Here is a 55,426-nt window from a genome sequence, read left to right as displayed (position 1 = left end):
TTATTTTCATACTATCATTCCTTTCCATCAAAAAAGACACTCCGAAGAGTGCCGAATCTACTTGTAAAATTTATTTTCTTGTGTTATAGTTAAATTAGAAACGGGAAAACCGCCCACAAAGTGGTTGACCTCAATATTGGGTTTAAAATAACTACCCTGTCCGGTCAAGACAAAGGGTAGTTATTTTTTATTTATGCTTGTTTCTACTTTCTATGTAGGCAAGCAGTGCTAGAACGAAAGTTCCAAATGTCAACATCAAATAGATTGCTTCAAATGTTGTCATATGCACCACCTCCCATCTTTTGTGTGATGAGAGGTCAAACTACCCTGTACACGGTTATCCCTTGTATTCTATTGTAGCATGGTTATTTCTTCCAGGCAATTATTTCTTAATATTTCTTACTGCTTCATATGTCCCAGTCGAAGCGAGTCCACTCGCTAATCCACCTAATAGTATTTCAGGTGTAAAATTCTTATTCAGCCATACGTTCAAAATAACTCCCATTACAGCCATGATAAGCGGTATGTATTTGTTTGGAATAAATTCCAGGCTAGTTTTGATAATATATCCAATTGCCATACAAATAGCCATAACAACCACCACTACATAATCATTTAGTAATTCCATTTTATTCACCCTCTCTCTAAATCTTCGATTCTGTGGTTAATAACCTTTATCTTTTCTTCTTGCAATGCAGTCGATTCTTCTAAACGAAAAGTTCGCTCTACAACACTGTTATGTTTGTCCACCTTCTTCTCTAGTTCCCCTATACGATAAGTGATAAGGCTTATCAATTCCTTACTCTGATAACGGTTGTTGATGACACAAACTAATAATGTAACTCCTGCTGAGATTCCTGCTGCTATAATTGTTTCCATCTTCCATTTCCTTTCTTTTTAAACTAAAAAAGAACCAAACAATTACTCTGCCGGCTCTTCTAAAAGACTGTATACGACTTCCTGTAGATTTTGCAACTTTGGTACCTGTTCTTTTTTGTAGGTACCTTTTTTGATTAGATCCACCCAAATTCGAACTACAATACTATTCTTATTGAACATCTGCTTCACCTTCTTCCTTTTCTTCATTTGCTGGTTGTGTCTGTGATAATGACATAGTTAGTTCTGCCACCGCCTGTTCCATTCCAGTTTGTAATTCTTTGATTTGATTTACTACTTTATCCGTCTGTTCTACCGCCTTGTTCGAATCCATACTTGCCTGTAAGGCTTGGGTTTCTGCTCTTGTCAATCTCTGTTCTGTTGGGTCTTTCTCCTGGATCAACTCAATTTTCTTAGATCCATCTCCTAATAGTGTTATTCCGGCATAGCATACAAATCCGTACTTACTACCTAAGGTTGTTCCCGATTCTGTTTGCAGTTCGATAATATTCAGATTACTCTTGTTACTGAATATTCTATGTAATTCCTCCGCTGTCTTCTCGGTTGTGGTTTCCAAAACTAATGTCCCGTTCTGGATTTCTACTGCTTTGCATGTTAAGGTTGTGTTGTCTAATAATTTAATTTTTGTCATGGTTTTTCTTCCTTTCTACATTCTATTTACACACATATATAATTACACTCGATGCAATAACAAGTACTCGTATCTTCGGAAGGTAGACCGCCTTCAAGCTTGATTATTCCATCCTTTAATGTCCTTATTTCAAATATTTTATCTCCAAAACTTAAACAATGAATTTCATTGCTTAGTGGAATATATGGTAATTCACATATTATTCCTCCGGGTGTTCCTGTTCCTCCTTTTAGCAAGAAATTAATGTGAACCAAATTTCCTGTTCTTCCGATTACTCCATAAGTTGAATCACCCCAAAATTCAAAGCCATTTTGTAACTGTAGAACTTCTTGAGGTTTCAGAACTTCTCTGTCATCACTTGTCATGATACGTGTCCATTTCGATACTAGGTCATCGTGCTGCGTTCGAATATAGAATCCTTTTTTATCATATCCGTTTGGATATATATCTTTGGATTCGCTGTAATAAGCTTGTATCGCAATTTGCGTACATCTTTTAGCTTCTCCATATGTAATTGCATTATAATGATAACATCTATGGTCTCCTGGAAGTGGGTCATACTCTCCTTGAACGCTTCCGAAAATTCGATGATAGGTTATTCTTCCTTTCCACATATCAGATGGGAATTTGGTAAAATGTTCTAAAGCTTGTGCACCGAGTGCTTCGTTAATCTTATCATTTAGTTTCTTTCCCTGTACCGCATCTAGTGCAGCAACCCCAGCAATTTCTGTTTCTAGGTTGTTTGCTAATTCATAACCGCCTGGATTGCGGTTAAAATGAATATTGACTGGCATTTTCTCACCCCTTTCTAATAGATTTCTGCATCTACTGTACCAGAAACATAATATCCTATATCATTTTTCAATACAGCACTGGAAATTATTTTTGAAATACAGCTACAATTTGCTACAACTTCTTCATATGATGTAGTTGCTGTACTCCCAGCATTTTTTATTTCTAATTTTACAGTTGGCCAAAGTCGTTTTTCTACTTTAAACGGGATTGATGACAACCCACCATCTGCATATGGCAGAACAACATAAGAATCTATTTTTTCATAGTATCTCTGGCATTTTAACAATTCAGTTGCAGGGTCCGGTGGTACAAACGGGGTTGCTAGTGAACCGACTTCTAATTTCGCCCATTCAATCCACATAAAGTCCCCTTCTGCTGCCCCTCTATCTGTAATAATCGATACATATTCGGGCCTACAATCTGTAGCAGTTACTGTTATAATCTGCCAATCGGTAGTCTCTTTACTTTCCTTGGAATAAGACTTCGAACTACCAAATATTTCAATTCGGCACTGTAAGTCTGCTCTATCTTTTTTTATTTTCATAGATAAGGTATACGTGTGTGCAAACTTTTGATATTCAAATGGTTGCTTTACCCACATACAAGCTTCTTGAGTACTTAGATTCAAGAGCTTTGTATATACTTTTTTTTGCAGAGAAATACCATCTGGAATCATCCATCGGTCAACCGTATAACCACTAGAAGAGTAAGTATTCTCTCCTCTCTGATTAATTTGAAAGTCAGGATTAATCAACAGGTTAGGATTGCTAAGGCAAGCAATCTTTCCGTCCAAAATCATCCCTTGATAAGCGTCTAATGCTCCTACTCCTGCGTTCTCTGTCAGTAAGTGATTAATGAGTGGTATCGTAGCACCTCCGCCGGCACTCGGTACACTGGTATCTCCGATTAACACAAGTATCGGTATGTCAATTGCCGGCTTATGTTGTGCTTGCAGGATAATCGTGCCGGCTGTCTGCTCTGCATCCTCTATCTGTGCTGACTGGAGAGCCGTGTATTGTTCCGCTGTAATATTCTCTGCAGGCACAAGGGTTATGGTATTGTCTGCTGTTACTTCTTCCAGCTCGATTGTGTAGGTATAGGGTGCTGACTCGCCTGTCCAATTCGCGGCTAGGAGAATTACTGGGTTCTGTGTGGTTCGGTCGGCTTTTTTCCCTTCCAAAGCTGAAAAATTATCATTCAAAACAGCTACATCAACGATTTCATCTTCTTTAATTTCTCTAATTCTTCGCATCTATCACTACCTCTTTCACTTCACACCATTTATATTTATTTATTTTTTTCCATGTTGTCGATTTCATATCTCCCCATGTGTTGTATTTTAATTTTACTTGAATCGTCATATTTAGCGGAATAATAGCATCTAACATGCTTTTTACTTCTTTTAATTTTACTTTTTGAAATAGTTGTACATAACACGTGATATTTTCCGTGTCATGATCTATTTCCAAAATGTATCCATCTTCTCCACATAGAGAATCTAACTTATGCCTTAATCCACGTATTGTATAAGGCAGTTTTTGAAAGATTCTGCTTTTTACTCGAAATCTTCTTTCATCTAATGTATCTGTATCACTTTTATTTATTTTCAGAATTGCTTCCCATTTTTCCATCAACTCTTCCGTTGCTGTATCAATGGTCATATTGTTTTCTATTTTCTTTAATGCTACATTTAATTTTTCATCTCGTTTATCATTTAATTCGTAAATGATTTTTATTTCTTTTATGTTTTCGATTATTTTTGGTGCATTAAATGACATCAATCTCTCCCCTTGTTGGAACTTCGTTCCATTCTAGCTCTATATTTTCGTTGCTTCCGTTAATTTCAACAGAATTTATATCCATGATTCCATCTAATTTTGCCAAACATGCAATTATCTGGAAAACTCGTACAGTTAGTTTTTCTGAATTTTCCCACCCTTTCCTCACTTCTCCTAAATACCCATCTATCGCACTTTCTATATAACTTTTCATTCCTTCTTTTTCTGTTTCTTCTTGAAACTGAATTTTTGCTCTTATATTAAGCTTTTTTTCCTTTGCACTATACACAATTACCGAATGTGCAATCGGTGCAAAACCTTCCCCTTCTCCGTGATTTTCTTCTGGGTCTATAGCTGTCTGGACTCTCTGAATCAATTCATGAGAAGGGACGTTATAATTCGCATCCAAAATAGTCGCTGTTATGTATCCTGTTTCTTTTTCTCTTCTTTTTATTTTTACTGCTCCTACACCCTCAAAATCATGAAAAAACTTAATGTATTGGGAACGATTCCCGCCAAAATCTTTTACATCATAAGAATTAAGGATTTTTTTCCTTATTTCTTCGATTGATTCTGCATTTTCAGCCGGAATCAATAACTTTGTTATTTTTCCGCCTTGCCAATTTTCAATATAGTCAATGGGGGACAATTCCCCAAACATTGTATTGCCTATTGTTCCTGCGGTATCACATTTTAATTTATACGAATATCCTTCTATATTCTCTATAACCATATAATCAAGATCATTTCGTGTGAATCTAGTTCCTATTTCAATTTCCTGTTCAAAATCTGCCTGTAAAACCGCATTTGTTTCTTGTTTTATTTTGATTCCTCGCTCTTTTGCATAAGACAAAAGATGCTCTTCATCCATCGTTTCCGGTGTTAGATTTTCATATATGTACTCTAGGGCAATATAGACTTCTTCTAATTTCAACGCTTGTTTTGCACAAGCATTGTAAATTAGGCTTCCTTCTTGTGTGTTGATTCCGTCCGGCATATCATCCATCATTTCCGACATAATATTTTCATATGTCATATTTTCAAACATCTATATCCCCCTCTCCATAATCTGTAATAATACGAAAACGGAGTCTGACATTATCATCTATAACATCACACTCCACATCTTCAATTCCTGTTATATATTCATTGGTCGACAGGCACTCCGTTATAAGCCGTTCTGCTTCTGCATTGATATATTCTTGATTACACGAATGTTCTTCTATTAATGTTTCTAACTCATTCCCATAATCCCAGCTATATTGAAGATACCTATATCGCTCTGTATGTAATGCAAGCCATGCCCATGTCTTGATTGCTTCCAAACCTGTTACAACTTTTCCAGTTAATTGTCCGGTTTTGAAATCTATTTCGTACTCTTTTGGTTCGCTATCTTCCTTTTCAATTTCTTCTGTTTCTTCCTCTGTATCATCTATATCATACGGAAACATATCATTCCCTCCCAACTATCAAAAATTCAGTATCTGTTATCGGGTATAAGAATACAACGTCTCCTTTTTTCAATGGTTCAATGTATGTACTTCTATCTTCTCCATCTACGATTAAAACTCTCGAACATATTTTCTTTTTATATTCTACTGGAATCACTAGGTCGTCTTGTAGGTATTCCTGCTCTCCAATCTTGCAGGACGAGGAAGAAGTCATTACACCTTGTAGTAATCCATTGTTTTGTTTTTTTGCCGAATCTCGTATCATTAATACTAATTTTTCATATCCTGTCATTTCGCAATTCTCCTTCCCATCAACCAGTGTTGAACATAATAACTACCTGCCAAATTGCTAATTGTTACTGTTCCTGCACCAGAGCTGCAATGAATGAACTGATTATTACCCAAATAAATTCCTACATGGCTTACCCCATAAGAATAACCGCTATTGTAAGTATTTTTAAACATGACCAAATCGCCCGCTTTTAAGTTTGCTTTTTCTACTTTTGAGCCTTTTTTAACCTGTTCATTCGTTGTACGTCCGATGTTGATTCCTGCCGCCGTTTTGTAGACATATTGTGTAAAACCACTGCAATCTGATACACCGCCAGCCGGGTTACTTGCCCCCATTTTATATTTCACTTTTCCCTGAAACGATTTTGCTGTTTCAATGATTTTGTTGATTTTTTCATTATCTGTCTTTGTGTTTGAGCTACTTTTCTGTTCTTCCGTTTCTGTGTTAACCGAAACACTTTCCATCACATTTTTAAATGCCAGTTCAAGTGACATTTTATGAATCCCGTTTTCCCATGTATGGGTATCGGATGTTATCCAGAACCTCCCGGTTAACCCCGTTCCCTTATCCCGTATTTTTATACTTTTTCCAGAAGTAGCTTTTATATTTCCAAGTGCTTCAATTGAGGCACTTTGTTCAATTCCTTTTAACAGTGCTTCTGCTGCTGTTTTTGAATTGACACCTTTTTCCTTCGTTATCGTTTCTTGATAGATTCCATATTTTTTCACCCAATCGTCTTTTTTGATTACTCCAGTGCGTTTCCCTTTTTCATCAAAAATAACAACTTGGTTCACCATGGAATCCAATGTCTTGCTATAGCTACTTGATAAGATGCTCTCATCTTGACTCAGCAACACTCCACTCTCTGTTCCTTTTTCGATGACGCATAACCTTGTCCCGTCCATCGTAGGCATATATTTCTTTTTGGTCTGTTTACTGGCTTTCCTATACGCTCCTAATATGATGTTGTAATAAGCCTCTTCTCGTGGATAAAATTTAGGAATATTGATTTTTGTTTTCTCAATATCCCCCACTTTGATTCCTATTTCCTTGCAAACAGATCTTGTTATGTTCTCTGCCGATGTATTACGGAAATTTCGACTTGTCTTACTTTTTAATAGGTGATTCATGAAATCCATTGCTTTTATGGATGCTGAACCTTTTTCGCCTGTCCGTTCTATTGTTGTTATTTCACCTAGAAACACTCTTTTATTCCCGACATACAGACGTACAATATCACCTAATTTTATTTTCAGATTTTTAAAGTTTTTGTCGTGATGGTTGCTCGCAATAGAAAATTCTAATGTCCTTGAGCATTGTGTATCTGTGCCAGACCATGTTGCTGACATGACATATTCTGTTATCCATGTTTCTCCCAGTTTTATTTTCAAATCTTAATCACCAGCTTTTGTCCGATTTTTAATTTGTTCGGATTGCTTCCAATCACTTGTTTGTTTTGATTGTAAATCGCTCGCCAATTATCACTCTTTCCGGTTTCTCTTTTTGCGATATTCCATAAGCAGTCCCCTTTTTTCACAACATATGTTTTTGTTTTCACTTCTTTTGATGGACGTTTTCCTTCATTTGTTGTTACTTTTTTTGTTGTTTTACTTTTCTTTTCTTTTTTCTTTGCTTTTTCTTTTATTTGTTTGTATTCTTTTAGCTCAATTGTAAAGTTTACGTCTTTTGAGCTGTCGTTTTCTCCGTAAACCAAGCTTTCGATTGTGCATGGAAAATGTATATTGGTGCCTGTAATCGTAATTGTTAGCACGCTCCCTTTCCATGATTCCAGTTTTTTAATGTATTCCCATGGCTTTTTTGTTACCTTATATTGGCAAAAGGAATAATTTTGGGCAGGAAAAAAGGATTGCAACGTTAAAGTTCGCAATCCTTTCTTTCCAATTAAATTTTTTTCCCCACCTGCTGTTGTCGTAATTGTTTCATTGTGTTGTGGACTTGTTACTTCGATTGATTGTGGTAGAACAGGAAACCGAAACCCTTTTCCGTTCTTTTTAAGCCATATCTGCAATCGTAACACCTCCTGTATTGTCTGATACTTCAAGAATTCTCTTTACAATTCTTTCAGCAATTCTGTCTATATCTGCATCTTCTCTCACCACGATTGTGTCTGCTAATTTTGCAATTGAAATAGAAGAGCCGCCTTGCTTTCTTCCTTCCTCTCTTGCCATTCTTAACGATTTGTCGTGTGGGTATACTCTTGAACCCTTTGGCAAGTCTACAATCTCTGCACCCCTATCGTGAATCATAGCGGTACCGCCCTGCCAGTTCGATGTTCCTTTGTATAACATTGGAATTGTAGGTACTTCAAAATGCAATTTTTTTCCACCAAGCCCCGGCACCCAATCTGGAATATCAATTCCCAGCTTATTAATACCTTTAATAGCTCCATTGACAAGTCCAATTACCGCATTAAGCGGTGTTTTGCACAATCCAACCAGTGCTTGAAATGTACCCTTGAAAATGTCTTTCACTCCGCCCCATGCTTTTTTCCAGTTTCCCGTAAAAACTCCTAAAACGAAGTCCGTAATACCTCCTAATGCTTTCATTACTCCAGAACCAATCTCTATAATTCCATTAATCAAACCACTTGCATAACCAATAATTGCAGAAAACGCAACCTTAAATCCGTTCACAAATGTATGCCCTATAAACGACAGTATTGGTTGTAATGTTTTTTTCATTTTTTTTGCGGATTTTCCAATATTGCCAAACATTTTTGATGCGGACTCTTTCATTCCCGCGATTCGTTCTTTTAGCTTATCCACATCAATCCCTGAATTTAAGAAAACATTTTTTATGGTTTGTCCTAAACTTTTTGCAGCCTTTTTTAATTTGTCCCAGTTCTTGTAAACCAATATTCCCCCTATTACAATTGCCGCTAAGACTGCAATCACAGAACCAGTAGGACCCAAAAACGTAAATAAAGCTTTTCCTACTGTTCCAAACATGCCCCCTAATTTTGCAAGTGGAGAAAATAATTTCATTGTCATTTTCCCAAATAATCCAAAACTTTTATTAAATGCTTTGAACGGCAAACTTAATAGCTTTGATTTTCCAACAAACGTTACTATTCCGGCTCCTGCTTTTTTAAGCGGAGATAGTAAAAAACTTACTCCTTTTCCTATCCCTTTCATCCCTTTGCTTAAAACACCAAACCCTTTCGGTGCCGGAATATGGATTGTTTTTAAAATCTGGGAAGCTTCTTTTGCTCTCCCTGATATTACAGGAAGTTTTCTTCCAAATTTTCCAAGTTTTTCTATACTCTTTCCGACACCATCTGTCAGTTTTCCAAAAGCGAAAATAGACGGACCTACCGCCGCTGCCATTAATCCTAACTTGATTATATGATCTTGCTGTTTCGGGCTTAACTTGTTGAACTTATCAGCCAAGTCCTGCAATTTTTCCACTGCTTTTTTCACATGAGGCGTCATCCTCTCCCCGAAAGACCTAGCAACGGCTTCTACGGTTGATTTTAGTATAGTTAATTGACCGATAAGATTATTATTGGCAATGTCATACATTTCCTTGGCTGCACCATTTGAGTTTCTTACTTCCTTTGTAAGTTTTTTAAAATCCTTATCCGAAGCATTGATAATAGCCAACCAACCAGACATTGCTTCTTTTCCCATAATTCTAGCGGCTGCTCCTGCCTGCTCCGCTTTGGACAGACCTTCTACTGCAATCTGTCCTTGTTTCATAGCAACTAGATTTCGTTTTTCCTCTTCGGTCATTTTTGCCAGTTCTTTTTTCTTATATTGGCTGCTTAACGCACTATTAAGTTGCCCCTCATCATAATCTTTGATGAGTTTCAAACCTTCACTCAATGCAGCCTTATTTCGTATTTCTTCTTCTGTCATTCCAGCAATTGCTTCTTTCGCAGAGTCTTTCGCTGCCTTCCCCAACAATGTTTCAATATTTTCTTGTTTTTCTGCATCTGACAGCGTTCCCATTTTATCTCTCAGCATTTTCATAACGCCCATTAATGACTTCATTTTTCCGCCCTTTTTTTCTATAGAGATGCCGAGCTTGTCCATCATAGCTTTTTGTTTGTCTGTTGGGTTTACTAGATTGACCATAGCCGCCCTTAGCTGTGTTCCTGCTTGGCTTCCCTTGATTCCGCTATTCGCCATTAATCCAATGGCTACAGCAGTATCCTCTATCGAATAACCTAATGAGCCGGCTACTGGAGCAACGTATTTGAATGTTTCTCCCATCATTCCAACGTCTGTATTAGCTCGTCTTGCAGTTTGAGCTAATACATCAACGAAGCGGTCTGTATTATTGACTTCTTTCTCTACCCCGTTTTTCATAACTTCGGATGTTTTATCTGCTTCTAATCCGAATGCTGTCATGGCATCTGTTACAATATCACTCGTTTTTGCCAAATCTTCCCCACTTGCACCGGCTAAGTACATAACACCCTCAATTCCGCCAAGCATTTGTTTTGTTTTCCACCCAGCCATTGCCATATAGGAAAAGGCATCTGCACTTTCTTTTGCTGAGAACTTTGTTTTCGCACCCATTTCTTGGGCTTTTGCAGAAAGTTTTTCTATTTGCTTTTCCGTGGCACCAGATATAGCTTGTACTTTCGACATTCCTTTTTCAAATTCTGCTGCCGTTTTGACCGCTCCAACACCCAGGGCAACAATTGGCATCGTAACACTTTTTGTAAGAGCAGAACCCACTTTTTGCATATTGCGTCCTATTTTCTGAACGTCTTTCCCTACCCTTTGTATCTGCCTACCACTGCGTTCTAGCTTGCCAATTGCGTTATTCATCGGGCGAGAGAATTGGTCTGTGAATCGAAGTGTAGCGTCTATGATTCTTGACACATCATTCCCCTCCCTCTAAGACATTGTTATATTCTTTCTCCTTATCCTCTAGCTCCTTTATCATGAATATTTTCATAATCATTTTTTCGTTTTGTCCCATGTTTGCATACTCAATGGGACGAATATTTTTGAAACGGAAAAGGAAGTACATAAGCTGTACTTCCCCGTCCGTTTCAATTAGTTTTTTATTGTTTCTTCCATTTCCTCATTGTCCTCTGATGATAAATTATAAATTTCATCAGAAATCATGTTCATTTCCTTCCCGAATAGTTTAATTGCTAATTCTTTTGGTGTTGCACAACCAAAATGTTTTAACATGTTTTCATCTTTTAAACTTGGATTTACCAGCCCTTCTACGATTGTTAACGCTTTTACATCAAATGCCTTATCGATATCAAAGTTTCCTTTTTTATCTATTTGTTCCCCAAGAAGATTGTTCATTCTTCTCGCCGGAATTTCTTGAATTGTAATTTCTACTGGATCGGACTCGCCCAAAATTTTTGCTAGTCTTTTTGATTTTATCGTTTTCTGCTCTAATTCCTCTGCCTTTTTTACATCTGCCTGTAATAACTTTTCAACTAAATTCATTCTTTTTCTCTCCTTCTCGATATGTAATTATTTTTATTAGATGCTTTCTATAATTTCCCAATCCTCAAATGAGAATGGAATGGATTCTTCTCCAATTTTTCTTGCTTCCCAGTTTGCAAGTGTTAGTTCGTCAAACGTGCAGCCTGTTAATTTAATTCGTTCCGTTCCCGCTGCGTCTGGGTCACTTAGCTTAGTAATAATGGTGGAAGTAGGTGTTTTCCCCTTTTTAAACGCATCTGATAATTTTTTAATGAAAAAAGAATCTACTTTATTCATTTTGATTGTCCCTTTTCCTTCCATTCCGATATTTTTATATCCTTTGGAACGCTTTCCTACCTGTACAACTTCCGCTTTTTCTACTGTTACTTTCGCTTCTAATCCTGTGATTTGTGCAATGTATTCGTTGTCAATCCATAATTCTCCATTGGAACCATTGATTGTTTGACTCGCTTCATAGTGTTTCATTTTTTTCCTCCTACACTTCTATTGGTAATGTTATTTCTTCCATTACGTCATAGATTTTAATTTTTGATTTTAAGAATACCTTTTCATCCGTCTCTGCTTTTTTTATTTCTTCTTCCGTCATTTCTGACGTATCAATTTTTATTGATTCTAGGTATTTTTTGGTTGCTTCGGTGTCAATCTCAATACTTGCTTGTGCAATGATTTCCTCTTTCATAAGCTCTGTATAGTAATCTTGTATTTCCGAAATCAGCAAACATTTATTGTCGAATGAGTTTGGCATTTTCCCGATGTATTTGTCTTGTATTGTCTTTTTTACTGATTCTGTAATCGCATCCATTGCTTCTACAATTTTTATTTTTTTAAATTGTCTTCCTTTTGTGTCTGTTTCTGTTGTCAAAGAATTTACACCCCTGACAACTTTTACTTTCTCTCCATCATGATATACGATTAATTTTCCTTCTCCGATTGCTTCGTTCATTTGTTCTTCCGATAAGCTCGTGCAGTCTGTTAATTCTTCTAACACTGCATAAGTGCAGGAGCTTTTTAGGTCAGTTCCTGCCAGCAATCCTGCAATTCTGGCACAATACTGTTCCGTTGTATAACTTACATCGTTTTTATACACTTTTTCTGTTGCGTAGTTGATAATGAACTCGCTATCTGCCACATAATTTGGAAGCACTGCCTTAAATATTTTTTTTCTTTTTCTTTGTTTTGCAATCCAATCTGCAATTACTTTTGCTTTCCCATCTGTTTCCACTGTTGGAACAGCTAGATACTGAAAACGTTGCACCTCCAACCAGTTTAATGCTTCCGTATAATCTTCTTCTGCTCCGATAAGGTAACAAATCGCTTTTTGTGGTCGTTTGTTGTTTCCCATTAATGCCAATTTGATTTGTTCTTTATTCGTTTCTGATAGGCTCAGCTTTTCTATCTCATCATCTGGTAATACCTCAAAATTCCTTTTCTGTTCCTCTTTCAATTCCTCTCTTAATATCAGTGCAACCGTTCCCTGCTCCTGTTTTTTTGTTTCTTTCACCGCTTTTTGTGCGAAAGTAATGTCAATGACCGGCATCCCGATTGTTCCCATTTTTTCACTCTCCTCCTGTAATTTCTACTGAACGCATTAACATGGCACGTTCTGTCTCTGGTTCAAATTCTAAAAAAGAGAAGTCGAACATTATTTGTAAAATATTGTTCGCTTCTCCTGTATACCCATAATGGTAATTTTCAATTTTTATATAACGTCCTTTTACTTTGATTGTCATGTCGCGTTTTCGTTTTTTATTATCTGTACAACGCAATAACTGACGGATTTCTTCTACTTTTTTTAGATTGTCTGTTTCATTTACCTTTTCTGCAAAGTAAGTAATATATACGGCATACTCTTTTTTTATTAAATTTGCCGTTGCATCCTGCTCTTTTTCCAGCCTCATATCAACAAAAAAAGAAGGTCTTTTACAGCCTTCCGAAACTTCAATCCCATAATATTTATAGCTTTCTGGCGGATACTTTGTTTTGAGCAGATCCAAAATAGCCTTTTTTAATTCAATTTCGCTTATCACAAATTGCACTCCTCTAATATTTCATCTACCATCTTTTTCATTTTTTCTGGAACAATTTCTTTATAATCTCCTCTTACTTTTTTTACGATAAGTCTTCCTGGAACAAATCCTTTATTTTTTCCTCCGTTTTTTCTACTCTTGCCTTTTCTCGTTTTCGGAAGAATAATTTCATGCCCATTTTCTATCAAATGAAAATGCGGAGCTTTTGCATAAAAATCCACTTCCATACCCATTCCATATCCATGAACTTTTTCAACTTTATATCCCTTTACAAGATTTCCACTTTTTTTATTTACTGCTTTATACGTTTCTTTTATTGTATCTTTTTTGAATTGTTTCCCTAGTACTTCTAAGGTTTCTTGTGCCTTATCGGGATATGCCTTTACCGCTTTTTGCAAATCATCTTTCAACTCTTCTAATCCGCTTAAGTCGATTTCAAAATCAGCCATGTTTCACCTTCTCTGTGCATTGCATTTCTAGTATCAAATCTGATTCTTCCACATTTATAACAGAATTAATTTCAAATATTTTCTCCTTATATTGAATTAACATATCTGATGTAATTCCTTTTATGTATCTCGTTGTGATTTTGTATACAACTTCCTCTTGCACTTTTTTAGCTTCCCAGTATTCTCTTCCTCTCAAAGGCTTAATTGTCGCCCATACCCTTTTATATGGTTTCAGTTCTTGTGTTGACTGCCCCATTTCATCTTCACTTTCTTGATATGATAATATCGTGATTCGTTTATTTAATTTTCCGATATTGATTCCCATAATTACTCCTTACAATAGGTTGACCGAATACATGTCCAAAATTAACATCACTGTTTTATTTAATTTTGTATTTTTGTAATCCAGGTACATGTTTCTATTGTCATACATGTCCCCTATTAATACTAATGCAGCTATTGTTATATCCTCATGTTCTTCTATCTCTGTTTCTGTTAATCCTGTATAGCTCTTCACAAGTTCGACTGCTGCCATTTTCATTACTTCTAATTCTTGTATTGTTTCCTCTTCCGGATCATCAAGTTTTAGATATGTACTTAGGTAATCCGTATTTATTTCACTAACTTTCATCTTTTTTTCCTTTTTTCGCTTTCTTTACAGGTTCTATATATCCAGCCTTTAGTAAGTCAGAAAAAAGGGCATCTTCTTTGATGTCCCTTTCTTCCCCTTCATACATGGAAATGCGACCTGAAAAGCTAATAAGTGCCTTTACCACCATGCCGCTTCATCTCCTATTCTGCTTTCATTTTTAAGGCTGAAATTTTTTGATTATTTTCAATTTTAGAATCCATTTCAAGCCATGCAACTACACCAATTGAATGTTGTGTTGCATATTTTTCTCGCAACACCTCTAAAGTTATGTCTTCTGTAACTTTAATTGCTAAACCTGTCATATCTCCGTAATATACAACTGTTTTTCCTGCCCCCATCTCTGGCATTGTATCAGTTGTATAAACATCCTTTCCGAGCAATGTGTAACCCCACTTAGAAGAAATATCTCGATTTAAGAGATAATTTCCGTCATTATCTTTTAATTTTCGGATTGCATTTCTTGTCTTTCGGTTCATGATCCAAATTGAACCATTTTGGAATGTATCTGGTACACTATCTTGTGTATCCATCAATTCATCAACTGTAATGGCAATCGCTGAATTGGCAGTTACAACTTGAGTTGCTTTCGAAAGTCCTTCTATTTTAGTTTCGGTACCTAACAATAATTCTTTTTCAATCCATTCTTTTGCCGATTCTGCCACTTTTTTGATGATAAAATTCATTAGGTCAAAATTGCTATTGTTGAGCAGTCTCTTTGAAATTTTTGTAAGTACTCCCGCCAAAAATCCTGTTAAAGAAATACTGGTTAATTTTCCACTTGTAGCTTCCAATTCTTGAAATTCATCCGCATATGACATTGTAATTTGTTGCGTTGATTCATCGTAGTAAGGAATTGTCAATGTTCCACCTACGTTATATCTTGTTGCCATCTCAAAAATCGGACAAATGTCTTTTACCCGTTCAATAATTTTATTTGCAATACTTGTAGGAATAACTGCCCCATTATCCCCAACTGTAAAATTACTGTCTGACCTTTCTTCTGTAACAATCCCCTTAATATAATCTGTAAATGCTCTTACTTCTTTTTCTTCTGGTTCAATGTTTTCTTTTTCTTTTGTTTTCTCTGGCTCTCCAATCTTTCTCGCCCGATTTTCTAATTCGATTGTTTTATCAATATTTTTGATTTTTTGTTCTAATTCATCGAATTGTGTAGCTTCTTCTTCTGAAATAGCTCGATTTTCTTGTTTTGCTTTTGCAATAATCTGCTCTAATTGTTCTTTTAATTCTGCTCGTTGTTCTGATAGAAGTTTTAATTCTGCTCTATATTCTGCTACTCTTCTTTGTCTGTTCATATTTTCCTCCATAAAAATAAGCACTCACTAAAGTGCCTTTAATCTCTTTTCATATTTTTCATAGTTTTTAGTTTCTAAATTTTCCGTGGTAGCTTGAAACTCTTCTCCTCTCTGTTCCTTTATGATTTCTTCTTCTGCTCGTTGTTCAATTGAGGTACCGACATAACAAGGATTCATTCTGGTATCAATAATTGATACTTCAAATAGTTCCAGTTCTGATACGCATCTTCTTGGTATTCCCTCGCTACGTTCTTCTATGGTATCTTCTTTTACATACATACCAAAAGACCAGCCTCTTAATTCGTTTTTTCTTGCTTTTTCAATTACTTCTGGGTCAGTTACTGTGCAAATCGCTCTCAAACCGATATTATCCTCTTTTAGCTTAAGATTTCCTTCTTTTGTAGAACCCAGTCTTTTGTTTTTATCATGATCCAACAGCAATTCTATATTTTCTGCTCGTTTCAACGCTCTTTCAAATGCTCTTGGTTCTATTTGCTCAACGCATTTCCCTCTTACCGTAATAATGGGGCGTGAATCACGTCCAACTGCATTTACGTAGCCATCAAGCAAAACACTGTCATTTCTAAGTTCAATCCTCATCGTTCTCACCACCTTTCAATGTTGTTTTTCCTAAATTTTCTTTTGCGTTTGTATTCGGTGTATATATTTCCTTAGTTTTTGGATTGTAAAGAACTGAGTCTAGTCCTAATTCAATCCAATCAATTCCTAATGGCTCTAAATCTTCTTTTTTACGAACCTCATCTGGTTGTAAAAAATGTGATTTAATTCCAATTTCATATGCTTTATATCTTTCTTCCACATCTCCTCTGCTAACTTCTTTTAGATCAAAGGCAAAATAATAACCCTCTGTCTTTTCTTTTTCAGTCAGAAGGTCACGATTTAACGAGTTGCTTATAATCTCAGTCAAAGGTTTTATACAATATTTTATAAAATTTTTATTATCTTCTTTTGTTGCATTACCCTTAATAATGGCATTTGGTATATTAAATAACATACTCATTTCTTTACTATTGCTTTCTTTGTTTTCGTTTAGCTGCATTTCTACCGATGTATTCGAAGATTCTTGGAACTTTAATCCATTATTTAGAATAACTACATTGTCTTCGTTATTTCGATACAAACGTTCCCACGCTTCTTTTAATTTATCCAATGCGTGTTGTGCTAAATTTTTTTCAGATAACAAAAAACCTTTTTTGTTTCCGCCTTTTTTTACGAGATTATTTTCATATCTCATTGATTCATAGGCGATACTAAAAGCGGTTGACTGCTCTTCTACCATACTAATTCCCTTTGCTCCATCTTTTGTATTACGAAGAATTTTGATAAAATCATAAGGTTCATACATAGAACCACGAACCAGTATTTTGTAATCTTTCCAGATTGGATTCATGATTTCTGTTGTACTTACCTCTTCTTCTCTTACATAATGCAGCGAAGCAACTTTGGTTCCGACTTTGTTGATATAGATATACGCTCCTTTGCCAAAAAAATAATCTTCTATCACCGCTTTCCAAAATTGCTTACCCGTCATAGTGTCTTTTGTGTCTTCATTTAACAGATATAACCTATTGTCTTGTTTGACCTCATTTACAACCTGTTTTCCCTCTTTTTCCTCTTTTTTATATAATCGTATTGGAATTGTTCCAATTATTTCACCAATTTTATTTACACTTGCATACACAGACGGAATCTGCAATGCTTTTTCTCGTGTCAAATTGTCATTTCCTAACAACGCATTTACAAACGCACTTTCTTCTTTTGATTCTTCTTTTGGCTCTGCTCTTTCCTCTTTTTTATGAAATAACAACATATATACCTTTCCTTTCTAACAGGTTTGGACAACAAAGTTGCTGCCATACAATAATTCTTGCTGTAATAGGCAAATTGCATTAATTAACGCTACAACCATGTCCACTTTCCCGGAACTTCTTTTTTTGTTTACGTATTTATTAAGATTTGTGTCTTCTGTGCATCTGGCGTTTTGAAAGTTAATTTCAAGCAATTTATTCGTGTCATAGCAAAAATCCTTTTTCAACACAAACTCTTTTAATAATTTCGTAGGCATGTGTAGTATAGAAGAGTGCTGTTTGATTTTTACGCACTCATATCCTGCTGCCTCTAATTTTTGAACAGTTGACATTGCATTGTAAGGATCGTATGCAATTTGAATAATTTCAACTCCATACTTGTTTTCTAGTTCCGTAATAAACTCTTCCACAAATGAATAATCTATTACTTCATCTCCACAGGCAAAACAATATCCCTCTTTTATCATTTGTTTATAGTTTACATTTTCTTTTTTTGATTTGATTGCAATTCTGTCTTCTGGGATAAATCCAAATACTTTCGCATAGATTTTTCCTTCCCATTCTGTTACCATCGCTAAGGCTGTATTATCTTCTGTCTGCGATAAGTCCAGCCCCAAAAACACTCTTTTCCCAATCCAAAACTGTAAATCCTCTTCTATTCTGCATTCCTTTACTTTCGCAATATCAATATATCCTTCTGTCCCCAATCCGATATATTTGATGTTGTTGTGCTTACATAGATAATTTTCTCGTTTATTTTCATATAAAATTGCAAGCTCCCTTTTTTCTACTACTTTTTCAAACATTCTTTGATTATTTACTGTAACAGGATTGCTTTGATAAATAACCAAATCCTCTGTTTGCCATAAATCATCTTTTAAAAATTCATCATCCGGTTCATAAAGTAGAGCAAAATAACGACTACTTAAATTCGAAACTCCATCTAATATTTTTTTTGCTCGGTCAATTTCATCAATCATCACATTGTTGTCATTTGGGTATTGGGTAGAAATAATAATACCTAATCCTGATAATAATGTAATCTGCGACGACCTCATGGCTTCCACTGGGTATTCATCTAACGCTCCTGCTTCATCTGCTAAAAAAGCATGTGCTAACTTTCCATCCATTCCATCATTGGAATAAGCAAGCGGTGTATATTCGCTATCTGTGATTTTGCATATGATTTGACTACGCAAAATCTTAAATTCATCCACCAAAATAGGGCTTGATTTTATAATTTTTCGAATTGCCATTTTAAGTTCAGACGATAATTTAAGGTCTGGAGCAACACTAAAAAATCTTGAAAAAATTGGCTCGGTAAGCATTAAAATAATAAAAATAACAGCGGAATTGAAGGTCTTATAATTCTTTCTGGCAATCTCCAATAATGCTGTTTCGTAATATCTTATATCTAAATTTTCATCATTTTTTAATTTTGTACACATGGTTGCTGTAATTAGAAACCACGCATAATCTTCTAAACCTTCATAAATAGAGCATTTTAAATCAGGATGGATCATTAGTTTTAATATTTTGCATATTTTTTTATATGCCTTTTCATCAATATAAGCCTCGGCATCTTTCCCATCTGCAATTTTTATCCATGCTTCTGCTTGTTTTTTTACATATTTTCCAACCTTTCTATTTTGTGGATTGATACACCACATAGCATATTGATACGCTTTGCTTTCTTTAATCATCTGCCAACGCCTTTAGTAATGGATTTTCTTCACTCTCTACTTTTTTTGGAATACAACGAAGAGCCGACGCAATTGTCATTACACACTCCTTTTCTATTTCTAGCAACATTTTTCTTTTGGATTGCAAATCTTTATCCAATTTTTCTATTTTCGCAACTAATTTCGTAAATTCTTTCGTGAATTGTAAAAGATAATCCGCTTTGCTTTCTGGGTCGTCTATTTCTGCACTGATATCAGACCAGGTCTGCTTTAGTTCCTTTACAAGTGCAACCAGGTACTCCCTTTCTGTTTCTAACCCGTCACATTCTGCCTGTAAAACGCAATATCTGTTAATGATAGGTTCATATAGTGCATCGTTTTTTTCAATATTGGAAAGGATTTTGTTAATCCTTAAAAATTCTTTATGGGCGACTATATTATTTTTCGTCTTCGCCCGTTCTTTAAATGCAGCACCGCTCGTTAATGACTTTTCTCCTTTTTCTCTTAGTTCCAGCTCTTTTTTTGTCCGGTGTGATTTTTTTTCTGCCTTGAGTACTGCATATGGTTTTGGCGGTGTTGGCATTACATTCACTTCCTTTCATTGTTTAAAAGCTGATGTGGGAATATTTTATGAATGAAGGGGGCCAGTCGGTGTTAAAAGCTCTACATTTTTTAGGTATAAAAAGTAGGGGGGTATATTTCAAATCTTCTTTTTATTTTAAATTCTATTTGTTTTTTTCTATTCCTTCCTTGACTAATGTTATGCTATCTATTCCTGTGCCTCTCTCTGCTTCTTGTTCTGCTGCCATGTCCAGCAATACCTTCTTCGATATTCTCCCATCTTCTGCCATTTCATGATGTGTACGACACAGAGTGATAAGGTTTTCATTCTCTAATCTCTTATCAAAGTCTTCATGCAAAGCGATGATATGATGAACTGATTGCTCATTGCTATTATATTTTCGTTCTGTTCCATCTAAGTTTCGTATACATGCTTGACACAAATACAAATCCCTTCCTTTAATTTCTTCTGCCTTCTTTCGCCATCTGTTTGTCCATCGAAATTTGTCGTACTTACTCTTGTTTTTTTTATTTCGTTTTTTTATAGCCTCGTTTTTTTCCGGGCAATTTTTTTTAGAATCATGCACTTTTTTACAATATGCACACATTTTCAGCATCTTTTTTCTCCTTTTTTGTAAACAAAAAGCACGAGTTGTCTACTCGTGCTATGTTAATCTCTTATATTACTGCTGCCAATTCCGATAATGCTTCCTTGTATTTTTTTCTTGCTGTTTTTTCGTCCATGAACAGTTCTGCTGCCAACTGTTTCCATGTCATACCATTTATACAGCGTAATCTTAGAATCTGTCTTTTTTCAGATTCCCTGGCATTAGAAACTATTTCCTCTGCTTCTCTTCTTTCTTTATATAACAAAGCTATCGTTCCTTTTATTTGGTCTTCTAGCTCTACTTTTTTAATAGCTCTATCCGATACGTTATCTTTTGTTTTTGTACCAGACGGCAATCCTGTTATTTTCCCGCCCTTAACATATGACTCCCCTTCTAATCTTTTCAATTCTTCTGTCATATATTTTATTTCGTTGTTTATTTGCTGTGTTGAACACAGCTTTTTTTCAATTTCTTTGCTTTCCATTTTCATCCCCCTGTTGTATTAATAAGGCAGAATAGGGATTTGAACCCTTTAGTCCTACTACTTCTGCCATAAGGTGCTTTGCACCTTTTTCTGAATATTACAGACTTAGTAATAGAATATTTTGTTCTATTAGTTATAGATATTCTATTACAAATATTATAATATCATATTACGAACGGGAAATGTTGGGTCACTTTTTTATTTTTTCCGCTCAATGGCACTTATTATTAACCATGAGCATAAAGCCGTCCACATAATATACAGATATGTAATGCTTTTTCTTTTCTCAATACTTGTATAATCGCTTTGTAATCCTTCTGGTACTTCTATTTTTGTCCTTGCCATTTTCTCTTGGAGTAAAGACGTCTTTTCTTCCCGGGAAAACCTCTTACTCCTTTCTACTAATTTCAGTTTATCGAATCAATTCTTCCATAATTCATCAAAATCATATCCACTCTCGATAAATCGTACAGTCTTTTTATGATTACAAGCATTGCCGAGGTATGTATAAATCTCCATCATTTCATCCTCTGTAAAACCGGTATCCATATAGTTGTTTATGCCATCAAGCATAAACTTTCTACACTTTATATTTCTCCATTCCTGGCTATATGGTTGCCCTTTACAAGCAGCTCTTGAAAACCACTCCAGCACCTTACAATCAATATCTTCCGGATATTCACAATCATCAAGCAAGAAATATTGATTACTCTTTACATGTGCAATGAATTCATTCCTCTCATTTATAAAGCTTCCCGGAAAAGATAGTAATAATGCTTCTTTTGCCTCTCGCATATCTTCATAATCTGGCTGACATTTTTTAGATTTGCACCGTATCTTGTCATTGTCAAATTCTGAATGATGGCATTTTTCACATTCAATTCTCTCCATTTGCTCTACCTCCTTAAACTTTCCAATCCAAAGCCTGTCCACACATAGGACAATACTTTGTTTTCTTCTCTTTTGGGATAGAATAATATCCATCCCCGTGATGGACTGAAAAGGTATAACCACAATCACATTTTGTATCAATCCATCGCTCTTCTTTTATCTTGTTTGGTATTTGTTTTGTTAGTGACGATATTGCAATTGTAAGTGCCTGCCCAAATTCACAATCAACATCATCAAAGCCACCTACGTATATTCCATCAACCTTTTTTTGCTGTTTTGGGATAGTTTTTCTTTAAGATTTCTATTGCTTCTTCTTGATTCATCATTATCTCCTCATACTGTTCTGGTAACGGTTTTTAATCATGTTCTGTAATTGTAATCGGTACAATTGATTCCGGAATATAATTTACTTGATATTTGTACTTGTTGACTTTCGCTCCACCCAAATCTTCAATAATATACATAGTATTTTCGTTCAATCCGACTATATGTCGCTTATATGTTCCATCTTCCATTTCAACTACCAAAGTAACCTGACTGTCAGACGAATCTTCTCTGCTGAAAGCACCAATCATTTCAAATTCGACCTTATCGGTCCTTGTGTTAATTACTGCAAATCTTCTTAAAACATTAAAGTTCTCAGCCTCTTGTTTCATGTTGTATGTAACTCTCTCTGATTCTGTACAGGCAGTAAGTGATAATATTAATATTCCGCTTATTAATCCTTTCAATAGTTTCTTATTTACCTTCATTTCTTTCCCTACCTTTCATTCATTTTTTCTAATTCCTAATTCCAGCCCTGTTTCTTCTTTCAGTGCTTCCCGAATGTCGTCCCATGTACAATAATCTTCTATCAAACATTCCGTCTTTAATATAAATCGATCTTGGAAACGTTCTAATCGTTTCTTTCCAAACTCAAATTCATCTCTTAAAACAGCAACTGACATCATTAGAATCGTATCAATTGTGTTATTTTTCATTCGCTCCACAAACTCATCTGCTGCCCTCTTTGGCACTCTTGAAGGCAAATTTGTGCAACCTCTATATCTACATTCTTCTTCTAATCCTTCTATTCCTTTTTCTTTTGCTATTTTTAATGCAAATGCCATTCCGTCATTCCTGCCCTGCATATATTTATCTGCCATTCGTTATTTCCTCCCTTTTTTCTTCTTTTATGATTACCCTACAATCTGGGCAATAACAATAATCTGCTTCTATTCCATATCCACATTCGGAACAACTATACATTATAAACTCAAGACCCTTTATTCTTTCTATACCGACAACTTCTGCTGTTGCCGTCTTTGCTATCCGTATTCTTCTCATGTTTCTCCTTTTCATATTCATAGGCTCTCGGAATCTCTAATCCTTGTGTGACACAAGCTCTATTAAAGTACGTCATTGACCATCGAATCTTAGTCGGAAGGCTCATGATTCCGAGAACCTATATTCTTTATTATTCCTTTACAACTGTTGTTTCTGCCCCTTGGACAGTAATCCAACCATGTTTTAATCTGGCTTCTGCTTCTTTCATCTGAATCAATTCTGGTGTAATCGACTCAGCAATCTTTTTATTTGCTTCTGCCTGTGCAACTGCTTTTGTCTTTTTGATTTCTGCTTCGTTTTTTGCTTTAATCAATTTTGTTTCTGCTTTCACTTTTATTTCTTCTTGTTCCGCTTCTGCTTGTTGTTTCTTTTGCAGAGCAGTTACCCTGTTGTCAATCGCTTTCTTTAGTTTTTTGTCTGGATGCACATCTACAATGGATGCGTCCATAACTTCGATACCAAAAGACTTCGAAAACTGTTCATTTAGATACTTTGTTATTTTGTCGTTAATTTCAGACCTATTCCCTGAATATATTTCCATCATGGAATAGTTTGTTGTGATTTCTGATACTTTTGATTTTAAGACAGCTTTTACACGATTGTTTACTATATCCTCGCCGTCCATTCCTTTGTATTTTTTATATGTATCAGTTAGTCTTTCCGGTTTGAACCGATAAGACATTTGAAAGCTAATTGCTATACTGGCATCATCTGCTGTCGATACCTTGAATGAATCATTCTCTTTGCTTCCTTCCCTTTTATCTTTGGTTAGTAAAAGTTGTTCATTTCCAATTGTGAACTCTTTTACTTTTTTTGTTGGCGATACCAAATGCCAACCTTGTGTTAAGGTTTCGTTCTGTACCCCACCATTCATGGAATATACTACCCCTTCATACCCTGTTGGAATTCTTTTGGCACAAAACGCTGCTGAAATCCCTCCAAGTAAAATAATTGCTCCTACTGCGATTGCTCCTACTGTTCCTTTGTTCATTGTTTTTTCTCCTTTTCTTTTTGATTTTTATTCATTTCATCTTTTGCTTTTGCCCAGCAATAGAACAATAATTGTCCTAATGGGAAAAAGACGAAAGATAATAAGAACCACATTAATGTCATAAATAATATAACTAGCAAAATAAATACTGGATTCATCATTTTTTCCTCTCTGTTTTTTCATTGTTTTCATTGTTAATCTCTTCCCATACTTGTTGTATGGTTTTTCCTGTTTCATGGACTATTTTGTTACATTTCCAATATTTTTCTAAAGTTTCTAAATTAGTAACCATTTTTTAATAACCTCTTTCCTGTTACTTATGGCAAATTAATCTTATCCAATCTCTCTTCTACTTCTTTCGGTATTTTTTTATCTCCTTGATTTTTATAGGCAATTACAATACATTGCATCACCCCTAAAAGATATCCTTGAATAGTTCCAGCTATTGTATACTCCTTTTTTTCTAATGCTTCCTCAAACTCTTTCATATGTTCATCAAAATACTGTAGCATTTCTTCTATTGCCTCATTTATCGTATTCTTCATTCTTCTTACTCCTTAAATTCAATATCCTGTTTCAGCAACTATTTTTTCATTTTCCTTTCCCCAGTGGCACTGCTGCCACTGGAACAAACTATAGTCATGGCATATTGTGAATAATCTATACAAAGTATCATCAAATACTTATGCCCTATTCTTTGCGTGTACTAGCATGCTCTTGACGAGCATTGACGTACACTTGATATATACTTGACGTTTCCTAACTCTCCATTCTTTTTTTTAGCAAATCCAATTTTGACATGGTTTTCTTTTTTAAAGGTTCTTTTTTCTCTTCCTTTAAAAAGTCTAATCCTTCCAATTTAGAAGCAGATTGTTGTCTGTTCCGCTTCCTTTCTTCGTAGATTTCTTTTGCAATATTACCCAATTTATTGATATGGGTAATCGGAAAATCCAATCCGCTTACTGCTATGAGTGTGCTTTTTCCGTTATAGCCCTCGTATATGTTTGATGGCTTTCCGGCTATCGCTATCACTTCCGATGGCTCTATATCCTTGTTATCATTGCCTGCATGAATGATGGCAATGTGTTCACATATTTTGTTTGCTTCTAATGGGGCGAAAATCCCATTTGTAAGCTTCTCTATCATTGTGTCTTTTTCCTTCGCAAGACTTAGAACTGTTGCCCCGTTGTCTTGCAACATTTCCATACGTTCTGATACGTCAAAGTTGTTCCTGCTGCCATAAGAATCGTTTGATAAAAACACATCCAGCATTTTGGCAAATGCTTTGTTTGTGTATTCATAATTATTTGTTTTGTCGTTATTTATGAAGAAGCTTGTCCCAGCTCCTTCTATCTCTTGCAGTTCCTGTACCGCTTGATAAGCATTACTATGCTTTATAATCGCTTCATCCGATGATGGTAACGCAATCACCGGACAAACAATCTTTCCTGCTTCCACAAGCAATTCTGTTATAACTGTTCCACACCCCGAACCAGTAGAGCCTCCTGCTCCAAAAATAGGTATAATGATTTCTTCTTGTAGCTCCTGTACAGAACTTAAAAAGCCTTCATTGGAAGCCAAGCACTCAATTGCACGCTCCCTATGTCCACCAAAACCATCAAAACCTTTTAAGTGATGTTTTGGCATGCCACCTAAGGCTCGTAAGTCCTGTTCGCTTCCATTTACTGCAATTCCTTTGTAGCCCATATCTACAAAGTTTTTTGCAATTTTCCCACCACAGCATCCTAGACCTAAGAATGCAACTTTATCTTTTAACATTTTTTCTTCTCCTTTTATTTTATTTTTATCCCTGTAATTTCTTCAAAGATATCTTTGTCAAAATTCGGAATATCCTTAATCACTTTCTTTTCCTTTTCGGTCAAATTGTCCCACCAAATTTGACCGCATTCCGACTCATCAAGCACTTTCAGGTAACCGCCTGTTGTCTTATATTCAGGGTTCTGTTCCTTTTCTTCATCCGTCATATCCTCTGAATAAATCCATTCAACAACATCCTTTTTTATCTTTTTCAACATGTATCTTGCATCACTATGTAACCAATCTCTATAAGTCCAATCAGAAGGTTTGTTGAATAACATAATATTCTGTTCTTCTGTCATAAAACATCCTGTATTGAAAGAAGATTTGTTGCAGTCCCCAGTGTTCCTGTTCCCAGTGTTCCAGTCCCCGGTGTTCCTGTACCCAGTGTTGCGGTCCCCAGTGTTGTAGTCCCCGGTGTTCCAGTCCCCAGTGTTCCTGTTCCCAGTGTTCCTGTACCCAGTGTTCCTGTTCCCAGTGTTCCAGTCCCCGGTGTTCCAGTCCCCGGTGTTCCAGTCCCCGGTGTTCCAGTCCCCAGTGTTCCTGTTCCCAGTGTTCCTGTACCCAGTGTTCCTGTTCCCAGTGTTCCAGTCCCCGGTGTTGCGGTCCCCAGTGTTGTAGTCCCCAGTGTTGCAGTCCCCAGTGTTGTAGTCCCCAGTGTTGTAGTCCCCAGTGTTGTAGTCCCCAGTGTTGTAGTCCCCAGTGTTGCAGTCCCCAGTGTTGCAGCGACCTGTGCAATTCTTTCCCGTATTCACGATACGCAACACTTCATCCCAAGGAATTTCACGCACGATTTCCAGTTTATCGGTACAGGACTTGTCCCCTTCTTTCAAAACCGTACCGTATGCAATGACTTCTGCAACCTTGTTGTTGCTGTCAAAATCGTAATAATTGAAGCAATCAGCAGCATTTTCGCAAAAGTGCATACCATGTTCACAAACTTCAAGTTTTCCTTCTTCCTCAAAATTTCCAGGACAATTATACTGTTTTCCTCTACATGTCCAGTCTTGGTTAAAAACTTTGTATCCTTTCATTTCCTATCTCCTTTCGATACTCAAGTGCCCTATAGCCTATATTATTTTTTTACCTACTTCCGTTATGTAGAAGGTATCTGCGTGGTTATCTATCACGCCTTTTTTTATGTATCCAAGCTCAATTAGCTTTTTTATTCTTTTGTACACATTAGTTCTTACTCCTAATGCGTACTCATTTTCTGACATTATTTCTGTTATGGTCATGGACCTATAACAATCTGTCATATTCAATCTATCTAACGTTATTAAGATTAGATAGTCTAAGCGGTTAATCTTATATTTTGTTACAATCCCTTTTTTCATCATTCGTTGCCCTCCACGATAGGGATTGGATTCCCTGTTTGTTCGATGTATTTTTTAATTGGTTTTATTATTTCATTCCAATCTTTCAGTAATTTTTTTATTTCGCTTACTTGTTTCCAACTTCATTCCATATTCTTTTCCCTTCCAGTATTCTTTTTAATTCCTTGTCGTATTTCTTGTTATATTTTTCTACTGTTACTTGATGCACCCCTAACAAGTTGTACATCCGTTTCCAGTCCGATAGATTCGCCGGCGATTGCCCTGTTGCTCTCTTCCAGTCCCGTTGCTTCCATTGCTCTAGCAATCTTCTATTGAGCGTTCCTTGAATGTAAGGGCAATCAACATAGATTGTTATATGGCATGGCTTATTGAGCCGTTCTATGGCTTTTACGCACGTTTTTAGTAACAGTGCGTTTTTTGTTCCTTCTAATTCCACAGTTTCCATTCTTGTATGAATCTGCCCGTTGCTTTTTATGTATTCTAAGAAAGCAATTGCCTTTCCATATCCTTCTGGATTTCCATGGAAACTAGCTAATATGTATATGGATATATCCACAATTTTCCCTCGCTTTATTCTCTCTTCGTCCAGTAATTACTAGACGAAGAAGTTTTTATATCCTTGTCCACATTATCCACAATCTGGACAAGGATATAACGTTGATATTCCCTCCCCGTCCATCTATCAATCCCATTCTCCACTGTATCAAGGTCTACGTAGTATCCTTTTGGTGGTCTTGGGTCTGCAAGCCATCTATCTGCTTTTACTATTTTTGTCTTTGGTTTTGGACGCTCCAAGTTTCGACTACAAGAGTAGCGTTGCTTGTGAGCCTTGTCCTTTTTTTCGCGAAATGTCTTAGACGTTTCTTTTATGAGGTATTCCGCCAAATCCTTATACTGTCCGTTGGTATTCATAACAACGAACTTCGGATTGCCGTAATGCCACAAATCTCTTACTAATTTCGGAACATTCAATCCATCTATGTTATTAATCACTAGATGGTGATGAATTGCTGTATTCTTATATTCTGTTACATGAATATACTTAAGTGACGCTTCTACTTTCCGGTATGCTTTTCTCATTTCTTTCAAGAATGTTTTCACCTGTTTTTTTGCTTCCTCTGGATCTGGTCTCATTTTTTTGTAGTAGGTTAGTATCAAGTGAAAATCTCCATCTTGAAAGTTTGCATTTATCACTACTGTAAGTTTACGTTCCGCGTTAATCTGATTTATTTTCTCCATCTCTTCTGGAGTTGGAGTTTTTTTTGCCCCTTTTTCTTTTACCCCTGTACGCTTACTGGTGCTTTTATGTACCAGTATCGTTTTCCCCGCTTTTATTTCCGTTTTAAAATACATTTTTTCTTTCCTCTGTTCCTAAAGTTACTCTGTTCCTAAAGTTAATAGTTTGAACAAGCCTTATACGGCTTATTTTCGCCGTTTTTAACTTGTTGCAAAATCCTGTAATCCCCTCAAAAAAGGTTCAAAAAAATTGACGTCAATCCTTAGGCATGGTATAATAATTCCATGTCGAATTACTTCGTCAAATCTAAAACATAATAATAGCTTAAAGAAGTATATTGTACTTCTTCTTTTCCCCTTCCTGTACCGGTAATGCAGGAAGGGGTTTTTTCTATTCTTCTATTTCTACAGAAATAGTTTTTCCTATCATGAGTCGTTCTTCCAATTCTTTTCCGGAAAGACTTTGGTCTTTTGACCAATCAAAGTTTTTTACTATTACCGATTTGTATTTTTGAGCATATTGAATCAGATGTGCTGGTAATGTTCCTACAACTAATCTACCTTCAACATCACTCTTATTCACCTTTTCGTATGGTGTTGAATTTGCGAACATATGTTCTAACAATTCTCTAGTTCCTGTATGGGTAGAAACAATTACTACCTCATCCTCTCGTGTTATATCCTCTTCAATATGTACAGTAACTTTATTGACTTCCAAATCGGCATCTAATATTTCTTGTGCCTTATTAAAACGACTTCCGAAAGGTATTACTGGAGCATAATACTCTTCGTAACCCCTCTCTATCATTAATGATGGTGAGTCAGTTGCTAATATAATCGTATCCCCCTGTACGCTACAATGTTTTTCCAAGTCCTTAAACGCTTGGAATCCGTATACCTTTACATCATTTTCTTTTAATAATTGATTTAATTTCATTTATTTCTCTTTCTCCCCTTATCCCTGGGGGCTAGGTATTTATTTAAAAATCTTATATTTGAATTAAATTGGAATGTAAGTTTCTTCCCCAAAATGGAGATATGCTTATGCACTCTCTAACTGCGGCTGAATCACTTCAAAATGATGATTATATTGAGGTGTATTCAGATAACTTATATCAAAATACATTAAATATAGTAAAAAACACTATAATTTCAGATGATATTATTATTTGGTTTAAACTTACTCAAAAAGGTTTAGATTTCGCTAGGACTAACTTCGAGTAAAATTTGATAATTTGCAGTTGTTGGATTGATTGAAATTTCTTTCACTGTACCAGAAAAATCTTTTAAATCCATATTTTTTAATCTTTCCAACAACTCCTTGTTTATTTTTTGAATGATTTCCTTATCATTCTTATTTTTCTCTCTTCCATCTGCAATAATTTTTACGATATCCATCTCTATCCCTCCTTATCCTTAGGCTGTTTGTCTGGGGGGGGTACAAGAATCTTTCTCCCCCTATCCCTGGGGATAGGTATTTATTTAAAAATTTCTGGATTATCATCTGTGAATATATCATAATCCATACTTTCTGTTCTTATTGTGATTTTATATTTCTCATCACGATATTTTTCTTTGTTTTGATTGAAGATAATCTCTATTATTTCTCCAATCATTACTGCTACTTCCCCAGCAGCGTTGGAAGCTTGAAAAATTAAAAACCCATAATCAGTTTTCCTTATTTTGTTAAACTTCAACCAACATCTTTTGGTTTCAATTGAACCGTTTTTTATTTGCGTTATCTTTTTTATCATTTCTTCCATTTTCTTCTCCTATGCTTGTGCTTGTTGTTTTTTTAACGCTTCTTGGTATCTGCGTTCTATTTCTGCTCCCTTGTGTTTAAGTAGTACTTCCGTCCACTTTGTTTCTATATTTGGTGTTCGTATCTCTAAGATACGATTTACTTGTTTTTGTTTTCTTGGCATTTTTTCACCTCTTCTTATTTTCTTTATGTTGTTTTTTCTAATATCTCTTCTGCTGCCTTTTTTGCTTTTTGCTTTTCTTCTGCTTGCTGACTTGCAAGCAGGATATTTCCGTTCGACATCCATAAATTTCTCTTTTCATTTGAGATATTCATGTATATAAAAGCGATTTTTTCTAGTTCTTCCTGTTTTATGCTCATTCTATCATCTCCTTTGCTATAATCTTTATTAGCTTAGCTATACTTTAACATAGCTTTGCTATGTTGTCAATACATTTTCTATAGCTTAGCTATATTTTTTTATTGACACCTAGTGCTACTATTGCTATAATTCAAAAAAAGGAGGGATAAATAATGGTTGATGAAACTATAGGTGAACGTATCAAGAAAATTATTGATACGTTAGGCATTACAAAAACCTCGTTCGCAAAAAAAATGAAGATTAGTCAGCCTTATGTTAGTCAATTAATATCTGGCGATAGACTCCCCAGCGAAAGATTGCTGGAATATATCTGCCAGAAATTTGATGTAAACGAACTTTGGCTTCGTACCGGAAACGGAGATATGTTTAATGAAACTCCTGAAAACGATATTGTAGCAAAATCAGCTATTTTATTAGGAGAGCGTGACCCTCTATTCGAAGCATTTGTTGAGGTTTATGGAAAATTAACCAATACTAATCGGGAAGTTCTTCTTGAATTCGGTTTGAAGTATTTGGAAGAGCTTAAAAAGAGAGTTGATGAAAAAGAGAGTTAAACCTCTCTTTTTTATTTACGTTTCACTCCTAATATGCTATATTAGTAATAGGGTGTATCCCTAATTAATCATATGGGAGGGTTTTCATTGTGAAATTATTTAGAAAACGTAAGAACAAATTTACTATATGCCTTAGAGATATTATATGTATTATTTTTACTAGTATTTGTGCATTTTTTTCGTCAACCTCATTCCTTGATTTTATTTTAAAATCCGTCATTGGTTCTATTATTTTTCTTTTTGTTATTGATTTCTTTTATTCAGAGAAATCTGACACAAAAGGGGAAAGTCTTTCTACTCAAAAACCAAATGTCCCAGCTGAAACCGAATCAGAAAAAATTATTAAAAAATATAAATTTAATGTAGTTGGTGTAACACATAAATGTAAACTTGACAAAAGCACCAAACGGCAAGAAATTCTCGAAACTTGTTTGGCAGGAGAAAAACTAAGAGTTGAAAAGTTTTTGTATCAAGGAAAGCCTGCTTACCTTTTAGTGGTTGATGGATGGTGCAAATATGATATAGGCTGTGTTCCTGCTTATATAGCAGAAGAAATTGGTGATAATTATGCGTTTCATAAAAGGGTTGCATATATAGAAGAAATTGGTGATTTTGAAAATGATAAAAATAAAACTATAATATATGCAAAAGTATCATTACATATATTAGACAGTTCATCACCTCAATACGATGAATGTATTGTTTAACGATAAAAAGAGAGTCAGTGAACTCTCTTTTTTTGTGGAAATTTTTTTGCAAACGAAAGTACTGCAACTAAATAATAGAGGTCTTGGCTTTCGGTTATTATTTGTATGATTTCTTTTTTAATTTTTTTATCCATTTTATCCTCCCGTATACTCTTGGGAGAAAATTACTTTCATTTTTTATTTTGTTTTCTCCCATACACTTTAACAATTCAATTACTGCCTCTTTTTCCCATTATATGCTTACCTCCCTTTCCTTTATTTTTATATATCTTACCACATATTCCTAATAATTCCATACTTTACCACTATTTGTCCTCATATAAGGACAAATATAAAAAGTTATTTCTTTTTATTTGAAAATTTACTATAATAAAGGTTTACGCTTTTTTCACTATAGTACAAATCTTCCATATATACTCCCAATGCTTCGCAAATTCTTTCTAATTCATCCAGTTTTGGCGATTTTTTTCCCGTTTCAATTTCTTGTATTCGATTTCTGGAAATTCCTGTACGTTCTTGTAATTCCCTTAAACTTATATACTTGTTTCCCATTGTTTCTCTAGCCTGATAAATATATATTTCCATTTTAGCCTCCTGTATAATAGGATAATAAAAAATAATGTATATGTCTTGCGGTATCTTTTCCCATTTTTGTATTATTTCCCCTTGACTTATGCGTATTAAATGTGTATAATATAAGTATAAGGAGGAGTAAAATGAAGCAACGAGAATTGATAAAAAAACTTCAAAGTGTCGGTTTTGAATTTTATAGACACGGCTCAAAGCATGATATCTATATAAGAGGGAATGATTTAGAAGAAATCCCAAGACACAAAGAAGTAAATGAACAACTTGCAAAACACATACTTAGGAAATGGGGCTTATAACAGCCCCTGGTCCTAAATAATATAGATAGAAAAAGGAGTGTTATTTATGAAATATGTATACCCTGTTATTTTTACGCAAACTGCTGATTGTGTTCTAGTGGATGTTCCTGTTTTGGATATCCAAACAGAAGGAACCGATATGGCTGATGCTATCTCTATGGCAAGGGACAGCATTGGTCTAAAAGGAATTACCCTTGAAGACCAAGGACTAGAAATACCTAAACCAACAAAAGATATAAAAAAAGAAAGTAATTTTTCCAGCGAAGGTGATTCCCTAGTTTCTTTCGTTGATATTGATTTTTCTGATTATCGTCGTATGATTGATAATCGAACAGTCAGAAAAAATGTAACATTGCCAAGCTGGCTGAACTATAAAGCCGAGCAGGCAAATGTCAATTTTTCAAAAATTCTCCAAGATGGTCTTATTAGTTATCTTGGCTTGGAACAACATCATTAAATTGTTTGCAGATTATTATTTACCGCCCCTCTGTGGGCGGTTCTTTTAAGAAAGGAGTCAAATATGTCACATATTGCAATCTACACTAGGAAATCTGTATATTCTGACAAATCTGATTCTGTCGAAGCACAATATAAGTTGTGCGTTGACTATGCAAAAACTCACTATGAGGTAGAATCTATTGTAGAATATACAGATGAGGGATACACTGGAGCAAATATAAATCGTCCAGCTTTTACAGCATTGCTAGAAGATATCAAAGAACAGAAAATTGATGTTCTTATTTGTTATAAAATCGACCGGATCAGCAGGGATGTGAAAGATTTTTCTAATACATTTGATTTTTTGCAAAAGCACAATGTTGCTTTCGTTTCGCTCAAGGAACAAATTGACACTTCTACCCCATTAGGTCGGGCAATGATGTATATAAGTTCTGTTTTCGCTCAGATGGAGCGGGAAACCATTGCAGAACGTGTCAAGGACAACATGATTGAACTTGCCAAAAGTGGAAAATGGGCTGGTGGTAATCCGCCCATAGGATATAAACGAAAAAAGATTCTTATTGATGGAAAGGAGCATACCACCATCGAAAAGGATGAGGAAACTTATCCGTTTTACAAGATGGTCTGTGAGGTCTTTTTAAATAATGATATAAGTCTCAGTGGAATGGAAGCATATTTTAAACGACATAATATAAAGTCGTATAATGGATTCTTCTTTTCCATTACACAGATTTATAACATATTATCAAATCCGCACTATGTAGCTGCGGATAAGGAAACATATAAATTTTTCGCAGACAAAGGCTGTATTATGGCTGTTCCTATAGAAAAATTCGATGGTACACATGGTCTAATTGTGTATGGTCGAACCAAGGGCGGCAAAAAAAGTCCTCATAAAAATAACAATCCTGAAAATTGGTATGTATCCGTAGGACTTCACGAACCTTTGATTGATTCTAAGACGTGGCTTGAAATACAAGCTAAATTTACGCACAATTTAGCTTACAAAAAACGCAAGCATAGTCCTGGGCTTCTCACTGGTATTGTACGGTGTTCCTGTGGGTGCATGATGTCGTACAAATATAAGTACGATAAAGATTTGCAGAAAGAGTACAAACACTATTACTGCAATAAAAGGATCCGGCAGGGAAAAGAATATTGTCAAGTTGGTTACGTTCAAACACATTTACTCGATAACATCGTCTTGGATACATTGAAAGAAATTTCACTGGACAAAAATCTTATCAAGAAATATATCCCACAAAAGGAAGCACCTATTAATGCACGGAGCAAAAAAAATATCGAAAAAGATATTTTTGTAACCAACCAAGAAATTGAAAACTTAACCAACATTTTGGTCAGCAATCAAGATTCAACTGCTGCCAAATATATCGTCAAGAAAATAGAGGAATTGGATAAGCAGCTTGCTTCTTTCAATTATGAGTTAAGGGAGGTTACTGCGAGTGACAGAAAGCAGAAACAGGAAGAGCTTAATATTGACCTTAAATATGAGGTAATATGCAATATGGTTTCGAAATTAGAAGCCATGACAGATGAAGAGGTCAATACTATGTTGAAAGATATAATCAAAGAATGTGTATACGATGGAGAAAATCTGAAAATCGTTTTATAGATTTTCTCTATATTATTTTGACACCTTCTGGGCGCATCCGGAATGCTGCCTTTATTAATTCACCAATTTGCACTTCATTTTTTCCTTCCACATTCGCATTTCTTACTTCTAAACTAACCAGATTTTCTATCGCATTAAGATTCAGCTCTGCAGAATCTTCTATTGTAATAACTCTCTCTTCTTTTGGAATATAATTAGATAAAACATTTAGAAATGTTGTTTTTCCCGAACCAGTGCCTCCACTGATAAAGATATTGTAACGGCTAATAACAAGTTTTCTTAAAAATTCAGCTGCTTCGCCTGTAATAGATTGATAACGAATTAAATCCTCCATTGATATTGGCTTTGATGGAAACTTACGAATCGTTAAAATGGGACCATTAACTGCTACCGGTGGCAATACGACATGGATTCTTGAACCATCCTCCAATCTTGCATCGACAATTGGATGTGCTTCATTTACGCTTCGATTCGCCTTTGATACAATTTGCTGAATAATGTCTTCCAGACGCTCTTTTGACTCAAATTTTCTATTCCATGGATACAAACATCCCTTTTTCTCAATAAAAATATGCTCTGGTCCATTAATCATAATTTCTGTTATTTCATCATCGTCTAAAAGCTCCTGCAATATGTCAAACCGTCTTAAGCTGTTAAATAATTCTTTTCTTAACGTCTGCTTATCTTCTAAAGAAATATATTCTCTTCTTCCGGCTTCCGTTATCACTTCATCTAAAACAGCATATACTTGCTGATCATCTATTTGTTTCGAAAAACTTAACTTTTTTACTATTTCTTTTTTTAGCAGTTCTTTTCGCTCATCCATTCGCTCTCGATAACGTTCCATACCCACTGCCCCATTTTCGTTTTAAGCATCCGCTCAATTCTAAAATCTCCTTTATTAACTTCTTCGTCATATGGAAGTTTAATACTCTGTTTTCTCAGTTCCAAATCTCCATAACCATCGAGTTTCCAATTTTCTCTTAAATATATTTCTTTCCGAAAAACAGAAGTAGCTCTCCACTCGGGAATATATATTTTATCCATTTTAGAAAGCAAATAGATACTCGCAAAATTCCATATTCCCAAGTCAAATAAAACCGTCTCATATCGTGTCTGACTCTCTAACTGCTCCATCATATAATCAAGATCAGACTCTTCTACTCTATACCAATCGCCATAATAATCCGGTGAATGAATACAGTCGAGTTCTCCAATATGGGTCACAAGCTTCTGAAAATCAAAGTCTGTTGTTTTTTCTTTTAAAAAATATAATAGTTCAGAAAAACTGCCTCCGCCTCTTTCTGATTTTGAAAAACTCTTAACGGCTTCTAAGCCAATATATAGCGTCCTCTTTCTCTTAGCACTGGCCTGACCATAAGCGAGAGAAAACATAGTTTTTCCACTCCCACCAAACGGAGAACAGACTGCTATATATTTTATTCTTTGTTTTGCGTTTTTCTCTTCCTTTTTAACACCCGTTTCATCCCATAATTGAATTAACTGTTGTTTTACATTGTCCATCGACTGATATTTATAAATTGCCTGACTCTCACCATTCTTTTCTTCTAGATTTTCTGTCAGCAAAATCACTTTTCTTACCTTTTCCCTTTGCCATTCTTCAAGAAAAATGCCGGAACTTATAAGCAATACATCTCCTTCATGTGTATTTAAATGCTCATTCAATACCTGCAAATTCGTAAATGTTCTGACTTCAAATATAAAGTTTGGCAGTTCATTAAAATAATTCATAAATCTTATGGCATAATCTGTTTCTTTTTCATATAAAATTAAAGTACCCTTTCTCAATTTTTCATCTCCTAATTTTTTAATCTATACTCTCTGCCATACCTTTAAATAACATAGAATATAGCCTGCTAAAATGGATAATGTGAATGGTATAACTGCACTGTAACCATCTGCGTCTTTCTTATAATATGGAATCGGTTCAAACAAAATCTGTTTCACTGAATTCTGTCTTGAAATAAATGACATGAAATAAGACAAACGATATCGAAAATCTTTACGTCTTATAAAATGAATTATAGATAATAATGCACCACAGAATAGTGCAAGAATCATATGGCGAATAACAAAATGCGGACCATATAAACCGCCTATTACAGAAAATAACTTAATATCTCCTGCACCTATTACTTTATACCGAAACAACAACCATAGCAAAAGAATCGGTAAAATCATTCCTGATAACCAAAATAGGATTTTCTCAAACGATTGGTAAGAACGAGAATTTATAAAAAAGAAAAGCCCAAAACTAAAACCAATTATAATATATAAATTCTTCACCTTAAAACTCCTCAAATCACTAACAGTTGCAGCAATAAGAAGTCCAATTGTCATGATTTCCTTTACACAATCTCCCCCTTTTTTATTATTGTTTTCTTATCTTGTTGTGAGATTAATCTTATCATACCCACCCCTTACCCGTCAATCCACTTAAATTCACAAGATTTTTTATAATTTTTATACACAAGTCACAAGACTAAAAACCTGCTTTTCATTGTTCTTTACATTCTACCGAATATACTAACTGCATAGAGAAGAAAATAACCAGGCATTCCAAGCATCCCCAATACAGTAAGAGTAACAGCATTTAATCCTACTCCTCCTATTCCTGCTGCCATTAAAATTTTGTTTGCTCCCCAAACACCTATAATTCCAAATATAATACGCTCTATCACACTTAGCAATTCTTCGAATAATTTCACCCTTTATCTCCACCTCCTCTTCCTAAATAAATACCTTACTGCTTTTCTGCCTTGTCTCGTCCTACTGTATTTATTTAATGTATATTCAGACCCTATAAAAATATGTCTTAAAAATTTTATTTTTAAGATTACTTATGAATAGTTTTATTTTTTCCAGTCTATACTAGTAATAGCACCAATATATGGAAGGAAGGTATTAACGTGTTTCGTAAACAAAAAACCCCGTTAGAACTCCGTCATGAACTTTTACAAGAGGAAATAAAAAAAACAAAATTAGCATTAGACTCTGCATATTCAAACTTTGAAAACGTAATTGATCCAGATTTAATTGACTGTTACATTTATGAAGTGAATGCGTTTCAAAGAAGATATGTTTTTCTATTAAAACAGGCAGAAAAATTAAAAGCTATGATGCAGGGATAAAAAACAAAAATGTCTTCGCGCAATTCACTAATCTATCAGTTCATGCACGAAGACATTTTTTATTCTATTACGTTTCGTTTTTCTCCATTTTGAAATGCTTCTATATTTTTATATACTTCTTCCATCAATCGTTCACGTGCTTCGACACTTGCCCATGCGATATGTGGCGTAATAATTAACTTTTCTCTATTATTTACCTTTAAAAGCGAATTTTCTGAAGTCATCGGTTCTTTACATAACACATCAAGTCCGGCTCCTGCAATCAAGTTTTCATTCAACGCTCTTGCCAAATCCTCTTCTACAACAATGTGACCACGTCCCAAATTCAAAAAATACGCACTCGGCTTCATTTTCTGAAATGCTTCATATCCAAACAACCCTTTTGTATTCTCATTTAAAGGTGCATGCACAGAAACGACATCGCTACGCCCAAGTAATTCATCAAATTCTACTTGTAAAAAATCTTGATTTTTATTTTTCCCTGAAGTCGAGTAATAAATCACATCAGCTCCAAATGCCTGTGCCATAGCAGCAACACCACGACCGATTTCTCCCAGCCCCACAATTCCCCATGTCATACTCTGCAAGTCATGGAAGCATCTGTCTAAATGAGTAAACAAATTGGACTCCGCATATTGACCTGATTTTACATAATTATCATAGTAAGCTAAATGCTCCATCAAATAAAAATAAAGGGCAAACGTATGCTGAACTACCGTTGGGGTGGAATAACCTTTTACATTTGTAACTGCAATTTTTTTCTCTCTTGTATATATATAATCAATATTATTTGTTCCGGTTGCTGTTACACAAATAAGCTTTACTGTTGTTTTATCTCCCAATGTCTTTTGATTCATCGGAAGCTTATTTACAACTACAACATCAGCTCCTGTTACTCTTTCTGCAATCTCGTCCTCTTTGCTTGTTTCATAAAAAACAACCTTACCTAATTTATTAAATTTAGATAAATTAATATCATCACCTAATGTCTTTGTTTCTAAAAATACGATTTTCACAATTATTCCTTCCTCTTTTTTATGCTTCGGTTGCTTCGAAACCTAAGTCATCTAATTCCTCAATTGCTGTTTTTACACAATGTTCACAGCCATCAATTGTAACTGTTTTGCTTTCTAATGATACGTCAAATTTCAAGTCAGCAGCCGTTAATGCTTTTGTTATTCTTTCTACACACTTTTCACAGTGCATATCTGGTACATTTAATGTTGTCATAAAAAATCCTCCTACTTCATTAATTTTTGTAATGTTTTTAATAACTCATCTACCACTTCATCTTTGCCTTCTCTTATATCATCAACTACACACGTTTTAATATGATTAGAAAGCAACACTTTATTAAAACCATTCAGTGCAGATTGAATCGCCGATACCTGTGTCAAAATATCTACACAATAAGCTTCCTTTTCGACCATTCCTTTTACGCCTCTTACCTGACCTTCAATACGATTTAACCGGTTAATTAAATCTTTATATTCTTTTTCGTTTCGATGTTTGATTCGATTACATTCACATTCCATCGAATCCCTCCTATAATTTCTTTCTTCGAAGCCGTAACGCATTTGTCACAACGCACACAGAGCTTAACGACATTGCAAATCCACCAATCATCGGACTTAATAAAGTTCCATTTACAAGATATAAAGCACCTGCAGCAATTGGAATTCCGATTGCATTATAGAAAAATGCCCAAAACAAATTTTGTTTAATATTCCGAATTGTGAGCTTACTAAGATGAATTGCTTTCGCAGCATCCTGTAAATCCGACTTCATCAAAACAATATCTCCTGACTCAATTGCAACATCACTTCCGCTTCCAATTGCCACCCCTACATCCGCCTGTACTAAAGCAGGAGCATCGTTGATTCCATCTCCTACCATCATAACGCTTCTTCCCTCTTTTTGCAAACCTGCAATTACATTTGCTTTATCTTCAGGCAACACTTCGGAAATCACTTCATCAGCTTCTACCTGAGTTCCAATATAATTTGCAGCTAACTTATTATCTCCTGTCAGTATATATACCTTCGTTCCATATTTTTTCATATCAGAGATTGCCCTCTTACTCGTTTCTTTTATTGTATCTGCAACACTTACAATACCTTCCACTGTTTCATTTACTGCAATGTACATTGGTGTTTGTCCTTGTTTTGCCAATCGAAATCCTTCCTCTTGATAAGCGTCAATTGTAATTTGTCTGCTTTCCATCAATTTTAAATTCCCAATTAAAACATCTCTTATAACACTTTTATCCGATTGTAATTGTAGTTTTGCCTCAACACCTAATCCCGTCAGACTTTTAAATGCTTCTATTTCATAAATTTTGTTGCTACATTTCTCCTTCTTCGCTTCTACAATTGCTCTTGCTAATGGATGCTCCGATAGACTTTCTGCTGCTGCCACGATTTCAAGTAAATCCTCTTCTGAATAATTTTTACTTATTATTTCTGTGACAACAGGCTTTCCCTTTGTAATCGTTCCTGTTTTATCAAGCACAACCGTATCTACTTTATGAACCGCTTCCAATGCTTCTCCTGACCGAATTAAAATGCCATTGCTGGCTCCTAACCCGGTTCCAACCATAATTGCTGTTGGAGTTGCAAGACCAAGTGCACATGGACAGGCAATTACTAATACAGAAACAAAAATTGTGAGTACAAATGATAAATCTTGTCCCGCAATTAACCAGATAATAGAAGCAATGACTGCAATCCCCATAACAGCAGGGACAAAAAAACCGGCTACCCTGTCTGCAATTTTGGAAATAGGTGCTTTTTTACCTTGAGCATCTTCAATTAATTTGATAATTTTTGCAAGAGTTGTATCTTCTCCGACTCTCGTAATCTCTACCTCTAAGCTCCCATTAAAATTAATACTTCCGCCAATTACTTCATCGTTTCTGTTTTTTTCTACCGGAATACTTTCGCCCGTTAACATTGATTCATCTACACTGCTTTCTCCTTTTATTACCTTTCCATCCAATGGAATTTTAGCTCCCGGCTTTATAATTACAATATCACCTTTTTTAAGTTCTTCCACCGGTATGGTCCGCTCTTCCCCGTTTACCCTGATAATCGCCTGATCAGGTGTCAATTCCATCAATGCCTTAATTGCACCTTTTGTTTTTTGTTTGCTATTTTTTTCTAAATATTTTCCTACCATAACCAGCGTTACAACAACTGCTGCTGATTCATAATAAAGCTGATGGGCATAGCTATGGTCAATAGGAATAAGAAATGTCATAATTAAACTATATACAAACGCGCTTGTTGTTCCAATTGCCACCAAAGAATCCATATTAGGATTCCCATGAAATAACGTTTTAAATCCTATTATATAGAAATTTTTCCCAAAATAAAGAATCGGAATTGTAAGTAATAACTGAATCAAAGCATAATTACTAGGAAAAACATTCATGCTGATAATTGCCGGAACCGGTAATTCAAATGGAAACATGTGTCCCATTGCCAAGTACAGCAAAGGTATCGTGAATATAATTGCTCCAATTAAACAATTTCTTGCTCCCTTTAATTGCAATTCTTCCTCATCCTCTTTTTCAACTTTCAATTCCTTTTGCCCCATCTTATCTTGATGAAACTCCTTAATTCCAAATCCCGCTTTCTCTACCTTTGCTTTAATCATATCAGGATTTACTTTTCTTTCATCATAAACAATTGTCATACGATTTGTTGTCAAATTGACATCACTACGGTCAACGCCATCCAGTTTTCTTGTAACACGCTCTACTGCGGCACTACAAGATGCACAAGTCATTCCTTCTATGATATAGACCTCTTCTTTCATAACTATCACCTCATTCTATTTTATACCCCTATGGGGTATATGGTAATCTCTTTTTATTTTTTTGTCAACCTCTTTTTAATTAATTTTATATTCTGTTTCTCCCAACCATGATAATATATATCTATATTTTCCCAAACTGTTCAAATTAAACCTCCATATAAAATCTGCTCCATCGTTATCCTCTAAATGCACAATTCTAATTCATAAGTTCCATAAAACACCAAAGTAAAAAGACCTGTTATACAAGATCTTTCCTCTGTATAACAGGTCTTTTCTGGTTAAATTTCTGCAAATCCTTTTTTAAATTACCCTCAATAAGTGTTCCTAACTGAATAACTATTTCCTCTGGTTCTTCCTTCAATCCTAACCGAATCCATTCTAATACAAGTCCAACAAACGCATACTTATAAAAATCTGCAATAAACTTTTTATCTTTCTCCGCCACACACATCCCTTCCGCCTCTTCTTCTATAACATGCTTTAATAAACCATATGTAGCATAATAAAGATACCGTTCCAACGTTTCTCTTGAAACAGAACGGTATACATTAAGCACTAATTTTTTATGCTCTTTTATATAACACAGCGTCTGCAAGAATCCTACCTTCCAAGTATTACATGTGCGATTCTCCTGCAAAGTTTTATTTGCCTCTTGTATGAATACCCAGCTAAGTAAATCAAATATATCTTGAAAATGATAATAAAATGTCTGTCTGTTAACTCCACATTCTTCAACAATATCTTTTACTGTAATCTTATCCAATGTTGTATGGAGCAATAATCTTTTGAGTGATTCACCCAACGCATCTTTTGTTGTTTTTCCCATAATTTTATCCCCTAGCAATATAACGATTTCATTATAACACAGGTAACTTTATATTTGCATCATTTTTCACTATAATTTGACAATTTTACAGTACTTGTTGCCGTGGAAATCAATTCTGGTTCTTCATTTCCATCTGCTGTTGTGATTGCTGTTTTATATTCTAAAATAATACCATTACTATCAAGAACCATTTCCAGCCGATAGTTTTGATAATTAATAGCCTGATACGTTTTTATTGAATCTTCTAAGCCATCTAAATATACCTGATCCGTAGTTTCATCTTCTTTGGCCCGCTTTAATTCTTTTTGAATCCCCTGAAGCCTATCTTGCTTTAAATGCTTTAAAAAACTCTCACTAAAATCAATCTGATACGTTACAGCCCCAGAATCCTGTATTTCTTTTTCTACCTTCCCAATATCTTCGACTTTCCATGTTATATTTAACAGTTCTTCTAATTCCGGCGGATATCCTACTGCATTTTCATTAATTGGAATCCATTCCTCCGTCCCATCTTCCCGCTTGCTCTTTTGATATTGAGTTCCAGCCTCCTGCTTTTGTTCCGTCCTTGGCGTTTCCTCATCCGCAATATATATTTTTCGAGTCCAGTCTACTTTCTTTTTCTCTTCTACCGCAAACGAACCACATACTCTCTGATTCGCATTTTTTGCATTTTTATCTCCATCCTTCAATTGATAAGTAAATTCAAACTCACCACTTTTTAGCTCAGAAGTTTTACTGCTTGCCGTCTTTATGGCATTTAGTGCTGATTCAATCTTTTGGTTACTGCATCCCGGAATGAATAACATACATAATACGCCTAACAGTAACAGCTTCAAAAACCTTCTTTTTCTCATCCAATGTTCCATTCTATCACACCACCTATCATTTAGCTGTTTATATCTACCAAAATAAGCCTTACAGCATGTTCTGTTGTAAGGCTGTTAATTTACCTCATTTTGTTCCTTTTAACTAATCTTCAGCTTTGCTTTTTGAATCTCTTTTTCGTCATCTACATCGACACGCTCAATAGAAGCTCCAAGTGCTTGTAGCTTTTCTTCAAAGCTTTCATATCCTCTTTGAATATACTGAATCTGATCTACATAAGTAAAACCATCAGCCACAAGTCCCGCTATAACCAAAGCTGCACCGGCACGCAAATCCGGAGCACTGACAATTGCTCCTTTAAATTCTTCTGTTCCATCAATAATGGCTGTATTTCCTTCTACTGTAATCGTAGCACCCATTCTCGCCAATTCATCAACATATTTAAAACGATTTTCAAATATACTTTCTGTTACAATACTTGTACCCTCGGATAATGCAAGCAAAGTAGCAATCTGTGGCTGCATATCAGTAGGAAAGCCCGGGTATGGAAGCGTTTTAACATGAGTACTTCCAAGTCTTTTTTTTGCAATGACACGAACGGCATCGTCAAATTCTTCTACCTCTGCACCAATTTCAACTAATTTTGCCGAAATTGCCTCTAAATGTTTCGGTATTACATTTTTTAACAAAACATCGCCTTTTGTTGCTGCTGCTGCAACCATAAAAGTTCCGGCTTCGATTTGGTCAGGCACAATTGAATATTCACTTCCATGAAGCTTGTCCGTACCTTTAATGCGGATCACGTCTGTTCCGGCTCCTTTTATATTAGCACCCATACTATTTAAAAAGTTAGCAACATCTACAATATGAGGCTCTTTTGCCGCATTTTCAATAATTGTCTTGCCTTCTGCCATACAGGAAGCCAGCATAATATTGATTGTCGCTCCAACACTGACAACATCCAGATAAATATGATTTCCAATCAGTTCATCTGCCTGTGCATCAATCATTCCCTGGTCAACCTTTACTGTTGCACCTAAAGCCTTAAATCCTTTGATATGCTGGTCAATTGGACGGCTTCCAATATTGCATCCGCCCGGAAGCGCAACTTGCGCTTTTTTATATTTACCAAGTAATGCACCTAACAAATAATAAGATGCTCTTATCTTACGGATATATTCATAATCAATATTAACAGAACCAATATTGCTTCCATTAATACGAACTACATGTCTGTTAACTCTCTCTATATGTGCACCTATGCCTTCCATAGCCTGCAATAGTACATTAATGTCCCTTACATCCGGTAAGTTATCTATGGTCACGGTTTCATCTGTCATAATTGCTGCAGCCAAAATACCAAGTGCTGCATTCTTTGCACCACCAATAGTCACTTCTCCAACTAATGGTTTTCCACCTTTAATGATATATTCTTCCATTAGACACCTCTATAATAATCTTCCTATTTCTCAATATTTATAATAAACAAATCAAACTATTTTCTTCAAATATTCTTCTTATATATTTCACACTAATGTGTTAAAATCTATACTTCGTAACATTATATCATAATATCGGGATTTTTGAAACTATTTTTTATTTTTTGCATGACCTCACCTATTTCCAAGCCATCTGTTTCCACCGTAATATGTGCATATTTTTCATACAGTGGACAACGTTCTTCATACAGATCTCTTAACGTCTGATTTTCTTTTAAAACGACGCCCCTCTTTTTAGGGTCACCAATTCGATTTGCAATTGAATCATAGCTAATCTTCAAATACACAATGACACATGTATTGTAAAAATGTTCCATTGCCTCTTTGCCGTAAATAACACTTCCACCAGTAGCTATTACCGCTTTTTCTGCTTCAATCAAACGATTTGCCTCATTTTCTATTTCAATAAATCGGTCAAGGCCCTCTTCTGCTATAATTTCCCTCAATAAACGTTCTTCTCTTTCTTGTATTACTAAATCCGAATCTATAAAATGGTAATTTAGTTCTTTTGCTAAAATAACACCAATTGTACTTTTCCCTGCTGCCGGCATTCCAATTAGGACAATATTCTTCATCCTTTGTTTCCTCTCTTTCGATTTTCAAAATAAATAAAGCAATCTATCGCATCTAAAATATCTTTAAAGACCTCTCTTGGTGCAACATCAATATATTTTTGCAGAATTTCTTTCTCACCTTTATGTCTGTATTTTCCGTAAAAAATGTCAAACAAATTATGCCCTCTGACATATATTTTGATAAGTTCCATATTATCTTTCAAATCCTGTTTGCTTTTTATCTGTACTCCGGTTTCTTCCATCATATGTTTTGTGCTTGCAAGCTTATAAAGATATTCTTTGTATTTTGCGTAAAGAATATTATAAAATTCTTCTTCATTTTTTACAATACCTATTTTCGCCATAACACTGGCATCTAAAAAATAATTTTCAAATGAATAATATTTTAAAATCAATACATTTCTTGGCATAACTCTCGGAAGATGACCAACATCTTCCTTTTCCCGTTGTTTATAATAACCACAAAGCTGCCGTTTTAACTGTTCAGGATTCTTACCATCTCCATCTCTTATCATCAAAAATTGGTCTTTTAAATAAAGTTGGTTAATATATTTTAAGTTCGCATAAGTTTTAATATTCGTACAACTATTTGTCGGAATAATTGAAATTCTTTGTAATTTTCCATCATCATCCAGAATTTCAGAATAATACTTTTCTAGCAATAACGGCAATCTGCTCTCGTCCTGTTTTCCTTCTACAATAAATACAAAGCTGACATTCATAAAATCATTTGCCGTATAACCTAAATCATCTAAAATTTCATCAATATCCGTTTCTTCTTTAATTGTTGTATAATATTCTTTATCCAAAACCACCTGGCGGATCTGCTTTGAAGAAAAGTTAACAATCATATTTGGTGAATGTGTTGAAAATATAACTTGATTTTTTCGTGAAAGCCGAAGCAAAATTTCACTCGCTGTTTTTTGAAGCTGGGGATGTAAATAAATTTCCGGATCTTCAATCATAATAATACAAGGTATCGTATTCTCTTCATCTACATAAGCTTCCAGCAAAGACAATGTATATATACTTCGAAGTCCTGCACTCAGTGTATTCATAGTACCAACCGTTTCTCTCTCCCTGTTATAAACCTTTGTTTCAATCTGAAACATGTGGTCAACATCAAAATTAACTTCAAATTTAATATCGCTTGACGGACTTCCATTGGCATGAAAATATCGATTCAGTTTATCTGAAAATTGATTGATATTCATATGAAATAGTTTGTATTCCAATAATCTTGTTGTTTCAAAAACAGTTAATTCTTCTGGCGATTTTTTATTAATTACTCCAATACAATTAAAACATCGATTGCATTTTCTCGTCTGGTCAAAGATGCAGACATTTTCTCTTAAGTTTGATAAAGAGGCTTTATCATAAAAACGAAATACTTCATTTTGAATAGAATCTAGGTTTCTTTGCTGATCAATATGATAGATTTTAGGAAATACCGCCCTTATATAGGGGTTATTCTTCTTGTATCCGTCATTATATTTCATATCTCCTGCCGGATTTACAATACAGGTAAATGCAAGCTCCCCATTCTGAAACGAAGGCAGCTTAATCATAAAGTCTTTTTTCCACAAATCAAATTTTTTATATTTACTTACAATCCCTTTTCGATGAAATAGAGCTAAATCCTCTTCATCGAAAAAAACCCGCATTTCAATAGAAATACTCTTTTCATCCGTTCTGTAATCCTTTTTTTCTATTTGATAGTCCCCTGATACAACCCGAATTGCATCAATGACTGCTGTTTTTCCTGTATTATTTTTTCCAACCAGAATAAGTGCATTTTCTACATCGCTAATCTCTAAATCACGAATTGACTTAAAATTTTTTATATGCAAATAACCTATCTTCATTTTCTTTTTCTACCCCTATTTTTTCTTGCTTTTTTTCTTTGTTTTTTTGCGAACAGAAAAACCGAATGTGCCTATTTTTCTTCCCAAATCAAAATACTCTCCATGAGAGTAAGCTAACAATTCTGCCTTATTTAAATCAAATTTTCCATTCTCATCCATATATGCCTTATCTGCATGGACTCCAACCACTTCAGCTAAAAACATATGATGCGAACCTAATTCTAAGATTTCCTTTACTTTACACTCGATGTTAACCGGTGCCTCTTCTATCCCAGGTGCAAAAATATGTTCCGATTTTGACGGTGTCAATTTCATCTCTTTAAATTTATCCGTATCTCTTCCTGAACGCACCCCACAAAAATCAGTCGCTTTTGCCAGTTCTTTCGTTGTAAGATTAATTACAAACTCTTTTGTATCTTTAATAATATCATAAGAATATCGTTCCGGTCTGACCGATATATATACCATCGCAGGATTTGTACACACTGTGCCTGTCCATGCAACTGTTATTATATTTGGTTTTTCCCCTATTCTCTGACAGCTTACCATTACTGCCGGAAGTGGATACAACATATTTCCCGGTTTCCATAATTCTTTACTCATTTTTTTAATTCCCTTCATTTTTTTGTACACATTTCCGATAATCTATATTATAATAGTTTAGAGGTGATTTTATGGCTAATTATGTTGATATTGAATCTGTAAGCTCCGGAATGGAAAATAAAGTAAGACAAGATTTAAAATTCCGTACCGGTAAATTTGTATGGCGTGTAAAATTTAATGTTCCTTTAGACCCAAAAACGGTTAATAATGTTAATTTATATGTAACCAGTGCAAATCAAAGTCCGCTTCTAACAGAAATTCGTTACGATACCTTGAATAATACAATCGAAATAGAACCTTTAGAAGCGTATGCCCAACATGAATCTTACATACTGAATATTACTACAGACGTAAAATCTAAGGGCGGTCAGAATCTAAAGGCTCCAGTCCGGTTACAATTTAAAATTGACTAAGCTTCTGCATCCTGTTGAAGGGTAAGCATAAGTGCAGGAATCAATTGTTTCTTTCTCGAAACAACACCTGCCAGTATTACTCCTTCTTCAGGATTTTCTACATGAAATGCCTGCATAACTGTTTCTTCTGCTTTTTCTCCATAATATAAAAGATCCGTTGATTCTTCCATAATATCCGTAAGCATAAAGAAAATCATTGACACTCCCTGGCTTTCAAAGCTTTTATCCATATAGCTTAATAGCTTTTCTTTAATTCCTTCTAATTCCTCTTTGTTCATAGAAGAAATCTGTCCTACCGCAAATGTCACATCACCTGCTGTAAATTTCTTGAAATCCTGATAGAAAATTTCCTCTGGCGATTTCCCACGAAGGTTGCTTCCGGCTGCAAACATTTCTCTTGCATAAGCTTCTACTTCAATACCTGCAATTTTTGCAAGCGCTTCTGCTGCTTCTTTGTCCACACTTGTACAAGTAGGGGAACGATACACTAATGTATCGGATATAATTGCAGAACAAAGTAAACCTGCAATATGTGGCTCAATTTCGATTTCATTTTCAATAAACATCTGATAAACTATCGTGGCAGTACATCCTAATGGCTGATTGCGGAAAAAGATTGGTGACATTGTCTGCAATCCACCTAGACGATGATGGTCGATAATTTCCTGAAGCTCTGTATCTTCAATTCCATCTACTGCCTGTGATCGTTCATTATGATCTACCAAAATCAACTTTTTCTTTTTCGCATCTAATAAATCACGACGTGAAATCATTCCAAGATACTTTCCGTCTAAATCAAGTACAGGAAAATCTCTGAATCGGTTTTTAGTCATAATTTCGCGAATTTCTTCGATAAAATCAGCCACTGTAAACATAATAATGCCATTCTTACACATGAAAAATTGAATTGGCATACTCTGGTTAATCAATCTTGCTGCTGTATACGTATCATATGGCGTCTTAATAATCGCACAACCTTTACTTTCTGCCATTTTAGAAATAGTATAAGATACCGTTGCTCCGTCACACACAATAATACATTGTGCTCCCATTTCGATTGCACAAAGCTGCGATTCATAACGGTTACCTAAAATTACAATATCTTTTTCTTCGATATAACTTTCCATCAAATCCGGATTTGCAGCCGCAATTAATACTTTTCCTTCACTTACAGTTGCAGTCAAATCACCGACCGGCATTTCACCATCTAGTGTTTCAATAATATTGGTATATGGCGTATTTGCAGCTGAAATAATTTTGTTGTCATATACTTCCATATATGACTTTGCAATATCTCCGATTGTAATAACACCCAGTATCTCTTTTTCTTTATTGATAATTGGTAATGTATGTGCCTGAATTGAACGCATGGATTCCCATGCTTTTTTTAATGAAATAGATCCATCAACACCCTCTGTACGACGGAACTCAACATCTCTTACCTGAGTTCTGACATCTGTTACATACGCCGGCTTAGGTACTTTAAAATAATTAAGAACAAATTCTGTTTCCGGATTTACCCCACCTGCTCTCTTAGGACGATAAATAGAACTATTCGTCATTTTATTTTTTAAATTTGCATACGCAATTGCCGAGCAGATTGAATCGGTATCTGGATTTCTATGTCCCACCACATATACTGATTTTGTTAAATCTTCTTCAGTCAACTTCTGTTCCTCCTATAATTTCAATTGATATTCTACTATACTTTTTAACTTACGATTTCTTGTCATTAGCCAGTCGATATTTTCTTCTGTATCCGTAAGAATAATAGTAACCATATTTTTATTGCGGTTCAAAAATTGATATAAGCTTTGAACCGACTCTAAAGACAACTTATATGCCTCTTCAATAAGCAGACAGCCTCCGGCTAACTTTTTCTGGTTATTCTGGAGTTTAATTCTGTTCAGTCGTTCTGCAGTAATTCTTGCAATTTGTGCCGTAGGAAGAATTCCTTGTCTTAATAGTTCTTTTGAAAGCTCTTTTGAAAGCTCTATAATTTTTTCTTTGTCTTCTCCGATTAATACAAAATGTGGTACTTGTCCTTTTTTCTTTGCTTCCGTCACCATATCAATTAAAATCTGCTCTTCTTCTGATACAGCATCCTCAATAACAGGTTGCAGTTCTTTTAATATCGAGTTGTCGGACTCTCCAAAGTTCTCTTTCTCATAATTATCATCCTCATAATCTTCATCTGGTTCAGGAGGATCTTCAAGAAAATCTTCTGGATTATAACCGTCCGAATCTTGTTCTTTTCTAATCTTATCAAGCATTTTTTGAACTTCTAACATTTTTTCTTTATAATGTTCTTCTTCGACAAAAGGCTTCTCCACGTATAGCTCTCTATTATCCGGCTGCACCGATTCTTCTTTTTTTTCAGACAAACCAGCTTCTTCGGCTTGTCGTTTTTTAATGTACTCAGTAAGATTACCTATCTTCTTTGTTTCATTAAAAGATTTTTCTTTTTCCCTCTTTAAGCGAATTTCTTCATAAAGTTCTTTTCTTCGCAGTTCCTCTTCTATCTTTCTTCTCTCGTTTTGTTCAGCAATTTCAGCTGCCATCTTAAGTTCAGCTGCCATATTTCTAGTCTTCTCAATTGCTTTCGTAGTGGAAATGTCTGCTCCATCTACATAATGCAGTTTCAAAAGCATGGCTTTCTCTACAATCATTCCCTCTCCGAACCACAAAATAATATCACTACATTCCCGGACACATTCCTCTTCCATGCCCTCTTTGTGATATAATTTAGCTAATTCATAAGCCCATTCTTCCATATAGTCTTCTTGTTTCAGCTCTTCCAAATATTTAATTAATGTTTTTCGGTCCGCACCTTTTGCCTTATCAATATAATAGCGAAGAATCAGCCGGTCACTACTTTTATCATCCAATTCCAAATACTCTTTATAAAATTCTTCTGCATCGTCTATATTATTGCACTTAACGGACAAATATATAAGCTGATAGATAACTCTTCTAGTCTGAATCCTGTCATAAAGTCGAAGGTAAATCTCTCTGGCATCTTCATAACGCTCAAATTTTTTAAATACTTCCGCAATTATATTTAAATCAGTAATTGTATTAATCTGTTCTATGTTTAATTCTTCAATAGTTTCCAAAGCTTTTTGATACTGCTTTTCACTTACAAGGCTACGCACTTGGGCACATTTCATCATATTGTTATATTTCCCCATGACTTACCCCCTGCTTTCTCAAGATTGTTGTCTACTTTCCATTGTAGTATGTAACCCGCATTTTTTCAATGAATTTTTTAATTAAACTTATTTGTTTCTTTATGCGTAGAAAAAAGGGAGTGTTATACAACACTCCCTTTATACTGCTATATATTCAATTATCATCTATATATTTTCTTCTTACCGCTATTCGGAGCTTTACCATAACTTTCCTGCTATCTATCTAAACTCTTCCTCGATAATTGCATTTATAATGTGGCAACCGTTCAATACCATAACCGTTTATTATGTACATCCCCGCTCTCTCCGAATAAATTGTATCACTATACATTGGATGTTTTTTGATTACTATTGATTAATACGAACCTTCGTAATTCCTACAGGACTATCGGTTACGCCACCAGTGTATTGAACTGTTATTATTTCTTCTTCTTTCGTTCCCATTGGAATCACCTCTTTCTTTTTTCTATAATCATATAATAGCAAAGCTCTTACGATTTGTCAATACTTTTTAATTATTTGTTTGTTGTTATCTGTCTTTTTATCTATTCTATGCACATTATTTTGTCTATTATTTATTTTTTAATTGAATAACTGTTTCTTATGACTCTTGATAATATGTAATTGTATCATAAAGAATCTGCGGAATCTCCGCTCCCTCTTTAATCAACATTCGCTCTCTAAGGTCTAATTCTTTTACCTTTAAAATTTTCTCTCTTTCATATCGCTCAAATGCAGCCACAAACATCGGCTGGTTCTGTAATCCTTCCCGAAGTTCTTTTGGAAATGGACAATACATAGCTAAAATACTTCTCGCAACTTTATTTAATCGAATCGCACCTTGTGACTCAAATTTTACCCACGCTTCGTAATCAATTACAAAAACTTCTCGAGAATTATTTCTTCCTTTTTGAATCTGAGCTTTTAATTTTTCCTTTTTCTCTTGTGTCAATTCTCGGTTTTTCCTGTAAAACTGCAGATAGTCCATATATTCACTTGTAAGGGATTTATATTTTATATTATTCCAAGCAGTCCCCATTGTACTCCTACATACTTCCCAACGAAATCTTCCAAATAGTTTAATTAAGTTATCGTCTAATTTACCCATATTAAAAATCGGAAAGAAAAATCGACCTCTACTATCCTTCTTTCTTCCACTGAATTCCTGCCACATTACAGCATTCGAACCGGCTATAGGAAATAGAATAATATCTGGATATACTTTTTTAATAACAAATTCCCGTTTTATACCTTTCTCTTCATTCGAATAAATGACTTCTCTACAAAAAATAGAGAAATCTATCATTTCCAGTCTGCGCACTCCTGCATTCACATTGTCAGGACATAACAAACTCTGTCCCATACTTCCGATAAAACAGTCTTCATGTAAAAACGGCACAAATGTACTAATCTGTCCGGAAAGCACTCGATTGTTATAAGCAAACATATTCCGAATTTCATATTGTAATTTCTTCAATCGGTCAGAAAGCATTGCTCCTGCCTGTTCCTCTGTGATTTCCTTTGTTTTTTTCAACGAACGCACATATTGTTCATAATCCATATCAAATTCACTTTTAGAAGGCATCTTCTTTTCTTCATATATTAAAGTAAGCCATTCTCTCATATCATATACATGACATGGTCCCTGCCCATCATTATAATAAGGGAGATTAACTAGTTCCATAAGCTGTTCCTTTGTTAACAGCCTTTCATCCAATAATCCATATCGTAAATACAAGTCCACTACAAAAGGTACATTTTTATCTTTGTATGCCTTCAAAAAGACTTTTTCGTATATTACATAATAATTCTTCGCAATCTGCTTTCTTAAATTTCGAACAGAATCATCCGCAGAAAGTTTATCATTTAATTCTCTAAACTGATTAATTAAAGAAATAAATTGTTCTGCCTCTTCTCCTTCAAGCTCTGCATATTTTACAATTTTAACAAGAGAATCCTTCAACTCTTTTATATCCACTTTCTGTGTTGCCGACGCTGTATTCTCTTCTTCTGCCGGTTTACCCGATACAATTAGCTCATAAATATTATCAAGCTTTTCCTCATCCAAATCCAACGAAACCGCTGCCCTCTTAAACATAACTGCTTTAATCTGTTTCAATTTATCTACTATATTTTCCGCCGCTTCTACTAACTCAGATGTATCTGTATCCTTGTCCTGTCTTGTATTAACAATTAAATTTCTTATTATATTAAGCAGAGATTCCGATGTATCACTGTAAAGTAATTCGATAAGATCTTTCACATAATCACTAATTTCACTACATTCATCCAATAACTGACATACCATTTCCGCCTGCTCATCAACATGATACAAACATATTGTATTTGTGCAGTAAAATGCCCGTTGAATATCCATTGGAAGAGAGGCACACTCCGCATAATATTCTGCTTTTTTAGTATTTACATCGTTCTTAAGCTGCATATTTGCAAATGCTTCAATTTCTGGAAGTTCAACAACAGAATACCCTCTCTGCATTCCGATTTTTTTATATTGCTCATAATGCACTTTTAACAGACGATATGCAGAAGTTGCACAATTAATAAGAATAGTTTCAATCGCTTTCAAATCTTTTATATATTTGCTGAGCGATATAACCATTAGACTTTTATACTCTTTCTTTGCAGAAAAAATATTTTCAATATGATCCGGATTATTCGCTGAAAATGTATAAATCGTTAAATCATCTACTGCCCTATAAGTTACTTCATAATTTCCCGAATATAAATCGCATACCCCTAAAAAGCTGCCGGCACCTGCGACAATCCTTACACCATTTCTTTCAATTAGCACCCGTCCCTTTAATACAAGAGATACACTTTCTACCATTTCTGTTTGTTTATAAATAACAGCACCTTTCGGAATCTGATTTACCGAATCCATATTAAGCTCTAATCCCATTTCCACTTCCTCCATTTCATCTAATGTAATCTATCCTAATTTTTTATTTTAGTATTTTCTTGATGTTGAGGTCAAAAGATATTTTGACCCCTGATACCTACGGATGACTACGGACCTTGGTATCATTTTCTTTTTATTATAAATGATTTTCTCATAAACATAAAGAGACTATTTGCTCATAAATACGAAAATCTTTTTTCATTGTTTCTATATTTTTATCTTACTACTCACAAAAATCTTAATTGTCAGCTAATATTTTCTACTTTTATGCAACCAAAGAACAAAGTGTCTTCGACACTTCAACTCCCCTGCCCCTCAATCTTGAGGAAATTTCGGGGTTTCTTTTTGTTAATTTTTCCTGCATAATAGGGTTATGAATATCTTACAAAGAATCTTTACCGACTATTATGAAGAAATTAAGTATACTCTTCATCCCAGAAAATCTGAAATGGAAAATATCGATAAGATGATCCACTGTGGTGATCCTTCCTTCGGTGGTGCCATGTATGGTTGCCCTCACTGTGCAAAGCTTAAATTTGTTCCTTTCCGTTGTCATAGCCGTTTCTGTCCTACCTGCGGAAACAAATATTCCATGGAACGCACTACCAGTATGTCCTTTAAACTGGTCAATGTTAGGCATCGACACTGCGTTTTTACCATTGATGAAAATCTCCGGGAGTTTTTTCTCAATGACCGTTCTCTGCTCCACTGTCTTTTTCACGCTGTTAACAGCGTTATTTCCCGTATGTTTTCTAAGATTATTAAGTTATACTTAAAAATGTACAATAAATATTAAATAAGAATGTACAAATGTTATGATATATGAGCTGAAGGAGGAGCTCATCATGATCATTAAAAATCAAATCATAACAGATATAATAATAAA

Annotated in this window: 73 protein-coding genes and 1 pseudogene (1 of these 74 cut by a window edge); 8 read left to right on the top strand and 66 right to left on the bottom strand. The window is 35.0% G+C overall.

The window, feature by feature from the left end; translation table 11 throughout:
- From FYJ58_RS14705 to FYJ58_RS04585, 48 genes are all read right to left on the bottom strand, one after another.
- Window positions 1-10: the start of a glycoside hydrolase family protein gene (locus FYJ58_RS14705; protein WP_235912553.1), read on the bottom strand. It extends 668 nt beyond the left edge of the window; 10 of the gene's 678 nt are visible here — the first part of the coding sequence; it begins with the start codon at window positions 8-10; its stop codon lies beyond the left edge, outside the window.
- Window positions 11-187: 177 nt separating this feature from the next.
- Window positions 188-283 carry a putative holin-like toxin gene (locus tag FYJ58_RS15295; RefSeq protein WP_154518049.1) on the bottom strand — a complete coding sequence of 32 codons (96 nt, stop codon included), beginning with the start codon at window positions 281-283 and terminating at the stop codon, window positions 188-190.
- Between the two features lie 99 nt (window positions 284-382).
- Window positions 383-592 (bottom strand): phage holin family protein, encoded by a 210-nt coding sequence (locus FYJ58_RS04795; RefSeq protein ID WP_235912552.1) that lies wholly within the window; start codon window positions 590-592, stop codon window positions 383-385.
- A gap of 41 nt (window positions 593-633) precedes the next feature.
- Window positions 634-879 (bottom strand): hypothetical protein, encoded by a 246-nt coding sequence (locus tag FYJ58_RS04790; RefSeq protein WP_154518043.1) that lies wholly within the window; start codon window positions 877-879, stop codon window positions 634-636.
- Window positions 880-921: 42 nt separating this feature from the next.
- Window positions 922-1,059 carry a hypothetical protein gene (locus FYJ58_RS14700; protein WP_205839154.1) on the bottom strand — a complete coding sequence of 46 codons (138 nt, stop codon included), beginning with the start codon at window positions 1,057-1,059 and terminating at the stop codon, window positions 922-924.
- Window positions 1,049-1,528, bottom strand: a complete 480-nt coding sequence (locus tag FYJ58_RS04785) for a hypothetical protein (RefSeq protein WP_154518040.1) — start codon at window positions 1,526-1,528, stop codon at window positions 1,049-1,051. Before FYJ58_RS04785 ends, FYJ58_RS14700 begins: the two co-directional genes overlap by 11 nt.
- 26 nt (window positions 1,529-1,554) lie before the next feature.
- Entirely contained in the window at window positions 1,555-2,322 is a 768-nt protein-coding gene (locus FYJ58_RS04780) for a hypothetical protein (RefSeq protein ID WP_154518037.1), read from the bottom strand.
- A 14-nt stretch (window positions 2,323-2,336) separates the two neighbouring features.
- Window positions 2,337-3,575, bottom strand: coding sequence for a hypothetical protein (locus tag FYJ58_RS04775; RefSeq protein WP_154518034.1), 1,239 nt, complete (start codon window positions 3,573-3,575; stop codon window positions 2,337-2,339).
- Window positions 3,562-4,101 (bottom strand): putative phage tail protein, encoded by a 540-nt coding sequence (locus tag FYJ58_RS04770; protein ID WP_154518031.1) that lies wholly within the window; start codon window positions 4,099-4,101, stop codon window positions 3,562-3,564. The genes FYJ58_RS04775 and FYJ58_RS04770 overlap by 14 nt, the downstream gene beginning before the upstream one ends.
- Entirely contained in the window at window positions 4,091-5,149 is a 1,059-nt protein-coding gene (locus FYJ58_RS04765; RefSeq protein ID WP_154518028.1) for a baseplate J/gp47 family protein, read from the bottom strand. Before FYJ58_RS04765 ends, FYJ58_RS04770 begins: the two co-directional genes overlap by 11 nt.
- On the bottom strand, window positions 5,142-5,552 hold the full coding sequence (locus tag FYJ58_RS04760; protein ID WP_154518025.1) for a DUF2634 domain-containing protein: 411 nt from the start codon (window positions 5,550-5,552) through the stop codon (window positions 5,142-5,144). The genes FYJ58_RS04765 and FYJ58_RS04760 overlap by 8 nt, the downstream gene beginning before the upstream one ends.
- A 1-nt stretch (window position 5,553) precedes the next feature.
- The gene (locus FYJ58_RS04755) at window positions 5,554-5,844 is read right to left on the bottom strand and encodes a hypothetical protein (RefSeq protein WP_154518022.1); all 291 of its coding nucleotides are present in this window, start codon (window positions 5,842-5,844) and stop codon (window positions 5,554-5,556) included.
- The gene (locus FYJ58_RS04750; protein ID WP_205839153.1) at window positions 5,841-7,235 is read right to left on the bottom strand and encodes a C40 family peptidase; all 1,395 of its coding nucleotides are present in this window, start codon (window positions 7,233-7,235) and stop codon (window positions 5,841-5,843) included. The genes FYJ58_RS04755 and FYJ58_RS04750 overlap by 4 nt, the downstream gene beginning before the upstream one ends.
- Window positions 7,232-7,873: a LysM peptidoglycan-binding domain-containing protein gene (locus tag FYJ58_RS04745; RefSeq protein ID WP_154518020.1), complete on the bottom strand. Its 642-nt coding sequence runs from the start codon at window positions 7,871-7,873 to the stop codon at window positions 7,232-7,234. Before FYJ58_RS04745 ends, FYJ58_RS04750 begins: the two co-directional genes overlap by 4 nt.
- On the bottom strand, window positions 7,857-10,697 hold the full coding sequence (locus FYJ58_RS04740) for a phage tail tape measure protein (RefSeq protein ID WP_154518017.1): 2,841 nt from the start codon (window positions 10,695-10,697) through the stop codon (window positions 7,857-7,859). Before FYJ58_RS04740 ends, FYJ58_RS04745 begins: the two co-directional genes overlap by 17 nt.
- Window positions 10,698-10,874: 177 nt before the next feature.
- Window positions 10,875-11,285, bottom strand: a complete 411-nt coding sequence (locus tag FYJ58_RS04735) for a phage tail assembly chaperone (RefSeq protein ID WP_154518014.1) — start codon at window positions 11,283-11,285, stop codon at window positions 10,875-10,877.
- A 36-nt stretch (window positions 11,286-11,321) separates the two neighbouring features.
- Window positions 11,322-11,750, bottom strand: a complete 429-nt coding sequence (locus FYJ58_RS04730; protein WP_154518011.1) for a phage tail tube protein — start codon at window positions 11,748-11,750, stop codon at window positions 11,322-11,324.
- A 10-nt stretch (window positions 11,751-11,760) separates the two neighbouring features.
- Window positions 11,761-12,837 carry a phage tail sheath subtilisin-like domain-containing protein gene (locus FYJ58_RS04725; protein WP_154518008.1) on the bottom strand — a complete coding sequence of 359 codons (1,077 nt, stop codon included), beginning with the start codon at window positions 12,835-12,837 and terminating at the stop codon, window positions 11,761-11,763.
- A gap of 4 nt (window positions 12,838-12,841) precedes the next feature.
- A complete protein-coding gene (locus tag FYJ58_RS04720) occupies window positions 12,842-13,312 on the bottom strand; it encodes a phage tail terminator family protein (protein WP_154518005.1) in 471 nt (156 codons plus the stop codon).
- A complete protein-coding gene (locus FYJ58_RS04715; protein ID WP_154518002.1) occupies window positions 13,309-13,761 on the bottom strand; it encodes an HK97 gp10 family phage protein in 453 nt (150 codons plus the stop codon). Before FYJ58_RS04715 ends, FYJ58_RS04720 begins: the two co-directional genes overlap by 4 nt.
- A complete protein-coding gene (locus tag FYJ58_RS04710; protein WP_154517999.1) occupies window positions 13,754-14,086 on the bottom strand; it encodes a phage head closure protein in 333 nt (110 codons plus the stop codon). The genes FYJ58_RS04715 and FYJ58_RS04710 overlap by 8 nt, the downstream gene beginning before the upstream one ends.
- Before the next feature lie 9 nt (window positions 14,087-14,095).
- Window positions 14,096-14,392: a head-tail connector protein gene (locus tag FYJ58_RS04705; protein WP_154517996.1), complete on the bottom strand. Its 297-nt coding sequence runs from the start codon at window positions 14,390-14,392 to the stop codon at window positions 14,096-14,098.
- The gene (locus FYJ58_RS14695) at window positions 14,382-14,540 is read right to left on the bottom strand and encodes a hypothetical protein (RefSeq protein WP_205839152.1); all 159 of its coding nucleotides are present in this window, start codon (window positions 14,538-14,540) and stop codon (window positions 14,382-14,384) included. Before FYJ58_RS14695 ends, FYJ58_RS04705 begins: the two co-directional genes overlap by 11 nt.
- 13 nt (window positions 14,541-14,553) lie before the next feature.
- On the bottom strand, window positions 14,554-15,726 hold the full coding sequence (locus FYJ58_RS04700) for a phage major capsid protein (RefSeq protein ID WP_154517993.1): 1,173 nt from the start codon (window positions 15,724-15,726) through the stop codon (window positions 14,554-14,556).
- A 27-nt stretch (window positions 15,727-15,753) separates the two neighbouring features.
- Window positions 15,754-16,326, bottom strand: a complete 573-nt coding sequence (locus FYJ58_RS04695) for an HK97 family phage prohead protease (RefSeq protein WP_154517990.1) — start codon at window positions 16,324-16,326, stop codon at window positions 15,754-15,756.
- The gene (locus FYJ58_RS04690; protein ID WP_154517987.1) at window positions 16,316-17,557 is read right to left on the bottom strand and encodes a phage portal protein; all 1,242 of its coding nucleotides are present in this window, start codon (window positions 17,555-17,557) and stop codon (window positions 16,316-16,318) included. The genes FYJ58_RS04695 and FYJ58_RS04690 overlap by 11 nt, the downstream gene beginning before the upstream one ends.
- 15 nt (window positions 17,558-17,572) lie before the next feature.
- Window positions 17,573-19,258: a terminase TerL endonuclease subunit gene (locus FYJ58_RS04685; RefSeq protein ID WP_154517984.1), complete on the bottom strand. Its 1,686-nt coding sequence runs from the start codon at window positions 19,256-19,258 to the stop codon at window positions 17,573-17,575.
- The gene (locus tag FYJ58_RS04680) at window positions 19,251-19,820 is read right to left on the bottom strand and encodes a hypothetical protein (RefSeq protein WP_154517981.1); all 570 of its coding nucleotides are present in this window, start codon (window positions 19,818-19,820) and stop codon (window positions 19,251-19,253) included. The genes FYJ58_RS04685 and FYJ58_RS04680 overlap by 8 nt, the downstream gene beginning before the upstream one ends.
- A gap of 142 nt (window positions 19,821-19,962) precedes the next feature.
- Window positions 19,963-20,415, bottom strand: coding sequence for an HNH endonuclease (locus FYJ58_RS04675; RefSeq protein ID WP_154517978.1), 453 nt, complete (start codon window positions 20,413-20,415; stop codon window positions 19,963-19,965).
- Between the two features lie 61 nt (window positions 20,416-20,476).
- The gene (locus tag FYJ58_RS04670) at window positions 20,477-20,890 is read right to left on the bottom strand and encodes a hypothetical protein (protein ID WP_154517975.1); all 414 of its coding nucleotides are present in this window, start codon (window positions 20,888-20,890) and stop codon (window positions 20,477-20,479) included.
- Between the two features lie 420 nt (window positions 20,891-21,310).
- The gene (locus tag FYJ58_RS04665) at window positions 21,311-21,781 is read right to left on the bottom strand and encodes a hypothetical protein (protein ID WP_235912551.1); all 471 of its coding nucleotides are present in this window, start codon (window positions 21,779-21,781) and stop codon (window positions 21,311-21,313) included.
- A 356-nt stretch (window positions 21,782-22,137) separates the two neighbouring features.
- Window positions 22,138-22,533, bottom strand: a complete 396-nt coding sequence (locus FYJ58_RS04660; protein ID WP_154517972.1) for a beta-sandwich lipoprotein — start codon at window positions 22,531-22,533, stop codon at window positions 22,138-22,140.
- A 15-nt stretch (window positions 22,534-22,548) separates the two neighbouring features.
- Window positions 22,549-22,926, bottom strand: coding sequence for a dehydroquinate synthase/iron-containing alcohol dehydrogenase family protein (locus FYJ58_RS04655; protein WP_154517969.1), 378 nt, complete (start codon window positions 22,924-22,926; stop codon window positions 22,549-22,551).
- Window positions 22,916-23,107: a hypothetical protein gene (locus FYJ58_RS04650; protein WP_154517966.1), complete on the bottom strand. Its 192-nt coding sequence runs from the start codon at window positions 23,105-23,107 to the stop codon at window positions 22,916-22,918. Before FYJ58_RS04650 ends, FYJ58_RS04655 begins: the two co-directional genes overlap by 11 nt.
- Before the next feature lie 130 nt (window positions 23,108-23,237).
- Window positions 23,238-24,098 carry a prohibitin family protein gene (locus FYJ58_RS04645; protein ID WP_154517963.1) on the bottom strand — a complete coding sequence of 287 codons (861 nt, stop codon included), beginning with the start codon at window positions 24,096-24,098 and terminating at the stop codon, window positions 23,238-23,240.
- A complete protein-coding gene (locus tag FYJ58_RS04640) occupies window positions 24,095-24,259 on the bottom strand; it encodes a hypothetical protein (protein WP_154517960.1) in 165 nt (54 codons plus the stop codon). The genes FYJ58_RS04645 and FYJ58_RS04640 overlap by 4 nt, the downstream gene beginning before the upstream one ends.
- Window positions 24,256-24,390, bottom strand: a complete 135-nt coding sequence (locus FYJ58_RS15025; protein WP_268892661.1) for a hypothetical protein — start codon at window positions 24,388-24,390, stop codon at window positions 24,256-24,258. Before FYJ58_RS15025 ends, FYJ58_RS04640 begins: the two co-directional genes overlap by 4 nt.
- A gap of 25 nt (window positions 24,391-24,415) precedes the next feature.
- Window positions 24,416-24,643, bottom strand: coding sequence for a hypothetical protein (locus tag FYJ58_RS04635; RefSeq protein ID WP_154517957.1), 228 nt, complete (start codon window positions 24,641-24,643; stop codon window positions 24,416-24,418).
- Between the two features lie 214 nt (window positions 24,644-24,857).
- The gene (locus FYJ58_RS04630) at window positions 24,858-25,877 is read right to left on the bottom strand and encodes an FtsZ/tubulin family protein (RefSeq protein WP_154517954.1); all 1,020 of its coding nucleotides are present in this window, start codon (window positions 25,875-25,877) and stop codon (window positions 24,858-24,860) included.
- Window positions 25,878-25,891: 14 nt separating this feature from the next.
- The gene (locus FYJ58_RS04625) at window positions 25,892-26,950 is read right to left on the bottom strand and encodes a pentapeptide repeat-containing protein (RefSeq protein ID WP_154517951.1); all 1,059 of its coding nucleotides are present in this window, start codon (window positions 26,948-26,950) and stop codon (window positions 25,892-25,894) included.
- Between the two features lie 36 nt (window positions 26,951-26,986).
- Complete coding sequence (locus tag FYJ58_RS04620) at window positions 26,987-27,256, bottom strand: helix-turn-helix domain-containing protein (RefSeq protein WP_154517948.1); 270 nt, start codon at window positions 27,254-27,256, stop codon at window positions 26,987-26,989.
- 103 nt (window positions 27,257-27,359) lie between these two features.
- Complete coding sequence (locus FYJ58_RS04615; protein WP_205839151.1) at window positions 27,360-27,809, bottom strand: RNase H family protein; 450 nt, start codon at window positions 27,807-27,809, stop codon at window positions 27,360-27,362.
- Window positions 27,810-27,823: 14 nt separating this feature from the next.
- Complete coding sequence (locus FYJ58_RS04610) at window positions 27,824-28,606, bottom strand: rolling circle replication-associated protein (RefSeq protein ID WP_154517942.1); 783 nt, start codon at window positions 28,604-28,606, stop codon at window positions 27,824-27,826.
- Between the two features lie 274 nt (window positions 28,607-28,880).
- Window positions 28,881-29,426, bottom strand: coding sequence for a hypothetical protein (locus FYJ58_RS04605; protein ID WP_154517939.1), 546 nt, complete (start codon window positions 29,424-29,426; stop codon window positions 28,881-28,883).
- 257 nt (window positions 29,427-29,683) lie between these two features.
- Window positions 29,684-29,887, bottom strand: a complete 204-nt coding sequence (locus tag FYJ58_RS04600; RefSeq protein WP_154517936.1) for a hypothetical protein — start codon at window positions 29,885-29,887, stop codon at window positions 29,684-29,686.
- Between the two features lie 80 nt (window positions 29,888-29,967).
- Window positions 29,968-30,252 (bottom strand): hypothetical protein, encoded by a 285-nt coding sequence (locus FYJ58_RS04595; RefSeq protein WP_154517933.1) that lies wholly within the window; start codon window positions 30,250-30,252, stop codon window positions 29,968-29,970.
- Between the two features lie 9 nt (window positions 30,253-30,261).
- On the bottom strand, window positions 30,262-30,414 hold the full coding sequence (locus FYJ58_RS04590; protein WP_154517930.1) for a hypothetical protein: 153 nt from the start codon (window positions 30,412-30,414) through the stop codon (window positions 30,262-30,264).
- 23 nt (window positions 30,415-30,437) lie between these two features.
- Complete coding sequence (locus FYJ58_RS04585) at window positions 30,438-30,611, bottom strand: hypothetical protein (RefSeq protein ID WP_154517927.1); 174 nt, start codon at window positions 30,609-30,611, stop codon at window positions 30,438-30,440.
- Window positions 30,612-30,764: 153 nt separating this feature from the next.
- On the opposite strand from FYJ58_RS04585, the gene FYJ58_RS04580 reads away from it, so the two are divergent.
- Both FYJ58_RS04580 and FYJ58_RS04575 read left to right on the top strand, forming a co-directional pair.
- Window positions 30,765-31,166 carry a helix-turn-helix domain-containing protein gene (locus FYJ58_RS04580; protein WP_154517925.1) on the top strand — a complete coding sequence of 134 codons (402 nt, stop codon included), beginning with the start codon at window positions 30,765-30,767 and terminating at the stop codon, window positions 31,164-31,166.
- 89 nt (window positions 31,167-31,255) lie between these two features.
- Window positions 31,256-31,873: a hypothetical protein gene (locus FYJ58_RS04575; protein ID WP_154517922.1), complete on the top strand. Its 618-nt coding sequence runs from the start codon at window positions 31,256-31,258 to the stop codon at window positions 31,871-31,873.
- A 339-nt stretch (window positions 31,874-32,212) separates the two neighbouring features.
- On the opposite strand, the gene FYJ58_RS04570 is transcribed toward FYJ58_RS04575, so the two are convergent.
- Window positions 32,213-32,458, bottom strand: coding sequence for a helix-turn-helix domain-containing protein (locus FYJ58_RS04570; protein WP_154517919.1), 246 nt, complete (start codon window positions 32,456-32,458; stop codon window positions 32,213-32,215).
- Window positions 32,459-32,589: 131 nt separating this feature from the next.
- Between FYJ58_RS04570 and FYJ58_RS04565 the strand changes: the two genes are divergently transcribed.
- The 3 genes from FYJ58_RS04565 to FYJ58_RS04555 all read left to right on the top strand — a co-directional run bounded on the left by FYJ58_RS04565 (window position 32,590) and on the right by FYJ58_RS04555 (window position 34,852).
- Entirely contained in the window at window positions 32,590-32,760 is a 171-nt protein-coding gene (locus FYJ58_RS04565; protein WP_154517916.1) for a type II toxin-antitoxin system HicA family toxin, read from the top strand.
- Window positions 32,761-32,806: 46 nt separating this feature from the next.
- Window positions 32,807-33,217, top strand: coding sequence for a type II toxin-antitoxin system HicB family antitoxin (locus FYJ58_RS04560; protein WP_154517913.1), 411 nt, complete (start codon window positions 32,807-32,809; stop codon window positions 33,215-33,217).
- A 63-nt stretch (window positions 33,218-33,280) separates the two neighbouring features.
- A complete protein-coding gene (locus tag FYJ58_RS04555) occupies window positions 33,281-34,852 on the top strand; it encodes a recombinase family protein (RefSeq protein WP_154517910.1) in 1,572 nt (523 codons plus the stop codon).
- A gap of 7 nt (window positions 34,853-34,859) precedes the next feature.
- Here FYJ58_RS04555 and FYJ58_RS04550 read toward each other — a convergent pair whose 3' ends face one another.
- The 4 genes from FYJ58_RS04550 to FYJ58_RS04535 all read right to left on the bottom strand — a co-directional run bounded on the left by FYJ58_RS04550 (window position 34,860) and on the right by FYJ58_RS04535 (window position 37,581).
- On the bottom strand, window positions 34,860-35,699 hold the full coding sequence (locus tag FYJ58_RS04550; RefSeq protein WP_235912550.1) for a CpaF family protein: 840 nt from the start codon (window positions 35,697-35,699) through the stop codon (window positions 34,860-34,862).
- Window positions 35,654-36,661, bottom strand: a complete 1,008-nt coding sequence (locus FYJ58_RS04545) for a P-loop NTPase family protein (protein ID WP_154517907.1) — start codon at window positions 36,659-36,661, stop codon at window positions 35,654-35,656. Before FYJ58_RS04545 ends, FYJ58_RS04550 begins: the two co-directional genes overlap by 46 nt.
- Window positions 36,662-36,685: 24 nt before the next feature.
- On the bottom strand, window positions 36,686-37,213 hold the full coding sequence (locus FYJ58_RS04540; RefSeq protein WP_154517903.1) for a prepilin peptidase: 528 nt from the start codon (window positions 37,211-37,213) through the stop codon (window positions 36,686-36,688).
- Window positions 37,214-37,380: 167 nt separating this feature from the next.
- Complete coding sequence (locus FYJ58_RS04535; RefSeq protein WP_154517900.1) at window positions 37,381-37,581, bottom strand: pro-sigmaK processing inhibitor BofA family protein; 201 nt, start codon at window positions 37,579-37,581, stop codon at window positions 37,381-37,383.
- A gap of 201 nt (window positions 37,582-37,782) precedes the next feature.
- Here FYJ58_RS04535 and FYJ58_RS04530 point away from each other — a divergent pair, with 201 nt between their 5' ends.
- Window positions 37,783-38,004 carry a YaaL family protein gene (locus FYJ58_RS04530; protein WP_328597799.1) on the top strand — a complete coding sequence of 74 codons (222 nt, stop codon included), beginning with the start codon at window positions 37,783-37,785 and terminating at the stop codon, window positions 38,002-38,004.
- A gap of 59 nt (window positions 38,005-38,063) precedes the next feature.
- Here the strand turns inward: FYJ58_RS04530 and FYJ58_RS04525 are convergent, their stop codons facing one another.
- The 10 genes from FYJ58_RS04525 to FYJ58_RS04480 form a co-directional block, all read right to left on the bottom strand.
- A complete protein-coding gene (locus FYJ58_RS04525; protein ID WP_331464157.1) occupies window positions 38,064-39,020 on the bottom strand; it encodes a D-2-hydroxyacid dehydrogenase in 957 nt (318 codons plus the stop codon).
- A gap of 19 nt (window positions 39,021-39,039) precedes the next feature.
- Entirely contained in the window at window positions 39,040-39,234 is a 195-nt protein-coding gene (locus FYJ58_RS04520; RefSeq protein ID WP_154517897.1) for a heavy-metal-associated domain-containing protein, read from the bottom strand.
- A gap of 11 nt (window positions 39,235-39,245) precedes the next feature.
- A complete protein-coding gene (locus tag FYJ58_RS04515) occupies window positions 39,246-39,539 on the bottom strand; it encodes a metal-sensing transcriptional repressor (protein WP_154517894.1) in 294 nt (97 codons plus the stop codon).
- Window positions 39,540-39,549: 10 nt separating this feature from the next.
- Entirely contained in the window at window positions 39,550-41,823 is a 2,274-nt protein-coding gene (locus FYJ58_RS04510; RefSeq protein ID WP_154517891.1) for a heavy metal translocating P-type ATPase, read from the bottom strand.
- 238 nt (window positions 41,824-42,061) lie between these two features.
- Window positions 42,062-42,649 (bottom strand): TetR/AcrR family transcriptional regulator, encoded by a 588-nt coding sequence (locus FYJ58_RS04505; RefSeq protein ID WP_154517888.1) that lies wholly within the window; start codon window positions 42,647-42,649, stop codon window positions 42,062-42,064.
- A 59-nt stretch (window positions 42,650-42,708) separates the two neighbouring features.
- The gene (locus FYJ58_RS04500; RefSeq protein WP_154517885.1) at window positions 42,709-43,515 is read right to left on the bottom strand and encodes a hypothetical protein; all 807 of its coding nucleotides are present in this window, start codon (window positions 43,513-43,515) and stop codon (window positions 42,709-42,711) included.
- A 99-nt stretch (window positions 43,516-43,614) separates the two neighbouring features.
- Entirely contained in the window at window positions 43,615-44,913 is a 1,299-nt protein-coding gene (locus tag FYJ58_RS04495; protein WP_154517882.1) for a UDP-N-acetylglucosamine 1-carboxyvinyltransferase, read from the bottom strand.
- Window positions 44,914-45,035: 122 nt separating this feature from the next.
- Entirely contained in the window at window positions 45,036-45,548 is a 513-nt protein-coding gene (locus FYJ58_RS04490) for a shikimate kinase (protein ID WP_154517879.1), read from the bottom strand.
- Window positions 45,545-47,413 (bottom strand): ATP-dependent nuclease, encoded by a 1,869-nt coding sequence (locus tag FYJ58_RS04485; RefSeq protein ID WP_154517876.1) that lies wholly within the window; start codon window positions 47,411-47,413, stop codon window positions 45,545-45,547. The genes FYJ58_RS04490 and FYJ58_RS04485 overlap by 4 nt, the downstream gene beginning before the upstream one ends.
- A 15-nt stretch (window positions 47,414-47,428) precedes the next feature.
- Window positions 47,429-48,016: a flavin reductase family protein gene (locus tag FYJ58_RS04480; protein ID WP_154517873.1), complete on the bottom strand. Its 588-nt coding sequence runs from the start codon at window positions 48,014-48,016 to the stop codon at window positions 47,429-47,431.
- Between the two features lie 71 nt (window positions 48,017-48,087).
- On the opposite strand from FYJ58_RS04480, the gene FYJ58_RS04475 reads away from it, so the two are divergent.
- On the top strand, window positions 48,088-48,429 hold the full coding sequence (locus FYJ58_RS04475) for an Ig-like domain-containing protein (protein WP_154517870.1): 342 nt from the start codon (window positions 48,088-48,090) through the stop codon (window positions 48,427-48,429).
- On the opposite strand, the gene FYJ58_RS04470 is transcribed toward FYJ58_RS04475, so the two are convergent.
- From FYJ58_RS04470 to FYJ58_RS04460, 3 genes are all read right to left on the bottom strand, one after another.
- Window positions 48,426-50,096 carry a putative manganese-dependent inorganic diphosphatase gene (locus FYJ58_RS04470; protein ID WP_154517867.1) on the bottom strand — a complete coding sequence of 557 codons (1,671 nt, stop codon included), beginning with the start codon at window positions 50,094-50,096 and terminating at the stop codon, window positions 48,426-48,428. The two genes, FYJ58_RS04475 and FYJ58_RS04470, sit on opposite strands and share 4 nt — an antisense overlap.
- Window positions 50,097-50,108: 12 nt before the next feature.
- Window positions 50,109-51,620, bottom strand: coding sequence for a tetratricopeptide repeat protein (locus FYJ58_RS04465; protein WP_154517864.1), 1,512 nt, complete (start codon window positions 51,618-51,620; stop codon window positions 50,109-50,111).
- Window positions 51,621-52,221: 601 nt separating this feature from the next.
- On the bottom strand, window positions 52,222-54,540 hold the full coding sequence (locus tag FYJ58_RS04460; protein ID WP_154517861.1) for a cyclic nucleotide-binding domain-containing protein: 2,319 nt from the start codon (window positions 54,538-54,540) through the stop codon (window positions 52,222-52,224).
- A gap of 373 nt (window positions 54,541-54,913) precedes the next feature.
- Between FYJ58_RS04460 and FYJ58_RS15290 the strand changes: the two are divergent.
- A pseudogene (locus FYJ58_RS15290) lies at window positions 54,914-55,306 on the top strand (transposase zinc-binding domain-containing protein); the annotation flags it as partial.
- Window positions 55,307-55,426: the final 120 nt, after the last annotated feature.

Origin of the sequence: Velocimicrobium porci, from assembly GCF_009696045.1 — a bacterium.
Lineage (GTDB): Bacteria > Bacillota > Clostridia > Lachnospirales > Lachnospiraceae > Velocimicrobium > Velocimicrobium porci.
Note: the sequence above shows the minus strand (reverse complement) of the source record. Positions and strands in the feature narration are given on the sequence as shown.

Bases quoted from the DNA above. Each gene is read 5' to 3' on its own strand.
- FYJ58_RS15295 (WP_154518049.1), bottom strand. From the start codon at position 283: ATGACAACATTTGAAGCAATCTATTTGATGTTGACATTTGGAACTTTC.
- FYJ58_RS04795 (WP_235912552.1), bottom strand. From the start codon at position 592: ATGGCTATTTGTATGGCAATTGGATATATTATCAAAACTAGCCTGGAA.
- FYJ58_RS04790 (WP_154518043.1), bottom strand. From the start codon at position 879: ATGGAAACAATTATAGCAGCAGGAATCTCAGCAGGAGTTACATTATTA.
- FYJ58_RS14700 (WP_205839154.1), bottom strand. From the start codon at position 1,059: ATGTTCAATAAGAATAGTATTGTAGTTCGAATTTGGGTGGATCTAATC.
- FYJ58_RS04785 (WP_154518040.1), bottom strand. From the start codon at position 1,528: ATGACAAAAATTAAATTATTAGACAACACAACCTTAACATGCAAAGCA.
- FYJ58_RS04780 (WP_154518037.1), bottom strand. From the start codon at position 2,322: ATGCCAGTCAATATTCATTTTAACCGCAATCCAGGCGGTTATGAATTA.
- FYJ58_RS04775 (WP_154518034.1), bottom strand. From the start codon at position 3,575: ATGCGAAGAATTAGAGAAATTAAAGAAGATGAAATCGTTGATGTAGCT.
- FYJ58_RS04770 (WP_154518031.1), bottom strand. From the start codon at position 4,101: ATGTCATTTAATGCACCAAAAATAATCGAAAACATAAAAGAAATAAAA.
- FYJ58_RS04765 (WP_154518028.1), bottom strand. From the start codon at position 5,149: ATGTTTGAAAATATGACATATGAAAATATTATGTCGGAAATGATGGAT.
- FYJ58_RS04760 (WP_154518025.1), bottom strand. From the start codon at position 5,552: ATGTTTCCGTATGATATAGATGATACAGAGGAAGAAACAGAAGAAATT.
- FYJ58_RS04755 (WP_154518022.1), bottom strand. From the start codon at position 5,844: ATGACAGGATATGAAAAATTAGTATTAATGATACGAGATTCGGCAAAA.
- FYJ58_RS04735 (WP_154518014.1), bottom strand. From the start codon at position 11,285: ATGAATTTAGTTGAAAAGTTATTACAGGCAGATGTAAAAAAGGCAGAG.
- FYJ58_RS04730 (WP_154518011.1), bottom strand. From the start codon at position 11,750: ATGAAACACTATGAAGCGAGTCAAACAATCAATGGTTCCAATGGAGAA.
- FYJ58_RS04725 (WP_154518008.1), bottom strand. From the start codon at position 12,837: ATGGGAACAATCGGGATGCCGGTCATTGACATTACTTTCGCACAAAAA.
- FYJ58_RS04715 (WP_154518002.1), bottom strand. From the start codon at position 13,761: ATGGCTGATTTTGAAATCGACTTAAGCGGATTAGAAGAGTTGAAAGAT.
- FYJ58_RS04710 (WP_154517999.1), bottom strand. From the start codon at position 14,086: ATGGGAATCAATATCGGAAAATTAAATAAACGAATCACGATATTATCA.
- FYJ58_RS04705 (WP_154517996.1), bottom strand. From the start codon at position 14,392: ATGAAAGTTAGTGAAATAAATACGGATTACCTAAGTACATATCTAAAA.
- FYJ58_RS14695 (WP_205839152.1), bottom strand. From the start codon at position 14,540: ATGGTGGTAAAGGCACTTATTAGCTTTTCAGGTCGCATTTCCATGTAT.
- FYJ58_RS04700 (WP_154517993.1), bottom strand. From the start codon at position 15,726: ATGAACAGACAAAGAAGAGTAGCAGAATATAGAGCAGAATTAAAACTT.
- FYJ58_RS04695 (WP_154517990.1), bottom strand. From the start codon at position 16,326: ATGAGGATTGAACTTAGAAATGACAGTGTTTTGCTTGATGGCTACGTA.
- FYJ58_RS04690 (WP_154517987.1), bottom strand. From the start codon at position 17,557: ATGTTGTTATTTCATAAAAAAGAGGAAAGAGCAGAGCCAAAAGAAGAA.
- FYJ58_RS04685 (WP_154517984.1), bottom strand. From the start codon at position 19,258: ATGATTAAAGAAAGCAAAGCGTATCAATATGCTATGTGGTGTATCAAT.
- FYJ58_RS04680 (WP_154517981.1), bottom strand. From the start codon at position 19,820: ATGCCAACACCGCCAAAACCATATGCAGTACTCAAGGCAGAAAAAAAA.
- FYJ58_RS04675 (WP_154517978.1), bottom strand. From the start codon at position 20,415: ATGCTGAAAATGTGTGCATATTGTAAAAAAGTGCATGATTCTAAAAAA.
- FYJ58_RS04670 (WP_154517975.1), bottom strand. From the start codon at position 20,890: ATGGAAAGCAAAGAAATTGAAAAAAAGCTGTGTTCAACACAGCAAATA.
- FYJ58_RS04665 (WP_235912551.1), bottom strand. From the start codon at position 21,781: ATGGAGAGAATTGAATGTGAAAAATGCCATCATTCAGAATTTGACAAT.
- FYJ58_RS04660 (WP_154517972.1), bottom strand. From the start codon at position 22,533: ATGAAGGTAAATAAGAAACTATTGAAAGGATTAATAAGCGGAATATTA.
- FYJ58_RS04655 (WP_154517969.1), bottom strand. From the start codon at position 22,926: ATGGCAGATAAATATATGCAGGGCAGGAATGACGGAATGGCATTTGCA.
- FYJ58_RS04650 (WP_154517966.1), bottom strand. From the start codon at position 23,107: ATGAGAAGAATACGGATAGCAAAGACGGCAACAGCAGAAGTTGTCGGT.
- FYJ58_RS04645 (WP_154517963.1), bottom strand. From the start codon at position 24,098: ATGAACAAAGGAACAGTAGGAGCAATCGCAGTAGGAGCAATTATTTTA.
- FYJ58_RS04640 (WP_154517960.1), bottom strand. From the start codon at position 24,259: ATGATGAATCCAGTATTTATTTTGCTAGTTATATTATTTATGACATTA.
- FYJ58_RS15025 (WP_268892661.1), bottom strand. From the start codon at position 24,390: ATGGTTACTAATTTAGAAACTTTAGAAAAATATTGGAAATGTAACAAA.
- FYJ58_RS04635 (WP_154517957.1), bottom strand. From the start codon at position 24,643: ATGAAGAATACGATAAATGAGGCAATAGAAGAAATGCTACAGTATTTT.
- FYJ58_RS04630 (WP_154517954.1), bottom strand. From the start codon at position 25,877: ATGTTAAAAGATAAAGTTGCATTCTTAGGTCTAGGATGCTGTGGTGGG.
- FYJ58_RS04625 (WP_154517951.1), bottom strand. From the start codon at position 26,950: ATGAAAGGATACAAAGTTTTTAACCAAGACTGGACATGTAGAGGAAAA.
- FYJ58_RS04620 (WP_154517948.1), bottom strand. From the start codon at position 27,256: ATGATGAAAAAAGGGATTGTAACAAAATATAAGATTAACCGCTTAGAC.
- FYJ58_RS04610 (WP_154517942.1), bottom strand. From the start codon at position 28,606: ATGTATTTTAAAACGGAAATAAAAGCGGGGAAAACGATACTGGTACAT.
- FYJ58_RS04605 (WP_154517939.1), bottom strand. From the start codon at position 29,426: ATGAAATTAAATCAATTATTAAAAGAAAATGATGTAAAGGTATACGGA.
- FYJ58_RS04600 (WP_154517936.1), bottom strand. From the start codon at position 29,887: ATGGATATCGTAAAAATTATTGCAGATGGAAGAGAGAAAAATAAGAAT.
- FYJ58_RS04595 (WP_154517933.1), bottom strand. From the start codon at position 30,252: ATGGAAGAAATGATAAAAAAGATAACGCAAATAAAAAACGGTTCAATT.
- FYJ58_RS04590 (WP_154517930.1), bottom strand. From the start codon at position 30,414: ATGCCAAGAAAACAAAAACAAGTAAATCGTATCTTAGAGATACGAACA.
- FYJ58_RS04585 (WP_154517927.1), bottom strand. From the start codon at position 30,611: ATGAGCATAAAACAGGAAGAACTAGAAAAAATCGCTTTTATATACATG.
- FYJ58_RS04580 (WP_154517925.1), top strand. From the start codon at position 30,765: ATGGTTGATGAAACTATAGGTGAACGTATCAAGAAAATTATTGATACG.
- FYJ58_RS04570 (WP_154517919.1), bottom strand. From the start codon at position 32,458: ATGGAAATATATATTTATCAGGCTAGAGAAACAATGGGAAACAAGTAT.
- FYJ58_RS04565 (WP_154517916.1), top strand. From the start codon at position 32,590: ATGAAGCAACGAGAATTGATAAAAAAACTTCAAAGTGTCGGTTTTGAA.
- FYJ58_RS04560 (WP_154517913.1), top strand. From the start codon at position 32,807: ATGAAATATGTATACCCTGTTATTTTTACGCAAACTGCTGATTGTGTT.
- FYJ58_RS04555 (WP_154517910.1), top strand. From the start codon at position 33,281: ATGTCACATATTGCAATCTACACTAGGAAATCTGTATATTCTGACAAA.
- FYJ58_RS04550 (WP_235912550.1), bottom strand. From the start codon at position 35,699: ATGGAACGTTATCGAGAGCGAATGGATGAGCGAAAAGAACTGCTAAAA.
- FYJ58_RS04540 (WP_154517903.1), bottom strand. From the start codon at position 37,213: ATGACAATTGGACTTCTTATTGCTGCAACTGTTAGTGATTTGAGGAGT.
- FYJ58_RS04520 (WP_154517897.1), bottom strand. From the start codon at position 39,234: ATGACAACATTAAATGTACCAGATATGCACTGTGAAAAGTGTGTAGAA.
- FYJ58_RS04515 (WP_154517894.1), bottom strand. From the start codon at position 39,539: ATGGAATGTGAATGTAATCGAATCAAACATCGAAACGAAAAAGAATAT.
- FYJ58_RS04510 (WP_154517891.1), bottom strand. From the start codon at position 41,823: ATGAAAGAAGAGGTCTATATCATAGAAGGAATGACTTGTGCATCTTGT.
- FYJ58_RS04505 (WP_154517888.1), bottom strand. From the start codon at position 42,649: ATGGGAAAAACAACAAAAGATGCGTTGGGTGAATCACTCAAAAGATTA.
- FYJ58_RS04500 (WP_154517885.1), bottom strand. From the start codon at position 43,515: ATGGAACATTGGATGAGAAAAAGAAGGTTTTTGAAGCTGTTACTGTTA.
- FYJ58_RS04495 (WP_154517882.1), bottom strand. From the start codon at position 44,913: ATGGAAGAATATATCATTAAAGGTGGAAAACCATTAGTTGGAGAAGTG.
- FYJ58_RS04490 (WP_154517879.1), bottom strand. From the start codon at position 45,548: ATGAAGAATATTGTCCTAATTGGAATGCCGGCAGCAGGGAAAAGTACA.
- FYJ58_RS04485 (WP_154517876.1), bottom strand. From the start codon at position 47,413: ATGAAGATAGGTTATTTGCATATAAAAAATTTTAAGTCAATTCGTGAT.
- FYJ58_RS04480 (WP_154517873.1), bottom strand. From the start codon at position 48,016: ATGAGTAAAGAATTATGGAAACCGGGAAATATGTTGTATCCACTTCCG.
- FYJ58_RS04475 (WP_154517870.1), top strand. From the start codon at position 48,088: ATGGCTAATTATGTTGATATTGAATCTGTAAGCTCCGGAATGGAAAAT.
- FYJ58_RS04465 (WP_154517864.1), bottom strand. From the start codon at position 51,620: ATGGGGAAATATAACAATATGATGAAATGTGCCCAAGTGCGTAGCCTT.
- FYJ58_RS04460 (WP_154517861.1), bottom strand. From the start codon at position 54,540: ATGGGATTAGAGCTTAATATGGATTCGGTAAATCAGATTCCGAAAGGT.